Genomic DNA, 49,968 nt, shown 5'->3' with positions numbered 1-49,968 from the left:
CAAGATCGACGAGATCGCCGAGATCTTCTGGGCCACCAAGAAGGCCTGAGCCTCTCTTCATCTCAGCATCCCCCACAGCCGTCCCGTTCGCGGGGCGGCTGTGGTGGGTTGACGGCACGGTCCGCGTGATCTCGATGCATAATCGACGGGACTCCCACCAGAAGGACTGACAACCCAGATGCCCCAGGTCGAGATGCGCCTTCCTGCCGAAGGTGCTTACGTCTCCGTGCTGCGTACGACGACTGCAGCGCTCGCTGCGCGCCTCGACTTCACGCTCGAGGACATCGAGGACCTGCGGATGGCGGTCAGCGAGGCGGCCGCGCTCTGTCTCGAGTGTGCCGCCGAGAACGCGGAGCTGGAGGTCGTCTTCGACCTCGGCGAGGACACCGTCGGGGTCACCGTGACCACCACCTGCGACACCGAGGCGGTGATCGACAGGGCCAGCTTCGCCTGGCAGGTGCTGACCACCCTGGCGCGCGGCGTCACCGCCACTCCCGACGGTGACCGGCTCAGGATCTCGCTGGTCGCGGGAGCGACCCCGCCTGGAGCCGCGCGCTGACATGGCGCATCAGACGATTCGGTCGTCGAGATCCAGGAGCACCCGCGAGGTGGACGACGCCCGCGCCCGCTCCCGGGAGCTCTTCACGGCCCTGGCAGAGCACGACCTGACCGACGCGGAGCGCACCAGCGCCCGCGACGAGCTGGTCCACCTCAACATGGCGCTGGTGGAGTACTGCGCCTCGCAGTTCTACGGTCGCGGCGAGCCCCATGAGGACCTCGTCCAGGTCGGCGTGGTCGGCCTTCTCAACGCCGTCGACCGCTACGACCTCTCCCGCGACGTGGAGTTCTCGACCTACGCCGTGCCCACGATCCTGGGCGAGATCAAGCGCTACTTCCGCGACAGCCGCTGGGCCGTCAGCGTGCCGCGGCGCCTGCGCGACCTGCAGCAGAACCTCCGCGACGCCACCGCCGAGCTCTCCCAGGAGCTCGGCCGCTCCCCCACGGCCCGCGACCTGGCCGCCCGGCTCGGCGTCAGCCTGGAGACCGTCGTGGAGGGACTGGAGTCCGGCAACGCGTACGCAGCGCTGTCCCTCGACTCCGAGAGCGACGACGCCGCGCCGATGCTCGACTCCCTGACCGCCCACGATCTGCGGCTGGACGACGTCGAGGTGCGGGAGTCGATCAAGCCGGTGCTCGACAGCCTCTCCGCCCACGAGAAGCAGGTGCTGATGCTGAAGTTCTTCCGCAGCAAGACCCAGACCGAGATCGCCGCTGAGCTGGGCGTCTCCCAGATGCAGGTCTCCCGGCTGCTCAACCGGTCCCTCGCCCGGCTCCGCAAGGCGCTGGAGGAGGACTAGACCTCGCGCTCCTCGAGCGCGGCGATGCTCGGCGGCGCGAAGATGCCGACGAGGGCGATCACCGCCACCAGCGCGAGGCCGGCGGCGACGACAACGTCCTCGCGCAGGTTCCAGGCCAGGCCGAGCACGATCAGCTGGACGAGCACGAGCGGCGCGCGCGACCACGACTCCAGCCGCCAGATCATGAGGGTGCACCAGCCGATGCCGGCGGCACACAGCAGGAAGAAGAGGCCGCCCGCGATCGCGGTCGTGAGCGAGGCGGCGTCGGGGATGCGTACGAAGTCGAGCACTGCCCACACCAGCATCGCGGCGGCCTCGAGGCCGGCGGCGAACACGGTCAGCAGAAGGGTCCGGGGGCGGTGCAGCGCGGTCACCTCAGCAGCCTAGGCCATGGCCTGGAACGGCTGTTCACCGAGCCGAGACCGCGAGAGGATACACCACGAAATAAATAGGTAACTCACCGCGTTACCGATTTGTCTAGCCTCAGGCGGATTGAGTGTTACGGTCCGGTGACGAAGCAGACACTGGTTAGGGGTTGTTTCGGAGTCCATTTATTGGAACTCTAGAGACAGCAAGCACGTGAAGACATTCACACATCCCCGCCACGTGCCCATTCGCAAGGTCTCGAACCACCAGGGCCTTGCCCATCCTACGTCAGAAAGAGGGTCTACCCAGCCATGGATTGGCGCCACCGTTCGGCTTGTCTCGATGAAGACCCGGAACTGTTCTTCCCCATCGGAAACACCGGTCCCGCGATCCTTCAGATCGAGGAAGCCAAGCAGGTCTGCCGGCGTTGCGACGTCCGGGAGCAGTGTCTTCAGTGGGCTCTTGAGGCCGGCCAGGACCACGGCGTGTGGGGTGGACTGAGCGAGGACGAGCGTCGTGCGCTGAAGCGCCGCAACGCCCGCTCCCGTGTCCGCACCGCCGTCTGACCGACTTCTAGAGGCCAACAAACCCCTAGAGATCCACCTAGAGTTCCAACGGCAGCTCGACCGCAGCTCTCGCCCCGTGGCCATCCGGCCGGGGACCCAAAGAGAGCCGGCCCCCGAGCTCGCTTTCGACGAGAGTCTTGACGATCGACAGCCCCAGGTTGGTCGAGGTGTCGAGGTTGAACCCGTCGGGTAGTCCGTGACCGTCGTCATCGATGGTCATCCGGAGATGCCCGGCGGGTTGTTGTCGTACGGACATCAAGATCTTCCCCGTCGCCGGGTCTCCCGGGCCGCTGCCGCGGTAGCCGTGCTCGACTGCGTTCTGCAGGAGCTCGGTGAGGACCATCGCCATCGGCGTGGCCACCTCGGAGGGGAGCGACCCGAACGACCCCTCACGGCGGACCCGCACCGGGACGCCGACCGAGGTGACCTCCCCGACCATGGAGGCCAGCCGGTCGGCGATCTCGTCGAACTCGACGGTCTCCTCGACGGCCTGCTGGGAGAGGATCTCGTGCACCAGCGCGATGGATCCGACCCGACGTACGGCCTCGTTGAGCGCGTCCTGCGCCACACCGGAGTCGACCCGGCGGGCCTGCATCCGGAGCAGCGCAGCCACGGTTTGTAGGTTGTTCTTGACCCGGTGGTGGATCTCGCGGATCGTCGCGTCCTTGGTGACGAGCTCACGGTCGCGTCGGCGCAGGTCTGTGACGTCACGCAACAGCACCAGCGCACCGATCGCCTCGCCGCGCGGGCGCAGCGGGATCGAGCGCATGATGATCGCCATCACTCCGGTGTCGATCTCGGTGTCGCGATGAGCTCGGCCGCCGAGCACCGCGCTCAGCGTCTCCTCGTCGGGCCGCTTGCGCGGCGGTACGAGGGCGCGGGTCATCCCGGCCAGGGACTGCCCGGCGAGGTCGCCGGAGAGCCCCAGCCGCCGGAATACGGACAGCGCGTTGGGGCTGGCGTAGTCGACGACGCCGTCGGCGTCCACACGGACGAAGCCGTCCCCCACACGTGGGGTGTCGGTGTGGTCGCTGCGCTGGCCGACCGCCGGGAAGTAGCCGTTGGCCACCATCTGCGTCAGGTCGTTGGCCGTCTGCAGGTAGGAGAGCTCGAGCTTGGACGGCGTGCGTACGCCGAGCAGGTTGGTGTTGCGGCTCAGCACCGCGATGATGCGGCCGGCGCGACGGACCGGGATGGTCTCGACCCGCACCGGGAGGTCGTCGCGCCACTCCGGGTCGCCCTCGCGCACCAGCCTGCCGGCGTCGACGGCGTTGTCCAGGGTCGCGTGGCGTCCCTTCGGCACGAACATGCCGACGATGTCGTCGACGTAGGCAGTCGGGCCGGTCGTGGGACGCATCTGCCCGGCCGCCCAGAAGCCGTTGCCGGACTTGTCCGGCAACCACAGCACCAGGTCGGCGAAGGAGAGGTCGGCGAGGATCTGCCAGTCGGCCATGAGCAGCTGAAGCCACCCGACGTCGTCGCTGTCGAGGTCGGTGTGGTGCTGGGCAAGCTCACTCATGGTGGGCACGTCGACAGCGTAGATGTAGACCTTGGTAGCACATTGCGCGGGTCGGATGTCCACGCGCGGCGGCGTTTGGCAGGATGTTCCCCATGTCGGAGGCGTACTGGCGGGAGGTTCACTCGACCGGTCTCGCCGTACCCACGGACCGGCCCCTCGGTGACCTCACCATCGAGCTCACCCGGATGCTCGGCGACCCCGACCCGGACGTACGCAGCGGCCTGGCCGTCCCGGCCCTGTCGACGTGGATCCAGCGCGGTGTCTACGACGACCTGCTCGCGGGTCTGGGCGACGGGATGGCGGCCGGCCTGGTGGTCGGACTCGGCGACTCCGGCAACAACGGCGTCTTCCGCCGCGCCTCCTCGGTCGAGGCGCTGGCCGAGTGCATCGCCCGCGACAACGCCCGCTCGCTGGTGGCCGCGGAGAAGGTGCTGGAGTGGGGCGACCGGATCGCCACCTGGCTGCTGCGCGAGCGCGACCTGCGCGCCTTCGTCCCCGAGCGCGGCTGGGCGCACGCGGTGGCGCGCGGCGCCGACGCGCTCGGCACCCTGGCCGCCTCCAACCATCTCGGCAAGCCCGAGCTGACGGTCATCCTCGACGTGGTCGCCGACCGGGTCCTGGCCCGCGGCGACACCATCTACGCCCACGGTGAGCCCGACCGGCTCGCGGCCGCCACGATGTCGGTGCTGCGCCGCAACCTGGTCCCGCTGAGCATCATGGAGCCGTGGATCAACCGGATCGCGACCGTCGCCACCGCCACGCCGGAGACGCCCGACCGCGACCCGTTCCTGCTCACCGGCAACGCCGAGGCGTTCCTGCGGGCGCTCTACATCCAGCTCGCGCTCAGCAACGACACGCCGCAGATCCGCGGCGACCTGCTGCTGGTCGTCGTCGCCGCTCTGAAGAAGTCGAACGCCACCTATCTGGCCTGAGGTTCTGGCCTGACACGGACCCAGATTGGCTCTCACGGCCCTGGTTTTGAGAGACTGTGCCGAGGCCCCTCGGGGTCCACGTACCCCAATGGAGGAGATCATCATGGGCAAGACCGGCCGCAAGCGCCGCGCGCGCCGCAAGAAGGGCGCGAACCACGGCAAGCGCCCCAACAGCTGATCACCAGCTGTGTGAAGACCAAAGAGCCCCAGCCGATCCGGCTGGGGCTCTCGTCGTACTCGGGTCGGATCAGCTCCGGGTGCGGAGCTCCTGGATCTGGACCATGATCTTCGAGCGCAGGTCGCCCGGGGCGACCTCGGTGCACGAGCGCGCGACGACCGCTTTGACGATGCGCTGCTGGTCGTAGGTCTCGAGGCACGGGTTGCAGCTCTGCAGATGCTGCTTGACCTGGTCGGCATCGGCAGCGGTGAGCTCGTTGTCGATCAGGAAGACGATCTGCTCGAGGAAGTCTGCGCAGTCTGAGGGTGAGGCGGCGTGTTCGTGAGCACTCATGACGCACCTCCACGAGCGCCGGTGAGGTCGTTTGTTCGTACGTAGTCGGAGAGAAGGTCGCGCAGCTGGCGCCGGCCGCGGTGAAGCCGCGACATCACGGTGCCGATCGGGGTTTCCATGATCTCGGCGATCTCCTTGTAGGCGAATCCCTCGACGTCGGCGAGGTAGACAGCGAGCCGAAACTCCTCGGGAAGACGCTGCAGGGCGTCCTTCACCTGGGAGTCGGGCAGGTGCTCGAGCGCCTCCATCTCCGCAGACTTCAGACCGGTCGAGCTGTGGGACTCGGCCCGGGCGAGCTGCCAGTCCTCGACGTCCTCGGACATCGACTGCTGCGGCTGGCGCTGCTTCTTGCGGTAGGTGTTGATGAAGGTGTTGGTCAGGATCCGGTAGAGCCAGGCCTTCAGGTTGGTGCCGGGCTTGAACTGGTGGAAGGAGGAGTACGCCTTGGCGAACGTCTCCTGCACCAGGTCTTCCGCGTCGGACGGGTTGCGGGTCATACGCATCGCCGCCGAGTAGAGCTGGTCGAGGAAGGGCAGCGCGTCCCGCTCGAAGCGCAGCGCGCGCTCCTCGGGCGTCTCGGTGGCCAGGTCGACCTCTTCCACTTCGTTGTTGTCGCTCATCACATCCCAGGGTACGCGCGCGAGCATGGGCGCGCTCATCGGCGACACGTTCGCTGTCGGGCGTTCGAGCAGGATGGTCATGCTGTGTGAACGCCAGGACCGCCGCCGAACATTCCCGGCGGCGGTCGAGGCTGCTCCCGTCAGGAGGTCTGCAGGACGAACATGCTCCACGAGGCCGGGGGCAGCTCGGCCTCCAGCGCGCCGTCGGCGACCTTCACCGCGTCGTACGCCTGGGGCACGACCCGGTCGGGCTCCTCCATGCTGTTGACGGCGAACAGGTCCTCGCCGCCGAGGACCGACGCCTCGACCAGCTCGACACCGCCGCCGAAGTGGCGAAGGTCGGTGGAGAAGGACACCGACTCTGACGGGTGCCGGTTGACGACGAACACGGCCACGCGGCCGTTCTCCGCGTCGTGGGTCGCCACCGAGTCGAGGACGGAGACCTCGCCGTGCTTGGCGGTCGCCATCGTCGGCGCGCTCACCCGCGGCTCGAGCACCTCCCCCTGCGCGTACCGAGCGGTCAGTGCGAACGGGTGGAAGATGCTCTGTCGCCAGGCCGGCCCGCCGGGCTCGCACCGGATCGAGCCGATGGTGTTGACCAGCTGGGCCTGGCAGGCGGCGGTCACCCGGTCGCTGTGCTTGAGCAGCGTGACGAGCAGGGAGCCGACCACGACGGCGTCGAGCGCGGTGTAGGCGTCCTCGCTGAGCCGTGGGGCGAAGGTCCACTCCCCCGGCGCGCCCTCTTGCTGGAACTTCTTCAGGTACCAGACGTTCCACTCGTCGAAGGAGACGTTGATCCGCTTCGAGGAGGAGAGCTTCGCGCCGATGTGGTCGGCGGTCGCGACGACCTCTCGGATGAAGAGGTCCATGTCGATTGAGGAGGCGAGGAAGCTGGCGACGTCGTCGCCCTCCAGCTCGTAGTAGGCGTGCGCCGAGACGAAGTCGACGACGTCGTAGGTGTGCTCGAGAACCGTCGCCTCCCACTCACCGAAGGTCGGCATCGAGCGGCCGGAGCTGCCGCAGGCGACCAGCTCGAGGTCGGCGTCGTACTGCCGCATGCCCCTGGCCACCTCCTTGGCCAGACGGCCGTACTCCGCGGCCGTCTTGTGGCCGAGCTGCCAGGGTCCGTCCATCTCGTTTCCGAGGCACCACATCCGGATGTCGTGCGGCTCCTCGGCACCGTGGGCGATGCGCCGCTCGGACAGCTCGGTGCCGCCGGGGTGGTTGGCGTACTCCAGCAGCTCGAGCGCCTCGGCCAGTCCGCGCGTGCCGAGGTTCATCGCCATGATGGGCTCGATGTCGGCCTTCCGCGCCCAGGTCATGAACTCGTTGAGCCCGAACTCGTTGGTCTCGATGGACCGCCAGGCGGGGTCCAGGCGGGTGGGCCGCTGGTCGCGCGGTCCCACCCCGTCCTCCCACTTGTAGCCCGAGACGAAGTTGCCACCCGGGTAGCGGACGGCTGTCACGCCGAGCTCGCGGACGAGGTCGAGTACGTCACCTCGCAGCCCGTCCTCGTCCGCGGTCGGGTGTCCTGGCTCGAAGATGCCGCCGTAGACACAGCGCCCCATGTGCTCCACGAACGACCCGAAGATCCTCCTGTTGACGGGGGCGACGGTGAACGCCGGATCGATCGTCAGCTTGCCGTTCTCCATGGGTTCCTCTCTGGTGCGGGCTACTTGAGCTGGTTCTCCAGATCGGCCTGCGCCTGGTCGAGCGCCTTCTTGGCCGGGACACCGTCCCCGAAGATCTGGTTGTAGGTGCTGCCCGTGAACACCTCGTCGACCTTGGGCAGGTTCGGGTCCGCGAAGGACTCGAAGTGGCCGATGTCGCCCTTGACCTCGTTGAGCACGTCGAAGAGGTTGGTCTGGAAGTACTTGTTGTACTTGTTCTCCGGGTTGTGGGTGACCTCCTCGTCCTCCCACACCGACATGTTGACGGGGTCGAAGCCGAGCTCCTCCCACACGGCGACGTTGGCCTCCGGCGACAGCTTCGCGAAGGCGAGCCACTCCATCGCGAAGTCCTTGTCCGGCGAGCTCTCGATCACCGAGGTGCCGGTGCCGCCGCCGCCGATCGTGGCCACCTCACCGCCCTCGATCACCGGGGCCGGGGCGATCGCGATGTCGCCGGCGAGGTCGGGCATGTAGTCGACGAACCGGGAGGTGTACCAGGCCGGGTAGACGATCGCGGCGTACTCGCCGTCGTTGATGGGGCCATAGGCCTCCTCGATGTCCGGGCTGCCGCCCGGGATGGTCGAGATGGCTCCGGCCTTCTGCATCTCCTGCTGCAGCTCGGTCGCCTCGACGATCTCGGGGCTGTTCACCGTGGGGTTGCCGTCCTCGTCGAATAGGTTGCCGCCGAGCTGCGCCATGATCAGCGGCTGGGTGATGTTGGTGTCGGTGCTGGCGACGCCGAATGCCTTGCCGGTCGCCTTGTTGTACTTGGCCCCTGCCGCCTTGAAGTCGTCCCAGGTCTTGATCGTCTTGTAGTCGACCCCGGCCTTCTCCAGCAGCGGGACGTTGTAGAACGCCACCTGGGCGCCGACGTGGGTCGGGTAGCCGAGCAGCTTCCCCTCCCGGGTGTAGAGATCCATCCGGGCCTGCACGATGTCGTCCTGGTAGGGCTCGGCGGCCTCGGAGAGGTCGGCCAGCGGCGTACGGCCGTCCGCGGCGACGAAGTTGGAGAACTTGTTCACCTCGATGTCCACGACGTCGGGGAGCCCCTTGCCGGCGTTCACGGCGAGCTGGAGCTTGTTGTGCATCTCGTCGTACGGGAAGACCGTGACGTCGAGCTTGATCTCCTTGTCGGGATTCTTCTCGTTCCACTGCTTGGCCATCGCCTCGTAGTAGGTGCCGTGCAGCTCGGCGAACACCCACATGTCGATGCTGGTGCGGCCCTCGGCGTCAGGTCCGCCCTCGTCCCCGGAACCGCCGCAGGCGCTCAGCGCGAGCGTCGCGGCGAGTCCTGCGGCGAGCAGCGAGATGATTCTCCGCGTTGTCGTCATGGTTCTCTCCATCTGTGAGGGTTGTGCAAGGGGTCACCCCTTGAGCGCCCCGGCCGTCATCCCAGCGACGAAGAACCGCTGGAACAGCAGGAAAAGCACCAGGACGGGAAGAAGTGAGAACAGGGACCCGATGATGAGCAGCTCGTAGTTGTTCTCATGCGGGGTGAGCAGGGTGTTGAGCCCGATCGGGAGGGTGAACTTCGACTCCGAGCGCAGCACCAGCAGCGGCCAGAGGAAGTTGTTCCAGATGATCATCCCGTTGAGGATGGCCATCGCCGCGAAGGCCGGCTTCGCCACCGGCACCACGATCTTGAAGAAGATGCCGAACTCCGTGGCGCCGTCCATCCGGCCGGCCTCGAGCAGGTCCTTCGGGATGCCGAGGAAGTACTGCCGGAAGTAGAAGATCGTCACCGCCGCGGCCAGGAACGGCAGCACGATCACCGAGTAGGAGTCGGCCAGGCCGACGTCGTTCACCAGGACGTACAGCGGGAGCATCATGATCTCGAAGGGCACCGCCATCAGCAGCAGCACGGCGATGAACAGCGCCGTCTTGCCCTTGAAGTCGTAGACCGCGAAGCCGTACGCCACGAACGAGCTGACCAGCAGCGTCCCGGCCACCTGCACGACGGTGAGGAAGATCGAGTTGGCGAACCACCGGAAGTAGGGACCGGAGTCGGTGAAGAGCATCACGTAGTTGTCCAGCGACAGCGAGTCGACGTCGATCTTCAGCGAGAGACCGCGCCGGATGACGTCGTTGCCGTCCTGGAAGGTCGCCACGAACATGATCAGCAGCGGAGCGAGCACCACGAGCGTGAGGATCAGCAGCAAGGTGGTCTGCACCGTGCCGTGCAGCCAGTAGGGCAGCTGGATCCGCGTGCGGGTGGCCCGGCCGGCACTCATCGGCTCGGCGCTCATCGGGCGCTCTCCTTCTTGAAGGTTCCGCTGAGCGTGAGGAAGGTGAGGTTGATGGTCATGATCACCACGAGCAGCACGACGCCGACCGCGGAGGCGAAGCCGAGGTCGTTCTGCTCGATCCCGCGCCGGTAGAGGTAGCCGATGACTGTCAGTCCCTGGTCGTTGGGCGAGGCGTTGCCGCGGTAGAGCATGAAGCTCTCCAGGAACATCGCCAGACCGCCGTAGATGCTGATCGTGGTGACGTAGACGATGGTCGGCTTCAGGTTGGGCAACGTGATGTGGAAGAACTGCTGCACCTTGCCGGCACCGTCGATGGTCGCGGCCTCGTAGTACTCCTCCGGGATGGCCTGCATGCCGGCGAGGAAGTAGAGGATGTTGACGCCGGTCCAGCGCCACATCGCCAAGGCCAGCAGGGCGATCAGGCCACCGGTGTCGATGCGGAGCCACCGCACCGGGTCGAGACCGAAGACGCCGACGATCTGGTTCATCAGGCCGGTGCCGCTCTCGGCGAACATCAGCCGGAAGATGACGCCCGCGACCACGACGGAGGTCAGCGCCGGCACGAACATCGACGCCTTGAAGACCGCCTTGACGCGTTCGCTGCCGATCTTGGAGTTGATCGCGGCGGCCAGCACCAGCGGGATCGGGATCAGCAGCGCGATGGTCAGCACCATGTAGCGGGCGCTGTTGAACATCGCCTTCCAGAAGAGCCGGTCCTCCCAGAGGCGCTGGTAGTTGTCCAGTCCGATGAAGGCTGCCTGCCCGAAGACGACCTCCTGGGTGCTCAGCATGAAGGTGCGCGCGAGCGGGACGAGCCAGAACGCGAGCAGCGTGATCACGAACGGCGCGATGAAGAGGTAGGGGGCCGCCTTCTGCGAGTACAGCAGGCGCCGGAGGACCGCCATCCAGAAGTCTCCTCTTCGCCGGGGGCCGGCGACTCGCAGGGGCATGGGGGATCACCTGGTTTACGACGATGTACGTCTCTCACCAGGAGATTTACTACGTGGTAATCCGGCGCATATCCTTGTCCTGCGTTCCGGCCCTGTCAAGACCCAAACGTGACATCCGCCACACCGAGTGTCGGATCGAGCTGGCAGGAGCCGACGCGGATGCCGATGTAGGCTGCCTCTGCAACGGGGGCACGAGGGAACACGAGGCGACGATGGCTGTGACGATGCGGGATGTCGCGATCGTGGCCCGCGTCTCGCCCAAGACCGTGTCCAACGTGGTCAACGACCACCCCAACGTCCACCCCGACACGCGCGCTCGGGTGCAGCGGGCGATCGCAGAGCTGGGCTACCGGCCGAACCACTCCGCGCGCGGGCTGCGCTCCGGCCGCACCGGCGTCATCGGCCTGGCCGTGCCGGAGCTGAAGCAGGCCTACTTCGCCGAACTCGCCGACGCGGTCATCGCGGCGGCGGCCAAGCGTGGTCTCAGCGTCATCGTCGGACAGCTCGGCGGCGACCGTGAGCACGAGATCGAGCTCCTCACCCACGGCCTCCCCCAGACGGACGGCCTGCTCTTCAGCCCCGAACAGCTCGGCAGCGAGGACCGTGACCTGCTGGCGGACGTCGACTTCCCGCTGGTCATGCTCGGCGAGTGGATCTTCGGTGGACCCACCGACCACGTGACGATGCACAACGTCACCGCGGCTCGATCGGCAGTCGAGCACCTGATCTCGCTGGGACGCCGGCGGATCGCGGTGATCGGCGCCCACCCGGAGGACGAGACTCGCCAGCTGGGCCCCTCGAACCTGCGGATCCAGGGCTATCGCGAGGCCCTGGCGGCGGCCGGCATCGAACACGATCCCCGGCTCGAGCGGGTCGTCGCGCCCTGGCATCCCGACGACGGCGCCGAGGCGGCCCGGGAGCTGATCAGGTCGGGCCTGGAGTTCGACGCCGTCTTCGCGCTCACCGACGCGCTAGCGCTGGGTGCGCTCCGGGCCCTCGGCGAGGCGGGTCGCGTCGTCCCCGACGACGTGGCCGTGATCGGTTTCGACAACATCGCCATCAGCCACCTCGCCAACCCGTCGCTCTCCAGCGTCGACCCCGGCCGCGCGGAGATCGCGGAGATGGCGGTCGGCATGCTCGTCGAGCGCATCGAGTGGGGCACAGGCTCGTCGCGGCCGGCGCGGCTGCACAAGGCTGCCTTCGACGTCATCGTCCGGGAGTCGTCCGGCGGCACCACGGTGACGGCCCCCACGGAGCCTGCCGACGCCGCTCAGGCGCTCAACGGCTGAGCCAGGCGAACGGCTCCTTCCCCGCCTCGACCCGGTTGACCAGCCTGCCGACCTCGGCGATCTCGATCTCCACCGTGTCACCCGCCCGGAGGCTGAAGTCGAAGTCGGGGACGATCCCGGTGCCGGTGGCCAGCGCGGCACCGTCGGGGAAGTCGTTGCCCACGAAGAGGTAGTCGACGAGCTGCTGGATCGGACGGACCAGCTGCTCGGTCGACGTCTCCGCCGCGATCACGTCCCGTCCGTCACGACGGACCGCCAGACGGATGGCGAGGTCGGTGGCGTCGGGCACCTCCCACGCCGGCCGGATGCCTGTCGCGAGCGCTGCACCCCCTGCGTACACCTTGGCCTGGGAGAGGTAGAGCGGGTTCTCGCCCTCGATCGAGCGGGAGCTCATGTCGTTGCAGACCGTGTAGCCGACGATCTCGCCGTGGGCGTTGGCCACGACGGCGAGCTCCGGCTCGGGTACGTCGTGGCCGGAGTCGGCCCTGATGCCGACGGGGTCGCCGTCGGTGACCAGGCGCCAGGCCGGTGCCTTGAGGAACAGCTCGGGCCGCTGCGCGGAGTAGACCTTGTCGTAGACCGACCGCTCCTCGCTCTCCTCCATCCGGGCGCTGCGCGAGCACGCGTAGGTGACGCCGGCACACCACAGCTCGGCTCGCCCGTCGAGCGGGGCGAGCAGGTGTACGGACCCGGCCGGGGCCGGCGCCGCAGTGGCGGACTCGACGGTGGCGCGGAGCTCGTCGAGCGGCAGGGCGAGGAGCTCGGCCATCGAGGCGACGCCGGCCAGCGGCGTGATCGAGTCATCCTGACGTACGCCGACCCGGGGGCCGTCGCCGCGGTCGTATCGGACAAGGTGCATGCGCTGCTCCTCAGTGGTTGTCGCGCGGGGTGCCGTGGGTCTGCACCACCCGCTGATGCTTCACGGCGGGCTCGAGGACCATGCCGTCGGCGAGCTGGCCGACCATGGACCGCTGGATCTCCTGCCACGGGGTCTGCGACTCCGGCACCGGGACGTCGCCTCGCTCTTTCCGCCGCTCGGCGAGCTCGTCGTCGGGGACCAGCATGTCGGCCCGGCCCTGGTTGAGGTCGATCCGCACGGCGTCGTTCGTACGCAGCAGCGCGAGGCCTCCGCCGACGGCGGCCTCGGGCGAGGCGTTGAGGATCGAGGGCGACCCCGACGTACCGGACTGGCGGCCGTCGCCCACGCACGGCAGCGAGTGCACGCCGCGCTCGATGAGCGCGGCGGGAGGCTGCATGTTCACGACCTCGGCCGAGCCGGGGTAGCCGATCGGACCGACGCCGCGGATGAACAGGATGCAGCGTTCGTCGATCTCGAGCGAGGGGTCGTCGATGCGGGCGTGGTAGTCCTCGGGCCCGTCGAAGACGATCGCGCGGCCGACGAAGACGTTGGGGTGCTCCGGGTCGGAGAGGTAGCGGTCGCGGAACTCCGCCGAGATCACGCTAGTCTTCAAGATCGCGCTGTCGAACAGGTTTCCGCTCAGCACGATGAAGCCGGCCGACTCCACGATCGGGTCGTCGAAGCCGCGGATCACCTCGGGGTCCTCGCTGACCGTGTCGCGGCAGTTGTCGCCGATGGTGCGACCGTTGACGGTGAGCGCGTCCTCGTGGATGAGCCCGTGTCGCATCAGCTCGTGGACGACGGCCGGAACCCCGCCCGCGCGGTGGAACTCCTCGCCGAGAAACCTGCCGGCAGGCTGCATGTCGACCAGCAGCGGGATCCGGTGGCCGATCGTCTCCCACTCCTCGATGGCGAGGTCGACCCCGATGTGGCGGGCGATCGCGTTGACGTGGACCGGAGCGTTGGTGGAGCCGCCGATCGCGGAGTTCACCACGATCGCGTTCTCGAAGGCGTCCCTGGTCAGGATGTCGGAGGGCTTGAGGTCGTCGTGCACCATCTCGACGATGCGCCGGCCGGTCAGGTAGGCCACCCGGCCGCGGTCGCGGTGGGGCGCCGGGATCGCGGCGGAGCCCGGCAGGCTCATCCCGAGGGTCTCGGCGAGGCTGTTCATCGTCGTGGCGGTGCCCATGGTGTTGCAGTGGCCCGGCGACGGCGCCGAGGAGGCGATCAGCTCGGTGAACTCCGCCTCGTCGATCTCCCCCGCGGCGAGCATCTCGCGCGCCTTCCAGATGATGGTGCCCGACCCGATGCGCTCGCCCTTGAGCCACCCGTTGAGCATCGGGCCGCCCGAGAGCACGATCGCCGGGATGTTCACCGTGGCCGCCGCCATCACGCACGCCGGGGTCGTCTTGTCGCACCCGGTCGTCAGCACCACCCCGTCGAGGGGATAGCCGTAGAGGACCTCCACCAGACCGAGGTAGGCGAGGTTGCGGTCCAAGGCCGCCGTCGGCCGCTTCCCCATCTCGTGGATCGGGTGCACCGGGAACTCGAACGCGATCCCGCCCATCTCCCGGATGCCGTCGCGGACGCGCTGGGCCAGCCCGAGATGGTGGCGGTTGCAGGGCGAGAGGTCCGAGCCGGTCTGTGCGATGCCGATGATCGGCTTGCCCGACTGAAGCTCCTCTCGGGTCACGCCGCCGTTCATGTAGCGCTCGATGTAGAGCGCGGTCATCGCGGGGTTGTCGGGGTTGTCGAACCAGTCCTGGCTGCGGAGGCGCCGAGCGTTTACCACGTTGTAAACCCTAGCGGCGGGGAACGCCGCGGGGCCAGGAAAATCGGGAAGGCCCGCTAGACGATGACCTCGCGCACCATCCACTCCAACGTGGACTCGACCAGGATCGCGTCGGCGTCGGCCTGGCTGATCGGGGCTCGTTTCCCGACGTTGAGCGAGTGGTCGGCGCCCGGGATCGGGGTCACCTCGATCTCCTCGGGGAACTCCTCCGGCCGGCCGAACCGGTCGCGGCTGCCCTGGAGCACCAGCGTCGGCACCCGGGCCTCCAGCAGCTCGTGGGCCCGCGAGATGTGGGGCTTGGCGACCGGGTGGAGCGGGAAGGCCAGGCAGAGCGCGCCGGCGGCGCCGAAGCCGCGCGCCGTACGCACCGCCGAGCGAGCACCGGCGGAACGGCCGCCGACCACCAGCGGCGTACGCACCCGCATCCAGTTGGCGGCCAGGGTCAGCGCGGTGTCGAGGGACTTGGGCGGGGTGGCCACCGGTTTGCCCTTGACCCGCCAGGGCTGCTCGAAGCGCACCACGGTGATCCCCTGGGACGGGAGGGCGTCGTTGAGCGCCATCAGGTCGTGGGTGTCGATGCCGTTGCCGGCGCCATGGGAGAGCAGCAGCGTCGCCTGAGGTCGGCGCGCCCGACGGGTGTAGAGCCGCCCCTCGCCGTAGGGCGTGTCGATCATCTGCGTCGTGGTTCCACCCATGTCATCCCCAGGCTTCCTCGAGCGGCAGCGGCTCGATGAGCTCGCGGCCGTTGTTGCGTACGTTGCTCACGAGCGTCGAGACCGGGTAGGCCGTCAGGCGGCCGGGCGCCGCCGGGGTCAGCAGGCCGACGTCGCCGGGGCGGGTCGGGTCGAGCCAGTCGTCCCAGCGCTCGCGCTCGACCATGAGCGGCATCCGGTCGTGGATCCGGCCGAGCGAGTCCTCGGCCTCGGTGGTGATCACGGTGCAGCTCCACAGCCAGCGGGTGGGGTCGTCCTCGGCCTTGGCCGGGTCGGGCCACAACTCGTAGAGACCGGCCATCGCCAGCACTCCGCCGTCCTCCGGGGTGATGAAGTAGGGCTGCTTGCGGGGCTTGCCCTTCCCGTCCTTCGCATCGGTCTCGTACCACTCGAAATAGCCGTCGGCCGGCAGCAGGCAGCGGCGCTTGGCGAAGGCCCGGCGGTAGGCGGGCTTCTCCCCCACCGTCTCCATCCGGGCGTTGATCATCCGGTTGCCGATCTTGACGTCCTTCGCCCAGGACGGGACCAGCCCCCAACGTACGGAACGGAGCTGGCGCTCGGTGGAGGCGTCCTCCGCCCGCGGCGGACGCTCCACGACGGCGTAGACGTCGTTGGTCGGCGCGACGTTGTAGCTCTCGGTGAGCGGCTCCTGCAGGCGCAGCTCATCGATCTCGAACTCCTCGGCCAGCTCGTCCGGTTGGCGGCTGGATGCGTAACGACCGCACATGCGTTCACCTTAGCGCCGGGCGCGGGTGGTGTTCCGAGGTATTTGTACGCCGCATCCTCAGGCTCCGCGGGCGAGCTCGTCGAGCAGGAAACCGGCGGAGGTGTCGTTCTCCGGAAGCCCTTCGATCCAGATCCGGTCGGCGCTGTGCTCCACCATCCGTCGGAGGAGCCCGAGGCGTCTGACGAGCGTCTCGTCGCGCGGGGCGACGACGACCATCCGGCTGTGGCCGATCTGCCCGACGGCGGCGGCTCCGGCGAAGACCGATCGGGCGGTCTGACCGAGAAGCGACATCCTGCGGGCGGTGGCGATGTTGTCGATCTTCGAGCCGGGAGCGCCCGGGAGGTGGGCGTCGGTGATGACCAGGGCGTGGCTGCGCGCGGTCGCCTCACGATAGAGGTCGGAGATGCGTTCTCGCAGGTGAGCCAGGGTGGCGAGGCCGGTGAGCGGGTCGGCGCAGGAGATCGTGTGGAGATAGCCGAGGGTCGCCTCGCTCCAGGCGACCGAGAGCGCATGCATCTCGGTGAAGACCGGGTCGCGCTGCTCCACGGTCTGCGTGGTCAGGCGGAGATCCTCGAGCCCCTCGCCGAGGGAGACGCCGGAGTCGGCCAGGTCGAGGCCCAGCACCCAGCAGGCCTCGGCGACGTAGCTGCTGCGCTCGGCCAGCGCCTCTGCCACAGCCTCGAACCGCTCCGGGAGCGCGGCTCGCTGCTCGGGAGTGAGATCTCTCGTCTCGGGCGGGGCGGACGCGCGCGTACGACCAACCCATGCGAACAGTCGCACACTCACCCCTTCCTCGTGACGGTCCTGAACCCTGCTGATCCTGATCCAAAGCGGCGATGGCACAGATACAACCGCGAGAACGCCCGACTCGCGCGCGTCCTTGCATAGACTTGACGGGCGAAATCGGAAAGCATGACGCGATAGCGACCCATTTGTCCGGGTTGCTCGAAACTTCTTGTCAGATCCCGGGAGGGGGCGTGACGTGCGGCCTGCCGCTGTCGTTAGGACAACGCATGTCTCCCCGTGGCGCAAACCGCGTCATACCTCCGTCCTTCTAACGTCCCAGGTGCCGTGAGCGAATCGACCCCCACCACTCTGTCCACCCTCGACGCCCCCGGCGACGCCGAGCTGATCACCGCCGTCCGCGGCGGTGACGTGGATGCCTACGGGGCACTGTTCGAGCGACATGTCGAGGCTGCCCGGCGCCTCGCCCGGCAGCTGGTCTCGGCCGGTGACGTGGACGACCTGGTCTCCGAGGCGTTCGCCAAGGTGCTCAACGTGCTGCAGCGCGGCGGCGGGCCGGACCTCGCCTTCCGCGCCTACCTGCTGACCTCGCTGCGCCGCCTCCATGTGGACAAGATCCGGGCGGCCTCCAAGCTGACCACCACCGACGACATGACGCCGTTCGACCCGGGGGTGCCCTTCGAGGACACCGCGGTGTCGGGCTTCGACAACCAGGCCGCCGCCCGGGCGTTCCAGCAGCTGCCCGAGCGCTGGCAGCAGGTGCTGTGGCACACCGAGGTCGAGGGCCAGAAACCGGCCGAGATCGCGCCGATGCTCGGGATGTCGGCCAACTCGGTCTCCGCGCTCGCCTACCGCGCCCGCGAGGGTCTCAAGCAGGCCTTCATCTCGATGCACGCGCAGGACGCCGTCGAAGAGGCCTGCGCCACCACCCGCGCCAACCTCGGCGCCTACATCCGCAACGGGTTGTCCAAGCGCGACTCCAAGAAGGTCGACGACCACCTGCAGGACTGCCGCCCGTGCACCGCGATCTACCTCGAGCTCACCGAGGTCAACTCCGGCATGGGCGCTTGGCTCGCGCCGGCTCTCCTGGGCACCGCCGGCGCCGGCTACCTCGCCGCCGGTGGCGTCGCCGCCAAGGGTGGACTGCTGCTCTTCTTCGGGCGGGTCAAGGACTGGGCGCTGGGCGATCCGGTGGGACGTACGGTCGCGGGTGGTGCGGGTGTCGCGGCCGCGGCTGCCGTCGTCGCCGGCTTCGCGCTCACCGGTGGCGACCCGACGCCGAAGCAGCCTGCCTCGGACGAGCCTGCTGCGGAGGCTCCGGCCGATCCTGGCGCGGCGGATCCCGGCGGTTCCGGCGGCTCGGGTGACTCCGCGCCGCCCGCGGACGAACCGGCGGCGCCTCCCGCCGACAAGCCTGCCGACCCGGCGGATCCGCCTGCCGATTCGCCTGCCGATCCGCCTGCCGACACGGCTCCGGCGCAGGCGCAGCAGCCGCCGGTGATCACCACCCCGCTCGCCCCGGTCGACGCCACGCCGGGCGGCAAGACCGTCATCGACCTGACCAAGGGCGCGACCGACGCCAACGGCGACCCGCTCTCGGTCAAGGAGGCCACCGTGGCGCCGACCGCCCACGGCACCGTCACCAAGGGTGGCGCCACGGGCTCCGGCGGCGGCAAGGGCGGCGGCGTCAGCGGCGCGATCTTCGGTGGTCTGCGGATGGCCGACGAGACGGTCACCACGGTGACCTACCGACCTGACGTTGGTTGGCGGGGCACGGACACGATCGAGTACGTCCTCACCGACGGCAACGGCGGCGAGGTCTCCGGCTCCGTCGAGGTGACCACTCCCAACGCCGACCCGAAGGCGGTTGACGACTCCGCCACCGCGACCGTCGAGGGCGGGAACGGCAACGGACAGGGCAACAACGGCGGGGGGCTGGGCAACCAGCCACGGACCGCCGAGGTCACTGTCGACGTGCTCGCCAACGACACCGACGACAACGAGGACACGCTCGAGCTGGACACGATCGTCGACCAGCCTGCGCACGGCTCTGCCGAGATCGTCGACGGCAAGGTCCGCTACACGATGGAGGAGGGCTACACAGGCGACAGCGACTCGTTCACGTACCGGATCTCGGACGGACACGGCGGCAAGGACGTCGGCACTGTTCGGGTGACCCTCGAGGAGCCTCCGCCTCCGTCGCACGACGCCTCGATCGCGCTGGACCACATCCCCTACGAAGGCTACGAGCACATCCAGGTCGATGCCGACGGCATTCCCGAGGGTGAGTTCAGCGCGACCCTCCGCTACGAGGCGACCGGCGTCGCCCAGCCCTACCCGGAGGCCACCAACCCGCAGTCGATGTGGGCCTGCTCGCAGGTGAGCGCCCCGACCGTGCCGCAGGGCGGCGTCGTCAAGGGTGAGTGCACGCTGACCAGCGAGGACAACGGTCAGGCCGTGCTCCACTTCGACTTCGCCGCTGAAGGTGCCTGGACGTTCGAGGGCAGTCTCACTCCCGACGGCTACACCGATCCTGAGGCCGGCAACGATCGCGTGAGCGCGAGCGGCGAGGGGTCTCCGACTCCGACTCCGTCGCCGTCCCCGACCGAGCCGCCCGACCCGCCGCAAGTGCCGACGCCGCCGACGACCCCGGACGTACCGCAGCTGCCGACCCCGACGGACTTGCCGGGCATTCCAGGCACGCCCGGCGAGAACCGGTCGCTGCCGGGCAGCCCCACCGCGCCCAGCGCACCGAGCGTGCCCAGCGGGAGCGGCGCCCGGAACACGACGCCTGTTCCCGAGAAGGGCGCCGCGGCCGGCGGCCTGACCTGGAAGGGCTTCCTGAAGGCGATCGGCATCGGCTGACCCCGGCCGGGCATGCGGCAGCGGACACGCTGCGGTTCGCGGAGCCCGCAGACACTAAAGTTGGGCCTGTGACTACGACGACGGACCGTGCTGCCGAGATCGCCGACCCCTGGCCGGCGCCACGAGCGAGCGGTCCGGTGACGGCGAGCGTGTCGCTGCCGGGAAGCAAGTCGCTCACCAACCGAGCCCTGCTGCTGGCAGCGATCGCCGACGGTCCGAGCGTCGTACGCCGCGCCCTGGTGTCCCGCGACACCCGACTGATGGCGGCGGCACTGACCTCGCTCGGGTCGCACGTCGACACCTCGGGCGAGGACTGGGTCGTCACCCCGGGTGCGTTCGGCGCCGACGCCGAGATCGACTGCGGGCTGGCTGGGACTGTGATGCGCTTCGTACCTCCGGTGGCCGCGCTCTCCACCGGCACCGTCGCATTCGACGGCGACCCACACATGCGCAAGCGGCCGGTCGGCGAGGTGCTGCGTGCGCTGCGTGACCTCGGCGTCGATATCGAGGGTGACGCGCTGCCGTTCACGATCCGCGGCGCCGGCGCGGTGCCGGGTGGGACCGTGGTGGTCGACGCGTCCGCGTCGAGCCAGTTCATCAGCGCGCTGCTGCTCGCGGGGGCGCGCTACGAGCAGGGCGTGGACGTACGTCACGACGGCAAGCCCGTCCCCTCGCTCCCCCACATCGACATGACGGTGGCGATGCTGCGTGAGCACGGCGTGGCCGTCGACGACTCTGACGCCAACCGGTGGACCGTGGCGCCGGGCCCCATCGCGCCGCTGGACCGCACCATCGAGCCCGACCTCTCCAACGCGGCCCCGTTCCTCGCGCTGGCTGCGGTCTCGGGCGGCACGGTGACCGTACGCGACTGGCCGCAGGCCACCGACCAGCCCGGTGACCACCTGCGCGAGGTGCTCGCGCTGATGGGCTGCGAGGTGCAGGTCACCGACGACGGGCTCACCGTCACCGGGCCGGAGCAGCTGACCGGGATCGACCTCGACATGCACGACATCGGCGAGCTCACCCCCGCCGTCGCCGCGATGTGCGCGCTCGCCTCGACGCCGTCGCACCTCACCGGCATCGGCCACATCCGCGGCCACGAGACCGACCGACTCGCCGCGCTGGCCCGCGAGCTCGGTGCGCTCGGGGCCGACGTCACCGAGCATCCCGACGGGCTGACGATCCGCCCCGCGACCCTCCATGGCGGGGTCTTCCACACCTACGCCGACCACCGGATGGCGCACGCCGGCGTCATCATCGGCGCCGTCGTCGAGGACGTACTCGTCGAGAACATCACCACCACCAGCAAGACCTTCACCGACTTCGCGCCCTTCTGGGCGGGGCTCTTCTGAGGTCCAGCTGATGAGATCGATCTGGGGACTGGACGGGCACTTCATGGACTTGTCGGGTGTTTCAGTGCCCGTCAAGTCCAGGGATACCCGGTCGACCGGGTATCCCACGCCCGGTTACCCGTCACCCGAAACCCCCACCCCGGGAGCCCCCTGATGGCGAAGGCACAGCGCCGCTACGGCACCGAGGACGTCGAGCACTACGACCGCCCGCGCCGCCGGACGCGGCCGCGGACGAAGGACCGGCCGAGCTACGACGACGCCGACCTGGGGCGGGTGATCACGGTCGACCGGGGCCGGTTCACGCTGGTCATGGACGACGCCCCGGACGTCGAGGTGTGGGCGGTCAAGGCTCGGCCGCTCGGGCGCAAGGGTGTGGTCGTGGGCGACCGGGTGAAGGTCGTCGGTGACACCTCGGGTGCGGAGGGCGCGCTGGCCCGGATCGTCGAGGTCGAGCCGCGGCAGACGGTGCTGCGGCGTACGGCCGATGACGACGACCCCGTCGAGCGGGTCGTGGTCGCCAACGCCGACCAGCTGGTGATCGTCACCGCGATCGCCGACCCCGAGCCGCGCACCGGGTTCATCGACCGCGCGCTGGTGGCCGCCTACGAGGCGGGCATCGACCCGCTGCTGTGCATCACCAAGGCCGACCTGGCCGACCCGGAGTCGCTGGTCTCGACCTACCGCGCGCTGGGCGTGCCGTGGGTGGTGACCCAGCGTGGCGGCGACATGAGCGCGCTGCAGGCAGAGCTCGACGGGCGTACGTCGGTGCTGCTCGGCCACAGCGGCGTCGGCAAGTCGACGCTGGTCAACGCGATCGTCCCCGACGCCGGGCGCGAGGTCGGGCACGTCAACGCGGTCACCGGGCGGGGCCGGCACACGTCCACCTCGGCGCTGATGCTGCAGCTTCCCGATGACGCCGGGTGGATCGTGGACACGCCGGGGATCCGTACGTTCGGGCTGGCCCACGTCGAGCCGGAACGACTCATCGTCTCCTTCCCCGATCTGGAGGAGGCGACCGCCGAGTGCCCGCGCGGGTGCACCCACGCCGCCGAGGAGCCGGAGTGCGGGCTGGACGCCGCGATCGAGGCCGGCAGACTCGACCCGGAGCGGGTCGTCTCGTTCCGGAGGCTGCTCGAGGCACGGTCGGTGCCGGCGTACGCGCTCTGACCTGGGCTGATCATCGTCGGTGCCGGAATCAGCGGAACCGATGCCCCTCCCCGTGTTTTCGTGGGCAACCGGTTACCAGGGGAGGGTTCGCGCCGGCGCCGTTACCACTACAGTTGACCCTCGTGGCGAGCACTCCTGACTACAACGACGACCTGCGGTTGGCTCACCTGCTGGCCGATGATGCCGACTCGCTGTCGACGTCGCGGTTCAAGGCGCTCGACCTGCACGTCATGACCAAGCCCGACCTCACCCCCGTCTCCGACGCGGACAAGGCCGTGGAGGAGTCGATCAGGCGTACGCTCTCCCGCGCTCGCACCCGCGACGCGATCACCGGCGAGGAGACCGGTTCGTCCGGCTCCTCCAGCCGGCGCTGGATCGTCGACCCGATCGACGGCACGAAGAACTTCGTCCGCGGTGTGCCGGTCTGGGCGACGCTGATCGCGCTCGCGGTCGACGACGAGGTCGTGATGTCGGTGGTCTCTGCGCCGCAGCTCGGCCGGCGCTGGTGGGCGGCGAAAGGCCAGGGCGCCCACACCGGCAAGTCGCTGATGAAGTCGACCCGCTGCCAGGTCTCCGACGTACGCCGCCTCGAGGACGCCTCGATGTCCTACTCCTCGCTGCACGGCTGGGAGGAGCGTTCGCGGCTGGAGGACTTCCTGGCGCTGATGCGCCGCTGCTGGCGCACGCGGGCCTACTCCGACTTCTGGTCCTACATGCTCGTCGCGGAGGGTGCGGTCGACATCGCCGTCGAGCCGGAGCTCGAGGTCTACGACATGGCCGCGCTGGACATCATCGTCCGCGAGGCGGGCGGGTCGTTCACCTCGCTGGCCGGTGACCCCGGACCGTGGGGTGGCAACGCACTGGCCACCAACGGCCACCTGCACGACGCGGTGCTCTCCTTCCTCGGCGGCCTCTCCGACGGCAACAACGACGCCGACTGGCCGGCCGCCCAGCCCGGTTCGGTCACCGCGTTCCGCCGTCCGGCAAGCGAGTAGCACCCTCCCGGACAGCCCCTGGCGTGACGCGAGTCACAGCCGCTACCGTTGATTCATGAAGATCGCGGACGTTCTCTCTCGCAAGGCGATCGCCGAGGTGGTCACGATCGCACCGACCGCCACCGTGCGCGATCTGCTCGGACTGCTGGCAGAGCACAGCATCGGCGCCTGCGTCGTCGCCAGCGACGACGACGCCGTGACCGGCATCGTCTCCGAGCGCGACGTGGTGCGGCGTCTCCACGAGAACGACGGGCTGCTCACCGCCGAGGTCTCCTCGATCATGACCGCCGAGGTCGAGACCTGCGACCCCGAGGCCACCATCGACGACATCCTGGGCGTGATGACCCAGCGCCGGATCCGGCACATGCCAGTCGTCTCCGCCGACGGCAACCTGGTCGGCATCGTCAGCATCGGTGACCTGGTCAAGCACCGCATCGACCAGCTCGCCTTCGAGCGCGACCAGCTCGAGGCGTACGTCCACCAGACCTGACCGCGTCATCTGACCCCTCTCGCAGGTCTTCACAGGACCTGCACAACTTCTGCAGGCTTTCCGGCGACTCGGGCTTCTAGCCTGAACATGTGCCAGAACATGTGAGCGCCAACCCCCGCCGGGTCCTCGTCGTCGAGGACGAGCCGGTCATCAACCAAGCCGTCTCGGACCGGCTCTCGGCGGAGGGGTACGACGTCGTCCGGGCGTGGGACGGGCCAGGGGCGGTCGCCTGCTTCGAGGAGACCGCACCCGACCTGGTCGTCCTCGACGTGATGCTGCCCGGCTACGACGGGCTGGAGGTGTGCCGCCGCATCCAGGCGGTACGTCCCGTCCCGGTGCTCATGCTCACCGCACGCACCGACGAGGCGGATGTGCTCGTCGGGCTCGGCGTCGGCGCCGACGACTACCTGACCAAGCCGTTCCGGGCCCGTGAGCTCGTGGCCCGGGTGAACGCGCTCCTGCGGCGGGTGGAGCGGGCGGCCGAGCTGGCCGGTGCTCCGCGGCGTACGGCTGAGATCGGGGGCCTGCGGATGGACCCGGCTGCCCGGCGGGTCTGGGTCGACGAGGAGGAGGTCCGGCTGACGCCGACCGAGTTCGACCTACTGGTCTGCCTGGCCGCCGACCCGGGTGCCGTGGTCACCCGCGAGCGGCTGCTCGCCGAGGTCTGGGGCTGGAACGACGCCTCCGGGACCCGCACCGTCGACAGCCATGTGAAGGGGCTGCGCGGCAAGATCGGCTCGTCGCGGGTGCGGACCGTGCACGGCGTCGGGTACGCGCTGGAGGCCGGCGAATGACTCCTCTGGAGCGGGTCTCCTCGATCAAGGTCAAGCTCGGTCTGCTGGTCGCGGCCAGTGCCCTGGTGGCCGCGGTCGTCGCCTCCGTCGGCCGGGTCGCCGGGGTCTCGCCGTGGATCTCGATCCCGGTCACGATCGCCATCGCGCTCGCCGTCACCCAGCTGCTGGCGGCCGGGATGACCTCGCCGCTGCGGCAGATGACGCTGGCGTCGCGGCGGATGGCCCGGGGCGACTACTCGGTCTCGGTGCCCGCCGTCGGGTCCGACGAGGTGGGCCAGCTCGGTCGGGCGTTCAACACCATGGCCAGCGACCTGGGCGCCGTCGACCGGCAGCGCCGCGACCTGGTCGCCAACGTCTCCCACGAGCTGCGTACGCCGCTGGCCGCTCTGACGGTGGTGCTGGAGAACCTCGTCGACGGTGTCGGTTCGGACCCGGCGGCGCTGCAGACCGCGTTCGGCCAGGCCGAGCGGCTGAGCCGGCTGGTGGAGGACCTGCTCGACCTGGCGCGCGTCGACGCCGGCAAGGCGCCGCTGAGCACGTCGTCGGTGGAGGTCGGACCGCTGCTGGAGGCGTGCGTCGCCGAGGTGCGCGCCAACGGCCGGCCGGTCTCCTACGAGATCGACGCGCCCGCCGACCTGGTCGTCGAGGCCGACCCCGACCGGCTCAGCCAGCTGGTCGTCAACCTGCTCGACAACGCCTCCCGGCACAGTCCCCGCGACGGTGTGGTCACCGTGCGCGGCGGGCGTGACGGCGAGCGCTACCACCTCGAGGTCCTCGACTCCGGCCCCGGCATCCCGGCCGCCGACCGGAGCCGCGTGTTCGAGCCCTTCGGCACCCTCGGCGCCTCCGCCGAGAGCGGCGGCACCGGCCTCGGGCTCGCCATCGCCCGCTGGGTCACCGACCTGCACGGCGGCTCCATCGCCTTCCTCGACCCGCTCCCCGGCGCGTCCGGTGCCCGGGTGCGCGTCGATCTTCCGCTGCGGCCACCCGCGCGGCCACTGACCACTCATCTCACCCCCACCCACGAGGAGACGCAGATGCCCACCACTCCCCCGGCGGCCGAGCCCGCCGAACCATCCGCTCCCACGAAGGCTGCTCCGGCCGTCTCCGGCGATGTCGCCGCCTCCCCCTCGGTCCTCGACGACATCTTCGGCACCTACTGGCCCGACACCGGCGTCCCCGGACGGTTCGGCCTCTTCCTCGGCGCCGTCGTCGCCGGTCTGCTCGGCGGCCTGCTGTTCCCCGACCGCAACGCCGGGCTCGGCACGGTCATCGTCCTGCTCGCCGCCGGCGGGGTCGTGATGCTGGCGGGCAAGGAGCGGCGGGGCTGGTTCCCGATCCTCTGCTACGTCCTGTTCGCACTGCTCTCCGCGGTCGCGGTCGTCCGGGACGCCGAATGGATCGTCGCGCTGAGCATCATCGCGTCGATCGCCGTCCTGCTGAGCGGATCGACACTGGCCAAGACGCTGCTGGGGATCGTGCTGGCCGGGATCTCGTGGCCGCTGGCCGGCCTGCGCGGCCTGCCCTGGCTCGGCCGCACGATGACCAGCGTCTCGGGCAAGGGCCACGGCGCGGCCGTCGCCCGCACCACGCTGCTCTCGCTGCTCGGCCTGATCATCTTCGGGCTGCTCTTCGCCACCGCCGACGCGGTCCTGGGCAGCTGGGTCGACCAGTTCGTGCCGGACATCCGCCCCGACACCTTCGCCGCTCGGATCTTCATGACCGTCTTCGTCTTCGGTCTCGTGCTGGCCGCTGCGTACCTGGCTCTGAACCCGCCGCGGATCGACCGCAGCGAGCGCACGACCCAGCCCGTCGCCAACCGGTACGAGTGGCTGGCTCCGGTGGGTGTCGTGGTCGCCGTCTTCGCAGCGTTCCTGATCGCCCAGGCCACCGCGGTCTTCGGCGGCGAGGACTATCTGCGCGAGACGACGGGGCTGACCTATGCCGAGTACGTCCACCAGGGCTTCGGCCAGCTCACCGTCGCGACCGCGCTGACCCTGCTGGTGATCTGGGCGGCGGCGCGCAAGGCGCCGACCAAGACCGTCAGCGACCGGCTGTGGCTGCGGGTCGCGCTCGGGCTGCTGACCGCGGAGGCGCTCGTCGTCGTCGGCTCGGCGCTCTACCGGATGCACCTCTACCAGGAGGCGTACGGCTTCACGCAGCTCCGCCTTCTCGTCGACGTCTTCGAGGGCTGGCTGGGCCTGCTGGTGATCGCCGGGTTCGTCTCCGCGGTGGCCGGCAGGGCGATCGCCGGCGGGCTCTGGCTCGGCCGGTTCGCGCTGGTCAGCGGGGCCGTCGCGCTGCTCGGGATCGCCGCGATCAACCCGGACGCCTGGACCGCCCAGCACAACGTCACCCGCTACGAGGAGACCGGGAAGATCGACCTGGACTACCTCCGCGGACTCTCCGACGACGCCGTGCCCGCGCTCGAGAAACTGCCGGAGGAGCTGCGCGCCTGCGTACTCATCCCCTATGACCATGACGACGACTGGCTCGAGTGGAACCTCGGCCGTCACCGTGCCGGAGGCCAGAGCCCCGCCTACACCTCATCGGCGGTCATGAGGGACGACCCGACGGCAGTGTGCCCGAACGAGAGTCGATACGTAGACTGAATTCATGAGCCAGAAGCCTGAGATCGACTTCGTCGACCCCACCCCTCCGACCGACCTCGTCATCAAGGACATCACCGTCGGTGACGGCGAGGAGGCCACCGAGCGTGACCGCGTCTCGGTGCACTACGTCGGCGTCGCCCTGTCCACCGGCGAGGAGTTCGACGCGTCCTACAACCGCGGCGAGCCGCTCGACTTCCGCGTCGGCATCGGCCAGGTCATCCAGGGCTGGGACCAGGGCATCCTCGGCATGAAGGTCGGCGGCCGCCGCCAGCTCGTCATCCCGCCCCACCTGGGCTACGGCGACCGCGGTGCCGGCAACGTCATCAAGCCGGGCGAGACCCTCGTCTTCCTCTGCGACCTGGTCAAGGTCGAGAAGTAAGCACCACGTACGCAGCGAGGCGGTGACCCTTCGGGGTCACCGCCTCGTTCACGTCTGTGCCCGGCGCGCGCCGGCGAACGTCACCAGGGGACGTCGAAGTCGCCTTCGTCGGAGACCCGAGCCGCCTGACCCGCGTACTCCACCACATCCCCCACCCGCAGCTGCCGCCCCCGACGCAGCTCGGTCTCACCGTTGACCGTCACCTCGCCCGCCGTGATCGCCGGCCGCGCCTCCGACCCGGTCTCGACCAGATTGGCCAGCTTCAGGAACTGACCGAGGCGGATCACCTCATCGGTGATGGGTACGTCGAAGGGCTCGCTCACGCCACCCATCCTCCCCTCCCGCCGAGACGTCACAAAAATCGGCCGAGACGGCAAGTACGTCGGCCGAGAAGGCACTTCTGTCGAGCGAGGCGTCAGTACGGACGGTCGAAACGGCAGTTGCGTCGGCCGAGACGTCAGTTGCGTCGGCCGAGACGTCAGTTCTGACGGCCGAAGCGTCACCTCTGCCAACTCGAACCGCCGTACCTGCCGTCTCGCCCGACCGAACTGCCATCTCAATTGGCGTACGCGCCGTTTCGGCCGACCGAACTGCCACCTCGGCCGACGTAGCTGACGTTTCGGCCGACGTAACTGACGTTTCGGCCGACGTACGCGACGCCTCGGCTGAGCAGGGCCGCGACCAGAGTCAGGCGACGAGGACGGAGACGGTGTGGATGATGATGCCGACGAGGCCGCCGACGATGGTGCCGTTGATGCGGATGAACTGGAGGTCGCGGCCGACGAAGAGCTCGATGCGGCGGGCGGCCTGCTTGCCGTCCCAGCGCTGGATGGTGTGGGTGATGACGGTGGTGGCTTCGCGGCCGTAGCGCTTGACGACGTAGACGGCGACGTCGGACGCGAGGGCGTCGTAGCGGCGCTGGAGGGTCTCGTCGAGGACGACCTTCTGGGCGTAGCGGACGACCTCGTCGAGGGCGCGGCGGCGGACGACGCCGTCGGGGTCCCGCAGGGAGGTGGTCAGGGCGCGGCGGAGGGCGTCCCAGATGGAGATCGCGGTGGAGATGACGCCGGGGTGGTCGAGCACGCGCTCCTTGAGCCGCTCGGCGCGCTCCATGGTCGCGGGGTCGTGCTGGAGGTTGTCGGCGAGGTCGGCGAGCATGGCGTCGATCGCCTTGCGGGCGCGGTGCTCGGGATCGTCGCGGATGTCGGCGATCCAGCGGACCAGCTCGACGTGGATGCGGGCGGTCACCGGCTCGCGCAGCACCTGCGGCGTCCACCACGGCGCACGCTCACCGAGCACCTCGGTGACGGTCTCCTCGTTCTCCTCGAGCCAGCCGTGCAGCTCGACCAGCGCGAGGTCGATCAGCCCGTGGTGGACCCCGTCGTCGAGCGCCGCCTGCAGGGTGCCGCCGAGGAGGGGTGCGATCTGCTCCTCGCGGAAGCGAGGTACGAACCCGTCCTGGATGATCTCGACGACGTGGCGGTTGCTGATCCGCGAGAGCCCGTCGGCGACCACGGAGGAGACCTCGTCGACGACCCGCTTGGCGTTGGCCTCCTCGGAGAGCCACAGCCCGAGCCGCAGCGACGGCATCGCGACGCCGAGCCGCTCGCGGATCGTCTCCTCCTGCAGGAAGTTGTCCTGGACGAACTCCTCGAGGCTCGCGCCCAGCTCGTCCTTCCGCTTCGGGATCAGCGCGGTGTGCGGCACCGGCAGTCCCAGCGGGTGGCGGAACAGCGCGGTGACCGCGAACCAGTCGGCCATCGCACCGACCATCGACGCCTCGGCGCCGGCGTTGACGAACCCCCAGAACCCGTCGCTGCCCAGCGTCAGCAGGTAGACGACGGCAGCCACGACCAGGAGGCCGGTGGCGACGATGCGCATCCGGCGCAGTGCCTGGCGGCGTACGACATCGGCCTCGGTCTCGACCATCAGGCCGCCGATGCCGGCGCCCCCAGGAGAACTCATGGACCCAATTGTGCCGGGTGGCTCCACGCGGCGACGATCTGCAACACCACGTCCCGCATTTCTATCGCCTACTCACGGGTTGGCCCACATCTGGGTTACAAAGCGCCCAAGGCCGTCACCGATCCCTTCCCCTGATCGTTGGAGTGGACGAGAGTGCCTCAGGGAGGCACACGTCCCACCGAGGAGATACATGTCGTCGCACAACGCGGACGGTGTGGGGTCGCATCTGTTCGACTCGACGAGGAGCGCCATGTCGCTGACCACCGCCGCCAAGGTGGAGGTCCTCAGCGTCCTCGTCCGCGCCGGCCGAGAGGCCCGCGCGCCGCTCACGCCTCACGACTGCAACACCGTGGTCGAGACCAGCGCTCATCTGGCCGAGATCGCACCGACCCTCGCCGAGCGCACCCCCGGCGAGCGCGCCCGGGCGACCCGCGCCGCGATGGAGCTCTTCCTCTCGGTGGACTGCCCCCAGCTCGCCCCCGAGCTCCGCGTGGAGCTCGCCAAGGCGATCGAGCACGTGGTCGTACGTCATCCGGCCAGCGCCCCCTAGAGCAGCAGGGTTTCAAGCACCTCACCGTCTTCAACAAAAATGCCGTCGTGGCCCCACGGGCCGCGGCGGCGTGCTTGTATGTGGGAGGGAGGTAGTTGCATGACCATCGTCAGAGCCGCCATCAGCCAGACCACCTGGACCGGGGACAAGGCCTCCATGCTGGACAAGCACGAGGGCTTCGCGCGTGACGCCGCCGCGCAGGGCGCCCAGGTGATGTGTTTCCAGGAGCTCTTCTACGGGCCCTACTTCGGGATCACCCAGGACAAGAAGTACTACCGCTTCGCCGAGCCCGCCGACGGACCGATCGTGCAGCGCTTCGCCGCCCTCGCCAAGGAGCTGGGCATGGTGATGGTGCTGCCGATCTACGAGGAGGCCGACACCGGCATCTACTACAACACCTCGGTGCTCGTCGACGCCGACGGCACGGTCCTCGGCAAGTACCGCAAGAACCACCTCCCCCACGTGGAGAAGTTCTGGGAGAAGTTCTACTTCCGCCCCGGCAACCTCGGCTACCCGGTCTTCGAGACCGCGGTCGGCAAGGTCGGGATGTACATCTGCTACGACCGCCACTTCCCCGAGGGCTGGCGCGAGCTCGGGCTCAACGGCGCCCACATGGTCTTCAACCCCAACGCCACCAAGCCGGGCCTCTCCAACCGGCTGTGGGAGATCGAGCAACCCGCCGCCGCGGTCGCCAACGGCTACTTCGTGCTCGCCCCCAACCGGGTCGGCCTCGAGGACAACGAGTACGGCGAGGAGGCGGTCGACTTCTACGGCATGTCCCAGGTCGTCGATCCTCGAGGCAACTACGTCGGCGAGCTCGGTTCGGGCGAGAAGGAGGAGCTGCTCGTCCGCGACCTGGAGATGGACATGGTCCGGGACATGCGCGACGACTGGCAGTTCTACCGCGACCGGCGGCCGGACTCCTACACCGCCATCCCGCGGCCCTGACCGTTACTCGTGGTGGTCTCGACAAGCTCGACCACCGGGACGGAGGTTCTCATGAGCACCACTCTCATCACGGGCGGCACCGTCGTCTCGGCCACCGGACGCGCCCAGGCCGACGTGCTGGTCGACGGCGAGCGGATCGTCGCGCTGATCTCGCCCGGCGCCACCCCGTTCGGTCGGATCGAAGCCGACGTCACCATCGATGCCACCGGGAAGTACGTCATCCCCGGCGGCGTCGACGCCCACACCCACATGCAGCTGCCGTTCGGCGGCACCAACGCGTCCGACACCTTCGAGACCGGCACCCGGGCCGCGGCCTGGGGCGGCACCACGACGATCATCGACTTCGCGGTGCAGCGCTACGGGGAACGCGTACAGGACGGCCTGGCCCGCTGGCACGAGCTGGCCGCCGGCAACTGCGCGATCGACTACGGCTTCCACCAGATCATCGGCGGCGTCGACGACGATGCGCTGAAGGCGATGGACACGCTCGTGGACGAGGGCATCACCTCCTACAAGCTGTTCATGGCCTATCCCGGCGTCTTCTACTCCGATGACGCGCAGGTGCTGCGCGCGATGCAGAAGGCGACCGATCACGGGCTGCTGACGATGATGCACGCCGAGAACGGGCCGGCGATCGACGTGCTCGCCGCGCAGCTGGCCGAGTCGGGGAAGACGAGCCCCTACTACCACGGCATCGCGCGTGCCTGGCAGATGGAGGAGGAGGCCACCCACCGGGCGATCATGCTCGCCGACGTCGCCGGTGCTCCGCTCTACGTCGTGCACGTCAGCGCCAAGCAGGCCGTCGAGCAGCTGGCCGGTGCCCGTGACCGCGGCCGGAACGTCTTCGGCGAGACCTGTCCGCAATACCTCTACCTCTCCCTGGAGGAGCAGCTCGGCGCGAGCTCGGAGGAGTGGGGTGACTTCGAGGGCGCCAAGTGGGTCTGCTCGACGCCGTTGCGCTCCCGCGAGGAGGGCCATCAGGACGCGATGTGGCAGGCGCTGCGCACCAACGACCTGCAGATGGTCTCCACCGACCACTGCCCCTTCTGCATGAAGGAGCAGAAGGAGCTAGGGAAGGACGACTTCCGGGCGATCCCCAACGGCATCGGGTCGATCGAGCACCGCGTCGACCTGCTCTACCAGGGCGTGGTGACCGGGCAGATCACCCTCGAGCGGTGGGTGGAGCTGATCGCGACCACCCCGGCGCGGATGTTCGGCCTCTACGGCCGCAAGGGCGTCATCGCCCCCGGAGCGGACGCCGACATCGTCGTCTACGACCCCGCCGGGCACACCTCGATCGGGGTCGGCGAAGGCAGGACGCACCACATGAACATGGACCACTCCGCTTGGGAGGGCTTCGAGATCGACGGCCACGTCGACGTGGTGCTCTCCCGCGGGTCCGTCGTCGTGGCCGACGGCGAGTTCCAGGGCACCAAGGGCCACGGCAGCTACCTCAAGCGCGACCTCTCCCAGTACCTGGTATGACGTCATGGACTTCGGTGTCGTCCTGCAGACCAACCCGCCGGCCTGGCGGGTCGTCGACCTGGCGAAGCGAGCCGAGGCGTACGGCTTCGACTACGTGTGGACCTTCGACAGCCACCTGCTGTGGATGGAGCCGTACGTCATCTACAGCCAGATCCTCGCCGAGACCCGCACGATCAAGGTCGGCCCGTTCGTCACCAACCCGGCGACCCGTGACTGGACGGTGACCGCGTCGGTCTTCGCGACGCTCAACGAGATGTACGGCAACCGCACCGTGTGCGGGATGGGGCGCGGCGACTCGGCGGTGCGGGTGCTCAACGGGAAGCCGTCGACGATCCGGGAGATGCGCGAGGCCACCACGGTGATCCGCGAGCTCGCCAACCGGCGACCCGTGGAGGTCAACGGCACCACGCTGCAGTTCCCCTGGGCCAAGCGCTCCGAGCTGGAGGTCTGGATCGCGGCCTACGGCCCGCTCGCACTCAAGGCCGCCGGTGAGGTCGGCGACGGGTTCATCCTGCAGCTGGCCGACCCCGACATCACCGAGTGGATGATCGGCGCGGTCAAGAAGGCGGCCACCGACGCCGGTCGCGACCCGGAGTCGCTGACGTTCTGCGTGGCCGCCCCCGCGTACGTCACCGACGGCTCGCCCGCGGCACTCGCTCACGCTAGGGAGCAGTGCCGGTGGTTCGGCGGGATGGTGGGCAACCACGTCGCCGACATCGTGGCGAAGTACGGGGGCGGCGCGGTGCCTCAGGCCCTCACCGACTACATCGCCGGGCGTGAGGGCTACGACTACAACGAGCACGGGCGAGCCGGGAACACCCATACCGAGTTCGTGCCCGACGAGATCGTCGACCGGTTCTGCATCCTCGGCTCGGTCGAGGAGCAGGCCGCCAAGCTCGACCGGCTCGAGGCTCTCGGCGTCGACCAGTTCGCCATCTACCTGCAGCACGACGCCATGGACCAGACCCTGGCCGCGTACGGCGATCTGGTGATCCCGCGGGTGAACCGCCCGGCGACAGCGAAGACCTGATCGCGCGATTTCGTTGCGATAAGCACCATACAACACCGAAACCGTTGCAGAACACCAGACATACCGCCGTGATCAGCGCCGCTATTCAGCGGCGTCGTGGCTGCTCCCGGCGTAGAGTGAGGAACCTGACGATGTCCATCCACGCACCCCAGGGGACAGCATTGACCAGCGCCAGCGACGCCCGCGCCTATGACCTCGACCGATCCCACGTCTTCCACTCCTGGTCCGCCCAGGCGTCGCTGAAACCGCTGGTCATCGCCGGCGGGCAGGGTTCGCGGGTGTGGGACGACTCGGGCCATACCTACCTGGACTTCTCCTCCCAGCTGGTCAACACCAACATCGGCCACCAGCACCCGCGGGTGGTGGAGGCGATCAAGAAGCAGGCAGAGACGCTGACCACGATCGCGCCGACGGCGGCCAACCTGGTGCGCGGCGAGGCCGCCGAGCGGATCACCGACATCGCGCCGGTCGGGTTCAACAAGGTGTTCTTCACCAACGCGGGCGCCGACGCGGTCGAGAACGCGATCCGGATGGCGCGCCTCCACACCGGCCGCGACAAGGTGCTCTCGACCTACCGCTCCTACCACGGCAACACCGGCGCGGCGGTGGTCGCGACGGGTGACTGGCGCCGGATCCCCAACGAGTACGCCCGGGGCCACGTGCACTTCTTCGGCCCCTACCTCTACCGCTCGGAGTTCTGGGCGACGACCCCCGAGCAGGAGTCCGAGCGCGCGCTCCACCACCTGCGCCGCGTCATCGAGGCCGAGGGGCCGTCCTCGATCGCCGCGATCCTGCTCGAGACCATCCCCGGCACCGCCGGCATCATGATCCCGCCGCCGGGCTATCTCCCGGGCGTGCGAGCGCTGGCCGACGAGTTCGGCATCATGCTCATCCTCGACGAGGTGATGGCCGGCTTCGGCCGCACCGGCGAGTGGCTGGCCCTGGACGCCTTCGATGTCGTCCCCGAGCTGATCACCTTCGCCAAGGGCGTCAACTCCGGCTACGTACCAGCGGGCGGGGTGATCATCTCCGACCCGATCGCGGCGACCTTCGACGACCAGGTCTTCCCCGGCGGGCTCACCTACTCCGGCCACCCGCTCGCGATGGCCTCGATCGTCGCCACCATCGAGGCGATGAACGAGGAGGGCATCGTCGACAACGCCGCCACCATCGGCACCGACCACATCGCCCCCGGGCTGGCCGCGCTCGCCGAGAAGCACGACGTGATCGGCGAGGTGCGTGGCACCGGCGTCTTCTGGGCCCTCGAGCTGGTCGCCGACCGGGAGACCCGCGAGCCGCTGCCGGCCGAGACGATGGGCCGGATCAAGTCCGAGCTGGTCGCCCGCAACCTGATCCCGTTCACGATGGAGAACCGCATCCACGTGGTGCCGCCGTGCGTCGTCACCCCCGACGAGGTGGCCGAGGCGGTCTCGATCTACGACGACGTTCTCGGCTCGCTCTGACCGCACCCAAAGGACATGACATGACCGATCTCCCCATTCTCGACCACTGGATCGGCGGTGCCACCAACCCCGGCACCGGCACCCGTCTCGGCGACGTCTACAACCCTGCGCTCGGCACCGTCCAGAAGCACGTGCGCTTCGCCTCGGCCGCCGACGTCGACACCGCCGTCGCGGCCGCCAAGAAGGCCTACGCGGAGTGGAGCGAGACCTCGCTGACGCGGCGTACGGCCGTGCTCTTCGCGTTCCGCGAGCTGCTCAACGCCCGCAAGGGCGAGCTCGCCGAGATCCTCACCGCCGAGCACGGCAAGGTGCTCTCCGACGCGGCCGGTGAGATAGCCCGTGGGCTCGAGGTCGTCGAGTTCGCCTGCGGCCTCTCCCACCTGCTCAAGGGCACCGTCTCCGAGCAGGTCTCGAACGGCGTCGACGTGACCACGCTCAAGCAGCCGCTCGGCGTGGTCGGCATCATCAGCCCGTTCAACTTCCCGGCGATGGTGCCGATGTGGTTCTTCCCGATCGCGATCGCGGCCGGCAACACGGTCGTGGTGAAGCCCTCGGAGAAGGACCCGACCGCGTCCAGCTGGATCGCGGAGCTGTGGGCCGAGGCCGGTCTGCCCGACGGCGTCTACAACGTCGTCCACGGTGACAAGGAGGCGGTCGACGCGCTCCTCGACAACCCCGACGTCGCCTCGATCTCCTTCGTCGGCTCCACGCCGATCGCCCGCTACGTCTACGAGCGCGGCACCGCCGCCGGGAAGCGGGTCCAGGCGCTCGGCGGCGCCAAGAACCACATGCTCGTGCTGCCCGACGCCGACCTCGACCTGGTCGCCGACTCGGCGGTCAACGCGGGCTTCGGGTCCGCCGGCGAGCGGTGCATGGCGATCTCGGTGGTGCTCGCCGTCGAGCCGGTGGCCGACGCCCTGATCCAGAAGGTGACCGAGCGGATGGCCGCGCTCAGAGTCGGCGACGGCACCCGCGGCACCGACATGGGGCCGCTGATCACCGGCGCCCACCGCGACAAGGTGGCGGGCTACGTCGACGTGGCGGCGGCCGACGGAGCCGAGGTCGTCGTCGACGGCCGAGGCATCGAGGTCGACGGTGACCCGAACGGCTTCTGGGTGGGGCCGACGCTGGTCGACAAGGTGCCCACCACCTCGACCGTCTACACCGAGGAGATCTTCGGCCCGGTGCTCTCGGTCGTCCGCGTCTCCGGTTACGAGGAGGGCCTCGAGCTGATCAACTCCGGCCAGTTCGGCAACGGCACCGCCATCTTCACCAACGACGGCGGAGCCGCGCGCCGGTTCCAGCGGGAGGTGCAGGTCGGCATGGTCGGCGTGAACGTGCCGATCCCGGTGCCGGTCGCCTACCACTCCTTCGGCGGCTGGAAGGCCTCGCTGTTCGGCGACGCCAAGGCCTACGGCCCTGCGGGGCTGGACTTCTTCACTCGGGAGAAGGCCGTCACCACCCGCTGGCTCGACCCCTCGCACGGAGGGGTCGACCTCGGGTTCCCGCAGAACTCGTAGGCCCTGGAGCCTTTTCTAGTAGTCGTAGTCGTCGTCGGGGCTGCCCGCGTCGAGCTTCTGCTCGGCATAGTCGGCCTCGTCGACGTCGTCCGGCGCCGAGGTCACCCGTTCCTCGGCGTCCAGCGGAGCCTCGTCGTCGACGGGAGTCTCCACGAGGTCGGTCGCCTGTTCCTCGAGGTCTGCCTCTGCTGCGTTCTCGGTCATCTACCCCTCGCTCGGATCGATCGATGTGCTCGTTCACCAGTAGACCACCGGCGCCGGAGAGCCGCTACGACTCAGCCGATCCATGCGCTCAGCGCCGGCGCGGAGCCCCCAGTGCCAGACGAAGGTCCTGCTTCAGGGCCGTGTAGGCGTCCTTCGGCTGCCGGTTCACGTCCCAGAGCAGTGCATAACCCTGACCCTCGAACCAGCCAGGTACCCACGAGTGGGGGTCGTCGATGCCCCAGACCGTGAACGAGGTGCAGGCGCGTACGTCGAGGCAGGCCTGGAGCATCTGGGAGAACTCGTAGGAGTGGGCGAAGAGTGCCAGGTCGTCGGTCGGCACCTGGGTCTCGGGCGAGTCGACGAAGGTGCGTACGTCTGCCTCGGTGACGGCGACCTCGAGACCGAGGTCGGCGTAGCGCTGCAGGTCGGCCCGGAACCGCTCGCCGGAGAAGCCGTACTGGGTGTCGAGGTGGCCCTGGTTGCCGACGCCGTGGATGGGTACGCCCTGCTTCTTCAGGCTCTTGACGAAGGCGTGGACCGCATCGGCCTTGGCGTTGTGACCGTCCTCGCCGGCGATGTTGTAGTCGTTGTAGAACAGCCGCGCCTTCGGGTCGGCCGCGTGCGCCCAGCGGAAAGCGTCCGCGATCACGCCGGGACCGAGGTGGGAGACCCAGAAGTTGTCCGGGTTGAGGCGCGAGGGATTGGTGTCGGTGAAGAACTCGTTGGCGACGTCCCACTGGTAGATACGGCCGCGGAAGTGGCGGACCTCGTCGGTGATGTGCTTCTTCAGGATCTCCCGGAGCTCGCGGTCGTCGATCGAGCCGTCCTCGACGCCCTCGGTGAGCCAGGCGGGGTTCTGGTTGTGCCACAGCAGCGTGTGGCCACGCACCTTCTGGCCGTGAGCGCGGGCGAAGTCGACGACCTCGTCGGCTCCGGACCAGTCGTAGGTGCCGCGCTCGGGCTCGACGGTCTCCCACTTCATCTCGTTCTCGGCGGTGAGGCTGGAGAACTCGTCGGCGGCGATGTCGGCGAGCTCCTTGTCGGCCAGAACCTCGGGGTTGACCGCTACGCCGATGCGCAGGTTGATCGGGGAAGCGTAGGAGCGGAGCGAGTCGGACGGCGGCCGGAAGCCGCGGGGCTCGGCCTGAGCCGTCGATGTCGTGGTGATCGCGGCGAGTGTCGCCGCGGCGGTGACCGCCACGATGGCGTGACGAATGTTCACGATGCCTCCAGAAGTCAGTGTGATCGACATCACAAGGATGGCCACAGCATGTCGACGGCAGGCGTGCCTTGTCAATCGTTGTCGATAACGTTTTCCGAAGAGAGGCGCCGAACCGCCCCTCCGGGCTACGATCCGGCCATGCGTACCGACACCCCTGGCCCCGAGACCGCCGGCTCGACGTGGGCGCGGAGCCATGACTACACCGCCCGCGGCCTCGTCCGTCCACGCTCCGTGGCAGAGGTACGCGACGTGGTGCTGCGCGAGCCGCGGCTCCGTGCGCTGGGCTCACGTCATTCGTTCACCGATCTCGCGGACTCCCCCGGGGTGCTGGTCTCGCTCGACGGCCTGGAGGACTCGCCGACGCTGACCGGTGAGGTCGTCCGAGTGCCCGGCGGGATGCGCTACGGCGAGCTCGCCGCCTGGCTGCAGGAACGCGGCCGCGCGCTGCCCAACCTCGCCTCGCTCCCCCACATCTCGGTCGCCGGCGCGGTCGCGACCGGCACCCACGGCTCCGGGGTCGGCAACGGCTCACTGGCCACCTCGGTGACCGCGCTGGAGATCGTCGACGGCCGCGGCGAGCTGGTGCGCCTGGAGGCGGGCTCAGCCGACTTCGCCGGCGCCGTGGTGGGCCTCGGGGCGCTGGGGATCGTGACGCATCTGGAGCTGCGTACCTCACCGACGTTCGAGGTCGAGCAGACGGTCCACGAGGGGCTCACCTACGCCGACCTGCGAGAACACCTGACCGACATCCTCGGCGCGGCCTACTCGGTGTCGGTCTTCACCCGCTGGGCCGACGAGCCCGACGGCTCCGTCGCCCGGGTGTGGGTGAAGTCTCGGACGGGGACGCCGGAGATTCCGGGCGCCACGCTCGCGACCGAGCCTCACCACGTCATCCCCGGTCTCGACCCGGCGCCGTGCACCGAGCAGCTCGGGGTGCCGGGCCCGTGGCACGAGCGGCTGCCGCACTTCCGGCTCGACTTCCAGCCGAGCGTCGGGGCGGAGCTGCAGAGCGAATACCTGGTGCCGCTCGACCGGGCCCAGGAGGCGGTCGACGCCGTCCGCTCGCTCACCGACCGCGTACGGCCGCTGCTGCTGGTCGGCGAGATCCGGGCCGTCGCCGCCGACGAGCTCTGGCTCTCCCCGGCCTACGGCACCGACACGCTGGCGCTGCACTTCACCTGGAAGGCCGACCCCGACGGCGTACGCGCACTGCTGCCCGAGCTCGAGGAGCGGCTACCGGAGGGCACCCGGCCGCACTGGGGAAAGCTCTTCGCGACCGCCGACCCCGGCGCGGGCTACCCGCGCTGGGACGACTTCCGCGATCTCGTACGCCGCTTCGACCCGGAGCGCCGGTTCTGGAACGCCTGGCTGGACCGGGTGCTCGGCTGAGCCTCAGTCCTCGACGAACTGCCGGTGGTTGCGGATGACCTCGGCGATGATCACGTTGAGGATCTTCTCGGCGAACTCCGGGTCGAGCCCTGCGTCGTCGGAGAGACGCCGGAGCCGCTCGATCTGGACCGCCTCGCGGCTGGGGTCGGCCGGCGGGAAGCCGGCGCGGGCCTTGAGCCGGCCCACCTGCTCGGTGCACTTGAAGCGCTCGGCGAGGAGGTGGACAAGGGCGGCGTCGAGGTTGTCGATGCTGCCGCGCAGGCGGAGCAGCTCGGCGTGGGCGTCTTCGGTCACAGCGCTATCAAACCTGATCCGTGTCGAATGCCGGAACAGAGTCTTACTCGCCGGACTCCTGCGCCTCGTGCTCGGCCAGCGCCTTGTCGATGTCGAGCTCGACGACGGCGTCGATGACCTGCTTGAGCGCGGCCTCGGGCAGCGCGCCGGGCTGGGAGAAGACGAGGTTGCCCTTCTTGAAGGCCATCAGCGTCGGGATCGAGGTGATGTTGGCGGCACCGGCGAGCGCCTGCTCGGCCTCGGTGTCGACCTTGCCGAAGACGATCTCCGGGTGCGTCTCGGAGGCGGCGTCATAGATCGGGCTGAACTGGCGGCACGGGCCGCACCAGGACGCCCAGAAGTCGACGAGGACGATCTCGTTCTCGGTGACGGTGCTCTCGAAGTTCTCGGCGCCGAGCTCGACGGTGGGCATAGCGGTCTCACTTCCGTATGGAGTCGCGTGCTCGCCAGGTCGGCGGCACGTACGTCTCAACGTACGCGTGTCGCTGAGGATTCCCGGCGCCGGCGGCCGGCCGGGTCAGGGAAGTCGCTTGGACTTCGGCCCGATCTGCCGCTCGATGCGACTGCGCGGCTGCCCGGTCAGCTTGGCAACGATCGGCACCCGGTAGACGTAGCCGCCGACAGCCGCCGCGATGAGGAGAAGAACGATCCAGAACATGTGATGAAGCCTACGCCGAGACACCCAGGCCCCACCTCAGGATTCTCCCTGAGATGGGGCCGGGATCGGTCCCGTTCGTCGTCAGGCGGCGCGCCGGCCGCGGCGGCCGGACTCGCGCTTGCGCAGCGCGTCGGTGAGCAGCGAGACCAGGGCCTCGAGCTGTACGTCGGCGGAGTCGGTGACCTCCTCGTCGGAGCCGTCGAGCGCACGCGCTGCCAGGCCGGCCTTCGAGTCGATCAGCTCTGCGATCCGGGTGTCGATCGTCTGCGAGGCGATGATCCGCCACGCGGTGACCGGCTCGGTCTGGCCGATGCGGTGGACCCGGTCGATCGCCTGGGTCTGCTCGGCGTCGGTCCAGGAGAGCTCGGCCAGGATCAGGTTGGAGGCGGCCTGGAGGTTGACGCCCACGCCGGCGGCGGTGAGCGAGCAGACGATGATCTCGACCTCGGGGTCGTTCATGAACTCGTCGATGGCCTTCTCGCGCGCCTTCGAGCTCTGGTCGCCGCGAATCGTGGAGTAGCGGATGCCGCGCTCCTCGAAGAGCTTCTGCGCGGTGTCCATGACCTCGATGTGCTTGGCGAAGAAGACGACCTTGCCGACGTTGCGCGCCAGCTGGGCGGCGTAGTCGGCGGCCAGCGTCGCCTTGGCCCGGCCGATGCGGCGCATCATGCCGAAGACGTTCTCGCCGGTGGAGGCGTCCTGGTCCTCGCGCTCCCAGGTGGCGACGCGGCGGATCAGCTCGAGGTCGAGCTCGCCCGGGGCCGGCTTGGCGCCGGTCACCCGGGTCTCGATGGCGGTGTCGTAGCGCTGCACCATCCGCTTGGCGAGCTCGGCCTCGGCAGCACGGATCGAGCGGCCCTCGGCGTCGTCGAGCTCGACCGGCAGGTCGGCGACGCGGCGCGCCGGGATGTCGCTGGCGACGTCGATCTTGCGACGGCGGACGATGCCCTGGTTGACCACGACGCGGCGGGCGGCGCCGTAGAAGCTGTTGTCCTGCGGGGTCAGCCCGGTCTCCTCGAGCCCTTCGAGCAGACCGTTGAGCGGCTTGACGTCGTCGATCCAGCCGAGGAACTGCCAGATCGCGCGGAAGTCCTCGATGTCGTTGATCAGCGGGGTGCCGGTCAGCGCCATCAGCAGCGGGTTGGCGGCGCGCTGGCGGATCTTCTCCGAGAGGGCCAGCACGTGCTGGGAACGCTGGGAGGACTTGTTCTTGATGAAGTGGGCCTCGTCGACGACCATGCCCTTGAAGCCGAACTCGCCGAGCCAGCCGACGTGGCGGTCGAGGATCTCGTAGTTGACCACGATGATGTCGGCGAAGCCGTCGATGTCCTCACCGTTGCCGTGCACCACGGTGGCCTTCTTCGACGGCGTCCAGAGGTCGACCTCGCGAGCCCAGTTGGCCTTGACCACGTTGGGCACGACGACGAGCAGCGGGTAGGCGTCGGCGGCCTCGGCGGCGAGCAGCGCCTGGGCGGTCTTGCCGAGGCCGGGCTCGTCGGCCAGCAGGTAGGTGCGGTGGCCCTCGGCCGCCGAGGCGACCAGCTGGGCCTGGTGGTGCATCAGCTCGCGGGTGCCGGGCGCGTCGACGTGGCCCGGGCCGTATGCGGGCGGGTCGGGCAGCGGCATGCAGGAGGGGCCGGAGTCGGCGTACTCGAAGCTGCGGAAGAGCGGACCGAGGAGCTCCCAGCCGGAGAGGCGGCGGGCGTGCACGGGCGGGCGCGCGTTGGTGAAGTCGGGCACCAGGAACGGGTTGGAGAGCTGGCGCTGGATCACGCTCGTCGGGACGACCCGCTTGTCCGGGACCGCCACGGCGGGGGTCTCGTCCTCGTCGTCCTCCTCGTCCTCGGGGACGTCGACGCCGCCACGGGCCATCAGCTCGTGCTTGAGGTCGAGCGCGGCCTCGGAGATCTCGGCGTCCTCGGCGAGGAGCTCGAACAGGCGCGAGTCCATGGTCGCGGTCTTGGCCAGGATCGTGGCGATCCCGTCGAGGCGCTTCAGCTGCTCGGCGCGGCGGCCCTCGTTGAGGCTCTCGTCCTCGAGCACACGGTGGCGCTCGTCCCTGGCGAGGAGCGCGACGACCTGGAACTTGGTGCGCACGTCGGGCATGGCCGAGCGGCGCTGAACGGCCGACTCCACCTCGCGGACCACCTGGGCCAGCACCGGGATGATGCCCTCGTTGTCCTTGTGGACGCCCTTGCGGCGACCGTTCTGCCCGGACTTGCCGGAGCTGCCGTTGTTGCGTGAACGGCCGGACCGGTTGTTGCGCCGGGTAGCGGCTCCCTGAGCCAACTGAATCCTCCTCGGGGCCACACACGGGGTGCATGGCATGTGCAGATGCCGGCCCTCCTCGGCCGGTCGCCCTCCCAGGGCTCACGCAAAGTCGATGGTGGACGACTGACGACCGCGTACATACAGCGGAAACCGCGATCGGCGCCTCATCGACCGGGCCAGTGACTCGTTCGGTCCCCACGACGAACGTCCACGAGCCGGGCGCTTGCAGCGAGTGTAACCCCACCCACACCTGTTAGCGGAAGTCTCGTTCCGCGTTTTCTGTCAATTGATCAGACGCAGGCGTCAGAGAGACCCCGGACGCGCCTTGTAGAACTGGCGTGCGCGCCGGCCCAGCCGCTTGGTGGCGATGTCGGAGAGCACGACGCCGAGCGGGATGTTGAGCACCGGGATCCCGCGCAGGACGACACGCCGAGCGACCCTGGTGCCGGCCAGCTGCATCATCGACCGGGTGGCCTGGACGGTCTTGCTCGCCGCCCACTTCGAAGCGGCGCGTACGCCGAAGCGGCTGCCCGCGGCACCTGCCACGCTGCCGCTGCCGAAGAGCAGGTCGACACCGGCCAGCTCGAGGAACTCCTCGATTCGGGCAGGGTCCTTCAGATCGTGTCCGTACGCCGCGGCGATGTGCATCACCAGCCGCTGCTCGATCCACGCCAGCGCGACCAGGTCTCCCAGGATCGCGGTCGCGGCCGCGGCCACGACCGCACCGGGCCCGCCGATCAGGGCCGGCACCTCGGCGGCGGCGATCATCGCGCCACCGCCGGCACCCTGCAGGCGGGCGAGCCGGCGGTGCTTGCGGACCAGGTCGTCGACGTACGCCTCGGCGGCGAAGCCGGGCGCGGCCCGGTCGGCGGCCACCTTCGCGGCGATCTCGGGGCCCTGGGTGGCGACCAGGTGACCGACCAGCACCTGTGGCGCCGCCGGACCCGCCTTGATCAGGTCCTTGATCGGGAACTTCGGCCTCTTCATCTGATCCCCCTCAGTCGTTCAGGTATTGGTCGGCCCAGGCCGAGATGATCCGGGCGGCACGCTTGGCCTGCCCCTTCTTGGTGAGCAGGTGGTCGGAGCCCTCCAGCGCCACGAAGGAGCGCGGGTGCCGGGCGGTGTTGAAGATGTCCGACGCGTTCTCGATCCCGACCGTGGTGTCGGTGGGGCTGTGCATGACCAGGAGCGGCTTCTTGAGCTGCATGATCTTCTGGCGCAGGTCGGCGCGGCGTACGTCCTGGACGAAGGCCTTGCGCAGGATCAGCGACTTCCCCCCGGCCATCCACGGCGCCTGGCCGTCCTCGAGCACCCGGGAGAGCACCGCGTCGTAGTTGTGCTCGACGTGAGCAGGCTGGAAGGGCGCGCCGACGGTGGCCACCGCGTCGACCCCGATCGCGTCGGTGGCCGCGGCCAGGACGGCCGCGCCGCCGAAGGAATGGCCGACGAGGAGCTCGGCCGGGGTGCCGCGGTCGGCCATGAAGCGGGTGGCCTCGACGGTGTCGGCGACCTTGTGGGTGAACGAGCCGTCGCCCCAGTCGCCCTCGGAGTCACCGAGCCCGAGGTTGTCGAAGCGCAGCATCCCGATGCCTTCGGCGGCGAGCTGCTTGCAGATCCGCGCTGCCGCCGGCGACTCCTTGCCGAGCGTGAAGCCGTGGCTGAAGACGCCCCAGCCGCGTACCTCTCCTTCCGGCAGGTCGATGAGACCGGCCAGCATCGGCCCGGACGTACTCCTGAAGGTCACCTTCTCAGCCACGCCACGGATTCTCGCAGAGTCGCGCGCTCCCGGAGCTGAGGCGCGGGCTCAGCGCTCGACGTAGAAGAGCCGCTTGTTGAGGAACTCGTCGATCCCGAGCGGGCCGAGCTCGCGGCCGAAGCCGGAGCGCTTGGTGCCGCCGAAGGGCACGTCGGCGCCTTCGCCGGCCGGCGTGTTGACGTTCGCCATGCCGACCTCGAGCTGCTCGGCGACGGCGATCGCGCGGCCCTCGTCGGTGGAGAAGACGGCACCGCCGAGGCCGTACTCCACCGCGTTGGCCAGCTCGACGGCCTCCTCGTCGCTGCTCACCTTGTAGACCACGGCGACCGGGCCGAAGAGCTCTTCCTCGAAGGCGCGCATCTGCGGGGTGACGCCGGTGAGGACGGCCGGGGCGAAGAACGCGTCCGGACCGTCGGAGATCTCGCCGCCGACATGGAGCGTCGCGCCCTTGTCGACGGCGTCCTGGATCTGGGCGCGCAGCGCCTCGGCGGCCTTGCGGGTCACCAGCGGGGAGTAGACGGTGTCGTCACCGTCCTCGCCCTCGAGCGGCTTCATCGCGGCCGCACGTTCGGTGAGGGCGGCGACGAAGCCGTCGTAGACGGTCTCGTTGACGATCATCCGCTTGTTGCCGTTGCAGACCTGGCCGACGTTCTCCATCCGGGTCGCCCAGGCGGTCTCGGCGGCCTCGTCGACGTCGTCGGAGTCGAGGATGATGTAGGGGTCGGAGCCGCCCAGCTCGAGGACGACCTTCTTCAGGTTGCGGCCGGCGGCCTCGGCGACCGCCGTGCCGGCACGCTCGGAGCCGGTCAGGGAGACGGCCCGGACGCGCGGGTCGCCGATCATCGTGGCGACCTGCTCGTGGGTGGCGTAGAGGTTCTGGTAGACGCCGTCGGGGAGGCCGGCATCGGTGAAGATCTTCGCGATCGCGGCGGACGAGCGCGGGCAGCTCTCGGCAGGCTTGAGGAGCACGGTGTTGCCGGCCACCAGGTTGGGCGCGGCGAACCGGGCGACCTGGTAGTAGGGGTAGTTCCACGGCATCACGCCGAGCACCGGACCGAGCGGGAGGCGCTGGATGACCGCCTTGCCCTCGTGGCCGGGCAGGTCGGTGTCCGCGAGGAGCTCGGGTCCGTGGTCGGCGTAGTAGGCGGTGATCTCGCCGGAGAACTCGGCCTCCTCGACGCCCGAGGAGGTCTTCTTGCCCATCTCGGTGCGGATGATCGAGGCGAGCTCCGCGGCGCGCTCGGTGAAGAGGTCCGCGGCGCGCTTCACGATGGCGGCGCGCTTCTCGATGGGGGTCGAGCGCCAGGTTGCGTACGCCGTCTTGGACCGCTCCATGGCCTCCTCCACCTCGGCATCGGTGGCGAACGGGAAGGTCTCGACCACCTCGCCCGTGGCGGGGTCGGTCACCTGGTAGGGAGGCGTCGTGGTCATCGTTCATCCTCTTCGATCAGGACTGCGTTTGGGGTGATGGTACGTGGTTTTTCGGTGCTCTCGATGAGGAAATCGTTACTCTTTGCCGATTTTGGCGACTGAATCCGAAGTTAGGACACGTTCTAGAATGTCCCTATGGATCTTGCTTTCTTCCGGCGCACCGACGACGGCTTCGAGCCCACTCCGATGGCTTGCAGCATGTGGGCCGACGACCAGATGCACGGGGTGGCCGCCAGCGGCCTGATCGCCCGTGGGCTCGAGGACCAGATCGAGGCCCTCGACCGGGGCGCCGAGCTGGTGCCGGCGCGCTATCACGTCGATCTGTTCCGGCCGCCGAAGATGGTCCCGACGAGGATCCGCACCAGCGTCGTACGCAACGGTCCGCGCATCGCGCTGCTCGACGCCGAGATGGTGCAGTCCTCGGCCGACGGCGAGGAGCGCGTGGTCGCCCGCGCCACCTGCACCTACCTGCGTGCCGGCGAGAACCCTGCCGGCGAGGTCTGGTCGGCGTCCGAGCGCGCCACTCCGCCGCCGCTCGACCTCGCCCCGCCGACGAGCGAGCCGCACGTGCCGTTCTTCACCTCCGAGAGCCCCTGGTCCGACGACTTCGGCAAGCACCAGAACGCCGGGCGCCACATCACCTGGCAGGTCGGCGTACCCACTGTCGCCGGCGAGCCCATGACCCCGTTCCAGACCGTGGCCTCCATCGCCGACGCCACCTCGATGGTCACCAACTGGGGCAGCAACGGCGTCGAGTGGATCAACACCGACATCTCCCTCGCCCTCGCCCGCCGCCCTGCCGGGATGGAGGTCGGTCTGGCCACCATCGACCACGTCGCCCACGAGGGCATCTCCGTCGGTACCGCCGAGGTCTTCGACCGCGAGGGCACCATCGGCACCGCCACCGTCACCGCCCTGGCCAACTCCAAGCGCACCGTCGACTTCACCGCTCCTGTCGAGGGCGGCCCCGCCACCTCGGTCTGACCCGATCCGCCGAGGCGTCACCCGCGTCGGTCGAGGCGTCACCCGCGTGACGTCTCGGCCGACCTACCTGACGCCTCGGCCTACGTGCCTGACGCCTCGGCCGGCGGTGGTGACGCCTCGGCGAGGGTGAGATTCTGGGCTACGAGGGCGGCCATCAGGGCTCGCTGGCGGGTGGGGGTGAGGCCGAAGCCGGACGCGGTGAGGTCGGGGGTGGCCAGGGACTCGTCGACTCCCTGGAGGCGGGCGGTCGCATGGTTGACGTCGGTGATGGCCTGGCGCAGGTCGGTGGTCGCCGGGTCGTGGGTGCGGGGGTCGCCGACGAGGTTGAGCACGCCGGTGATGCCGAGGTCGCGTTCCTCGCCGACCCGGTCGAGCGCGGCGAGGAGGTGCTCGCCGGCCGGGCGGAGCGGGGCGAGGTCGGTCGGGAACGGGTAGGTGGCGCGCAGCCGTGAGGGGTTGTAGCGGTAGGCGGTGTTGAGCATGGTGCCGCCGGCGCGTACCGCCCAGACGCGGTGGAGGTCCGAGGCCAGGAACGCGTACGCCGCCGGGTCCTGCGTCGGGTAGACGACCAGGCCGTTGGAGAAGACGTGGTCGGAGCCGACCAGCACTGGCCAGAGATGCTTGCTGTGCTTGCTGAACGCGATGACGTGGGTGAGCTCGGCGGCGTCGCGGTAGAGCTCGTCGACCGGGCTGAGGAAGCCCCACCAGCGCTCCTTGAGCTGGGGGTACTTCACGAACTGGCGGCGGCGCTCGGCACGCACCTTCGACCGCACCAGGCGGGCGAGCGCGCGGTCCTCGGCGAGCTCCTCCAGGCCGAGCTTGCCGACGTCGAGCACGAAGCGGGAGGCCGTCGAGCCGCACGGCGTGACCAGGTCCTCGCCGCTGAGATAGGGGCGCACGGTGTGGCCGAGCGGCCCGAGGGCGAGCGACTCGGCCTGGTCGGGGGTGAGCACGAGCGAGCGGCCGAGCACGATCGTGCCCTGGTAGCCGTGCGGGAGGGGTACGTCGAGGTCGAGCCTCGCTGGCTCGGGGAGCGAGAAGCCGTCCTCGAGGGTTCCGGTGATCGCCGGTACGGTGCGGCCGTCGAGGCAGGCCTCGTCGATCGGCCGGGTGGTGAGCCAGATCTTCGCGAACCGGACGCCCGCCGTGGGCCACGGCGCCGACCGCTCGGCGCGGGCGACCTGCCAGCCGCGGTCGAGGAGCGCGCCGAGCCCGAACCTTGCGGTGTCGCCCTCGCTGATGGAGTCGGTGGTGATCATCCCGATCTCGCTGCGGCTGAGGGCGGCGGCGCGGAGCAGGAAGTAGATGACGTAGTCGGCGCGCCGTGTCGTACCACCGGCGAGGGTGTGCGCGAGATAGTCGCGCAGCTCCTGGCCGATCGCGTCCCGCACCCGCTTCACGCCGAGGTAGGGCGGGTTGCCGACGACGGCGTCGAACCCACCGCGGGCCATCACCTCGGGCGCGACCAGCGCCCAGTGGATCGGGCGGACGGTCGGAGCGGGAAGCCGTCGAGCCCGGCGGAGCGCTGCGTACGCCTCCTCCAGCCGCTTTCCGGGCCGCCCACCCAGCGGAAGGGCGACGGCGACCATCGCGTCGGCGTACCCCTCCCGATCCGGTACGTCCGCGGGCAGCTCGCCCGCGTCGACGAGCCCGACCAGCGCGTTGCCGCTCAGGATCCGGTGGTCGAGGAACGTCAGCGGGAGCGCGGGGTCCTCGCAGAGGAGCCAGAGGGACAGCTTGGCGATGTCGACCGCGACCGGGTCGATGTCGGCCCCGTAGAGGCACCCGGTGACGACCTCCGCGATGAGAACGTCGCACGCCGATGCCAGGTAGCGCGCGGAGGCGAGCAGGAAGACCCCGGTGCCGGCGGCGATGTCGACCACCGCCGCGTCCGCACGGGCGACCGGGGCAAGGGCGTGCGCGACGATCTCGTCGGCCAGCTCCGGCGGGGTGTAGTGGGCCCCGTTGTCACGACGCGAGGAGTCCTCGAGCAGCGCCTCGTAGACGTACCCGATCTCTTCCAGGACCAGATCGTCCGTCGTGGACCTGTCAGGGAACAGATAGTCCGACAGCAGACGATCCGGTGTCGGACTATTTTCGGTGCGCACGACAGGCAGAAGCCCCGCTGCATCCAGGGCATCCTCGGTGAGCGTCGTCCCCCGCGCCGCAGCGAACCCGATCACGACCCGGCGCATCACCGTCGCCACCGCCGCGGGACCACCACCGAGCTCGGCGACCGCTGACCGCGCGCGTGCGCGCAGTGTCGGAGCCGTGATCACAGGTGAACCATAGAACGCGACCGCCCCGGCAGCCACGAGATCGCGACAGTCCGACCGCCGGCTGCTAGGTCAGCCGAAAGAGCCGCGCCGCGTTCCCGTAGAGCACCCCACGCGTCCACTCGTCGCCGAGCCCGAGACCGATGACGCCGTCGACGGCCTCGAGATAGGGGTACGGGATGTTGGGGAAGTCGCTCCCGAACAAGATCCGGTCACCGAGCGCGCGCAGCCGCGGCAGGTCCTCGATGGGGAAAGGCGTGTTCTGCTCGGTGAACGCGGTGAAGGCCATGGTCGTGTCGAGATGGACGCCGTCGTACTTCTCCACCAGGTCCAGCGAGCGCGAGTAGTCGGGCAGGCCCATGTGGGCCACGATCAGGACGAGGTCGGGGTAGCGGGCGAGCAGGGTCTCGAGACCTTCCGGCCCGGTGAACCGCCCGGGAGCCGGCCCGTGACCCGAGTGGATCACCAGTGGCGTACGCAGCTCCGAGAGCGCCTCCCAGACCGGGTCGAGCAGGGGCGAGTTGGGGTCGTAGTCGCCGACCTGGACATGGGCCTTGAAGATCTGTGCCCCGGCCGCGACCGCCTCGCGCACGTAGTCGCCCGCACCCGGCTCGGGATAGAAGGTGGCCGAGTGGAGGCAGTCGGGCTTGTCGGCCGCGAACTCCGCGCCCCACTCGTTCAGCCAGGCCGCCATGCCGGGCTTGTGGGGGTAGGTGAGCGCGGAGAAGTGCCGGACGCCGAGCTCACGCAGGGCCCTCAGCCGCCCCTCCTCGGAGTGCCGGTAGGCGATCGGCCACGGGCGACCGGTCAGCGGTCCGGCGGAGTCGAAGTAGGCCCAGACCTTCTCGAGCATCCGCTCGGGCAGGAAGTGGGTGTGTACGTCGAAGATGCCGTCCAGGCCCAGCGCGTCGAGGCGCGAGCGGACCTGGGCAGGCTCATCCGGAGGGACCGAGACCGAAGGAGGCGTCACGAGGGCCGAACCTACCCCGCGCATGCCGAGCGCGGA

Annotated in this window: 48 protein-coding genes; 22 read left to right on the top strand and 26 right to left on the bottom strand. The window is 69.5% G+C overall.

The annotated features are described in order from the left end of the window. The first annotated feature begins 178 nt into the window (after positions 1-178). Together IEY81_RS22175 and IEY81_RS22170 are read left to right on the top strand one after the other, a co-directional pair. Positions 179-559, top strand: a complete 381-nt coding sequence (locus IEY81_RS22175; protein ID WP_189120669.1) for an ATP-binding protein — start codon at positions 179-181, stop codon at positions 557-559. 49 nt (positions 560-608) lie between these two features. Further along, a complete protein-coding gene (locus IEY81_RS22170) occupies positions 609-1,358 on the top strand; it encodes a SigB/SigF/SigG family RNA polymerase sigma factor (RefSeq protein ID WP_229788083.1) in 750 nt (249 codons plus the stop codon). Here the strand turns inward: IEY81_RS22170 and IEY81_RS22165 are convergent. Continuing rightward, a complete protein-coding gene (locus tag IEY81_RS22165; protein WP_189120667.1) occupies positions 1,355-1,732 on the bottom strand; it encodes a hypothetical protein in 378 nt (125 codons plus the stop codon). The genes IEY81_RS22170 and IEY81_RS22165 overlap by 4 nt on opposite strands. A gap of 303 nt (positions 1,733-2,035) precedes the next feature. Here IEY81_RS22165 and IEY81_RS22160 point away from each other — a divergent pair, with 303 nt between their 5' ends. Then, positions 2,036-2,290 carry a WhiB family transcriptional regulator gene (locus IEY81_RS22160; RefSeq protein ID WP_008362075.1) on the top strand — a complete coding sequence of 85 codons (255 nt, stop codon included), beginning with the start codon at positions 2,036-2,038 and terminating at the stop codon, positions 2,288-2,290. Positions 2,291-2,327: 37 nt separating this feature from the next. Here the strand turns inward: IEY81_RS22160 and IEY81_RS22155 are convergent, their stop codons facing one another. Continuing rightward, positions 2,328-3,809, bottom strand: a complete 1,482-nt coding sequence (locus IEY81_RS22155; protein ID WP_444544159.1) for a sensor histidine kinase — start codon at positions 3,807-3,809, stop codon at positions 2,328-2,330. Between the two features lie 92 nt (positions 3,810-3,901). On the opposite strand from IEY81_RS22155, the gene IEY81_RS22150 reads away from it, so the two are divergent. Continuing rightward, entirely contained in the window at positions 3,902-4,741 is an 840-nt protein-coding gene (locus tag IEY81_RS22150; RefSeq protein WP_189120665.1) for a DUF2785 domain-containing protein, read from the top strand. Between the two features lie 103 nt (positions 4,742-4,844). Beyond that, positions 4,845-4,919 (top strand): 50S ribosomal protein bL37, encoded by a 75-nt coding sequence (locus tag IEY81_RS24630; RefSeq protein ID WP_370249596.1) that lies wholly within the window; start codon positions 4,845-4,847, stop codon positions 4,917-4,919. 69 nt (positions 4,920-4,988) lie between these two features. Here IEY81_RS24630 and rsrA read toward each other — a convergent pair whose 3' ends face one another. From rsrA to IEY81_RS22120, 6 genes are all read right to left on the bottom strand, one after another. Further along, positions 4,989-5,252 (bottom strand): mycothiol system anti-sigma-R factor, encoded by a 264-nt coding sequence (gene rsrA / locus IEY81_RS22145; RefSeq protein WP_189120664.1) that lies wholly within the window; start codon positions 5,250-5,252, stop codon positions 4,989-4,991. Next, on the bottom strand, positions 5,249-5,872 hold the full coding sequence (locus tag IEY81_RS22140) for a sigma-70 family RNA polymerase sigma factor (RefSeq protein ID WP_189120663.1): 624 nt from the start codon (positions 5,870-5,872) through the stop codon (positions 5,249-5,251). Before IEY81_RS22140 ends, rsrA begins: the two co-directional genes overlap by 4 nt. Before the next feature lie 140 nt (positions 5,873-6,012). Further along, the gene (gene arfA, locus IEY81_RS22135) at positions 6,013-7,524 is read right to left on the bottom strand and encodes an arabinosylfuranosidase ArfA (protein ID WP_189120662.1); all 1,512 of its coding nucleotides are present in this window, start codon (positions 7,522-7,524) and stop codon (positions 6,013-6,015) included. 20 nt (positions 7,525-7,544) lie between these two features. After that, on the bottom strand, positions 7,545-8,873 hold the full coding sequence (locus tag IEY81_RS22130) for an ABC transporter substrate-binding protein (RefSeq protein ID WP_189120661.1): 1,329 nt from the start codon (positions 8,871-8,873) through the stop codon (positions 7,545-7,547). Positions 8,874-8,906: 33 nt separating this feature from the next. Beyond that, the gene (locus tag IEY81_RS22125; RefSeq protein WP_229788082.1) at positions 8,907-9,788 is read right to left on the bottom strand and encodes a carbohydrate ABC transporter permease; all 882 of its coding nucleotides are present in this window, start codon (positions 9,786-9,788) and stop codon (positions 8,907-8,909) included. Continuing rightward, positions 9,785-10,693, bottom strand: a complete 909-nt coding sequence (locus tag IEY81_RS22120) for a carbohydrate ABC transporter permease (protein WP_189120660.1) — start codon at positions 10,691-10,693, stop codon at positions 9,785-9,787. Before IEY81_RS22120 ends, IEY81_RS22125 begins: the two co-directional genes overlap by 4 nt. Positions 10,694-10,950: 257 nt before the next feature. Here IEY81_RS22120 and IEY81_RS22115 point away from each other — a divergent pair, with 257 nt between their 5' ends. Next, positions 10,951-12,027, top strand: coding sequence for a LacI family DNA-binding transcriptional regulator (locus IEY81_RS22115; RefSeq protein ID WP_189120659.1), 1,077 nt, complete (start codon positions 10,951-10,953; stop codon positions 12,025-12,027). Here the strand turns inward: IEY81_RS22115 and IEY81_RS22110 are convergent. From IEY81_RS22110 to IEY81_RS22090, 5 genes are read right to left on the bottom strand one after another with little or no spacing between them, the layout of a single operon-like run. Continuing rightward, positions 12,017-12,886 (bottom strand): fumarylacetoacetate hydrolase family protein, encoded by an 870-nt coding sequence (locus IEY81_RS22110; protein ID WP_189120658.1) that lies wholly within the window; start codon positions 12,884-12,886, stop codon positions 12,017-12,019. The two genes, IEY81_RS22115 and IEY81_RS22110, sit on opposite strands and share 11 nt — an antisense overlap. A gap of 10 nt (positions 12,887-12,896) precedes the next feature. Beyond that, a complete protein-coding gene (locus IEY81_RS22105) occupies positions 12,897-14,678 on the bottom strand; it encodes an IlvD/Edd family dehydratase (RefSeq protein WP_189120657.1) in 1,782 nt (593 codons plus the stop codon). Between the two features lie 56 nt (positions 14,679-14,734). After that, entirely contained in the window at positions 14,735-15,373 is a 639-nt protein-coding gene (locus IEY81_RS22100) for an alpha/beta hydrolase family protein (RefSeq protein ID WP_189120656.1), read from the bottom strand. 1 nt (position 15,374) lies between these two features. Beyond that, positions 15,375-16,118, bottom strand: coding sequence for an SOS response-associated peptidase (locus IEY81_RS22095; RefSeq protein WP_189120655.1), 744 nt, complete (start codon positions 16,116-16,118; stop codon positions 15,375-15,377). 57 nt (positions 16,119-16,175) lie between these two features. Further along, entirely contained in the window at positions 16,176-16,898 is a 723-nt protein-coding gene (locus tag IEY81_RS22090; RefSeq protein WP_189120654.1) for a hypothetical protein, read from the bottom strand. Between the two features lie 291 nt (positions 16,899-17,189). Here IEY81_RS22090 and IEY81_RS22085 point away from each other — a divergent pair, with 291 nt between their 5' ends. From IEY81_RS22085 to IEY81_RS22050, 8 genes are all read left to right on the top strand, one after another. Beyond that, positions 17,190-19,727: a sigma-70 family RNA polymerase sigma factor gene (locus IEY81_RS22085; RefSeq protein WP_189120653.1), complete on the top strand. Its 2,538-nt coding sequence runs from the start codon at positions 17,190-17,192 to the stop codon at positions 19,725-19,727. A gap of 68 nt (positions 19,728-19,795) precedes the next feature. Further along, complete coding sequence (aroA, locus tag IEY81_RS22080; RefSeq protein WP_229788081.1) at positions 19,796-21,079, top strand: 3-phosphoshikimate 1-carboxyvinyltransferase; 1,284 nt, start codon at positions 19,796-19,798, stop codon at positions 21,077-21,079. A 153-nt stretch (positions 21,080-21,232) separates the two neighbouring features. Then, complete coding sequence (gene rsgA / locus IEY81_RS22075) at positions 21,233-22,246, top strand: ribosome small subunit-dependent GTPase A (protein WP_189120652.1); 1,014 nt, start codon at positions 21,233-21,235, stop codon at positions 22,244-22,246. A gap of 122 nt (positions 22,247-22,368) precedes the next feature. After that, positions 22,369-23,241, top strand: a complete 873-nt coding sequence (locus tag IEY81_RS22070) for an inositol monophosphatase family protein (protein ID WP_189120651.1) — start codon at positions 22,369-22,371, stop codon at positions 23,239-23,241. A 55-nt stretch (positions 23,242-23,296) separates the two neighbouring features. Then, positions 23,297-23,731, top strand: a complete 435-nt coding sequence (locus IEY81_RS22065) for a CBS domain-containing protein (protein ID WP_189120650.1) — start codon at positions 23,297-23,299, stop codon at positions 23,729-23,731. 89 nt (positions 23,732-23,820) lie between these two features. Then, complete coding sequence (locus IEY81_RS22060) at positions 23,821-24,525, top strand: response regulator (protein WP_229788080.1); 705 nt, start codon at positions 23,821-23,823, stop codon at positions 24,523-24,525. Next, positions 24,522-27,137: a DUF4153 domain-containing protein gene (locus IEY81_RS22055; RefSeq protein ID WP_189120649.1), complete on the top strand. Its 2,616-nt coding sequence runs from the start codon at positions 24,522-24,524 to the stop codon at positions 27,135-27,137. The genes IEY81_RS22060 and IEY81_RS22055 overlap by 4 nt, the downstream gene beginning before the upstream one ends. 4 nt (positions 27,138-27,141) lie before the next feature. After that, on the top strand, positions 27,142-27,516 hold the full coding sequence (locus IEY81_RS22050; protein ID WP_189120648.1) for an FKBP-type peptidyl-prolyl cis-trans isomerase: 375 nt from the start codon (positions 27,142-27,144) through the stop codon (positions 27,514-27,516). A gap of 80 nt (positions 27,517-27,596) precedes the next feature. Here the strand turns inward: IEY81_RS22050 and IEY81_RS22045 are convergent, their stop codons facing one another. Both IEY81_RS22045 and IEY81_RS22040 read right to left on the bottom strand, forming a co-directional pair. Continuing rightward, a complete protein-coding gene (locus IEY81_RS22045) occupies positions 27,597-27,848 on the bottom strand; it encodes an RNA-binding S4 domain-containing protein (RefSeq protein WP_189120647.1) in 252 nt (83 codons plus the stop codon). Between the two features lie 355 nt (positions 27,849-28,203). Beyond that, a complete protein-coding gene (locus IEY81_RS22040; protein WP_189120646.1) occupies positions 28,204-29,481 on the bottom strand; it encodes a DUF445 domain-containing protein in 1,278 nt (425 codons plus the stop codon). Positions 29,482-29,731: 250 nt separating this feature from the next. On the opposite strand from IEY81_RS22040, the gene IEY81_RS22035 reads away from it, so the two are divergent. From IEY81_RS22035 to IEY81_RS22010, 6 genes are all read left to right on the top strand, one after another. Beyond that, positions 29,732-30,031, top strand: a complete 300-nt coding sequence (locus IEY81_RS22035; protein ID WP_189120645.1) for a hypothetical protein — start codon at positions 29,732-29,734, stop codon at positions 30,029-30,031. 99 nt (positions 30,032-30,130) lie between these two features. Next, positions 30,131-30,979, top strand: a complete 849-nt coding sequence (locus IEY81_RS22030) for a nitrilase-related carbon-nitrogen hydrolase (RefSeq protein WP_189120644.1) — start codon at positions 30,131-30,133, stop codon at positions 30,977-30,979. Positions 30,980-31,030: 51 nt separating this feature from the next. Continuing rightward, positions 31,031-32,464, top strand: coding sequence for a dihydropyrimidinase (hydA, locus tag IEY81_RS22025; protein WP_189120643.1), 1,434 nt, complete (start codon positions 31,031-31,033; stop codon positions 32,462-32,464). Between the two features lie 4 nt (positions 32,465-32,468). Further along, on the top strand, positions 32,469-33,494 hold the full coding sequence (locus tag IEY81_RS22020; RefSeq protein ID WP_189120642.1) for a TIGR03842 family LLM class F420-dependent oxidoreductase: 1,026 nt from the start codon (positions 32,469-32,471) through the stop codon (positions 33,492-33,494). A 131-nt stretch (positions 33,495-33,625) separates the two neighbouring features. Beyond that, positions 33,626-34,957, top strand: coding sequence for an aspartate aminotransferase family protein (locus IEY81_RS22015; protein WP_229788079.1), 1,332 nt, complete (start codon positions 33,626-33,628; stop codon positions 34,955-34,957). 20 nt (positions 34,958-34,977) lie between these two features. Continuing rightward, the gene (locus IEY81_RS22010) at positions 34,978-36,477 is read left to right on the top strand and encodes a CoA-acylating methylmalonate-semialdehyde dehydrogenase (protein ID WP_189120641.1); all 1,500 of its coding nucleotides are present in this window, start codon (positions 34,978-34,980) and stop codon (positions 36,475-36,477) included. A gap of 15 nt (positions 36,478-36,492) precedes the next feature. On the opposite strand, the gene IEY81_RS22005 is transcribed toward IEY81_RS22010, so the two are convergent. Then, positions 36,493-36,681 (bottom strand): hypothetical protein, encoded by a 189-nt coding sequence (locus IEY81_RS22005; RefSeq protein WP_189120640.1) that lies wholly within the window; start codon positions 36,679-36,681, stop codon positions 36,493-36,495. Between the two features lie 88 nt (positions 36,682-36,769). Next, positions 36,770-37,903: an endo-1,4-beta-xylanase gene (locus tag IEY81_RS22000; RefSeq protein ID WP_229788078.1), complete on the bottom strand. Its 1,134-nt coding sequence runs from the start codon at positions 37,901-37,903 to the stop codon at positions 36,770-36,772. Positions 37,904-38,041: 138 nt separating this feature from the next. Between IEY81_RS22000 and IEY81_RS21995 the strand changes: the two genes are divergently transcribed. Beyond that, entirely contained in the window at positions 38,042-39,292 is a 1,251-nt protein-coding gene (locus IEY81_RS21995) for an FAD-binding protein (protein ID WP_189120638.1), read from the top strand. A gap of 3 nt (positions 39,293-39,295) precedes the next feature. On the opposite strand, the gene IEY81_RS21990 is transcribed toward IEY81_RS21995, so the two are convergent. The 7 genes from IEY81_RS21990 to IEY81_RS21960 form a co-directional block, all read right to left on the bottom strand. Further along, entirely contained in the window at positions 39,296-39,586 is a 291-nt protein-coding gene (locus IEY81_RS21990) for a chorismate mutase (RefSeq protein ID WP_189120637.1), read from the bottom strand. Between the two features lie 43 nt (positions 39,587-39,629). Next, complete coding sequence (trxA, locus tag IEY81_RS21985; RefSeq protein ID WP_189120636.1) at positions 39,630-39,998, bottom strand: thioredoxin; 369 nt, start codon at positions 39,996-39,998, stop codon at positions 39,630-39,632. 105 nt (positions 39,999-40,103) lie between these two features. Next, positions 40,104-40,244, bottom strand: a complete 141-nt coding sequence (locus tag IEY81_RS21980; RefSeq protein WP_189120635.1) for a hypothetical protein — start codon at positions 40,242-40,244, stop codon at positions 40,104-40,106. An 81-nt stretch (positions 40,245-40,325) separates the two neighbouring features. Next, positions 40,326-42,533, bottom strand: coding sequence for a DEAD/DEAH box helicase (locus IEY81_RS21975; protein ID WP_189120634.1), 2,208 nt, complete (start codon positions 42,531-42,533; stop codon positions 40,326-40,328). Between the two features lie 285 nt (positions 42,534-42,818). Further along, positions 42,819-43,502 (bottom strand): hypothetical protein, encoded by a 684-nt coding sequence (locus tag IEY81_RS21970; protein WP_189120633.1) that lies wholly within the window; start codon positions 43,500-43,502, stop codon positions 42,819-42,821. A 10-nt stretch (positions 43,503-43,512) separates the two neighbouring features. Then, positions 43,513-44,271: an alpha/beta hydrolase family protein gene (locus IEY81_RS21965; RefSeq protein ID WP_189120632.1), complete on the bottom strand. Its 759-nt coding sequence runs from the start codon at positions 44,269-44,271 to the stop codon at positions 43,513-43,515. A 48-nt stretch (positions 44,272-44,319) separates the two neighbouring features. Then, positions 44,320-45,702, bottom strand: coding sequence for an NAD-dependent succinate-semialdehyde dehydrogenase (locus IEY81_RS21960; RefSeq protein WP_189120631.1), 1,383 nt, complete (start codon positions 45,700-45,702; stop codon positions 44,320-44,322). Positions 45,703-45,837: 135 nt separating this feature from the next. On the opposite strand from IEY81_RS21960, the gene IEY81_RS21955 reads away from it, so the two are divergent. Continuing rightward, a complete protein-coding gene (locus tag IEY81_RS21955; protein WP_189120630.1) occupies positions 45,838-46,686 on the top strand; it encodes an acyl-CoA thioesterase domain-containing protein in 849 nt (282 codons plus the stop codon). 80 nt (positions 46,687-46,766) lie between these two features. Here IEY81_RS21955 and IEY81_RS21950 read toward each other — a convergent pair whose 3' ends face one another. Beyond that, positions 46,767-48,965, bottom strand: coding sequence for an Eco57I restriction-modification methylase domain-containing protein (locus IEY81_RS21950; RefSeq protein WP_189120629.1), 2,199 nt, complete (start codon positions 48,963-48,965; stop codon positions 46,767-46,769). Between the two features lie 64 nt (positions 48,966-49,029). After that, the coding region (locus IEY81_RS21945) for an amidohydrolase family protein (protein WP_306341465.1) at positions 49,030-49,968 on the bottom strand (939 nt) is incomplete at its 5' end.

Origin of the sequence: Nocardioides luteus (assembly GCF_014648595.1) — a bacterium.
Lineage (GTDB): Bacteria > Actinomycetota > Actinomycetes > Propionibacteriales > Nocardioidaceae > Nocardioides > Nocardioides luteus.
The sequence above is the reverse complement of the archived record's forward strand: the minus strand, read 5'-3'. Positions and strand labels throughout refer to the sequence as shown.

What these genes read in the sequence shown, in the direction of transcription:
- IEY81_RS21995 (WP_189120638.1), top strand. Translation starts at nt 38,042, where the DNA reads ATGCGTACCGACACCCCTGGCCCCGAGACCGCCGGCTCGACGTGGGCG.
- IEY81_RS22005 (WP_189120640.1), bottom strand. Translation starts at nt 36,681, where the DNA reads ATGACCGAGAACGCAGCAGAGGCAGACCTCGAGGAACAGGCGACCGAC.
- IEY81_RS21955 (WP_189120630.1), top strand. Translation starts at nt 45,838, where the DNA reads ATGGATCTTGCTTTCTTCCGGCGCACCGACGACGGCTTCGAGCCCACT.
- IEY81_RS22035 (WP_189120645.1), top strand. Translation starts at nt 29,732, where the DNA reads ATGTCGCTGACCACCGCCGCCAAGGTGGAGGTCCTCAGCGTCCTCGTC.
- IEY81_RS22150 (WP_189120665.1), top strand. Translation starts at nt 3,902, where the DNA reads ATGTCGGAGGCGTACTGGCGGGAGGTTCACTCGACCGGTCTCGCCGTA.
- IEY81_RS22030 (WP_189120644.1), top strand. Translation starts at nt 30,131, where the DNA reads ATGACCATCGTCAGAGCCGCCATCAGCCAGACCACCTGGACCGGGGAC.
- IEY81_RS21960 (WP_189120631.1), bottom strand. Translation starts at nt 45,702, where the DNA reads ATGACCACGACGCCTCCCTACCAGGTGACCGACCCCGCCACGGGCGAG.
- rsgA (WP_189120652.1), top strand. Translation starts at nt 21,233, where the DNA reads ATGGCGAAGGCACAGCGCCGCTACGGCACCGAGGACGTCGAGCACTAC.
- arfA (WP_189120662.1), bottom strand. Translation starts at nt 7,524, where the DNA reads ATGGAGAACGGCAAGCTGACGATCGATCCGGCGTTCACCGTCGCCCCC.
- IEY81_RS22130 (WP_189120661.1), bottom strand. Translation starts at nt 8,873, where the DNA reads ATGACGACAACGCGGAGAATCATCTCGCTGCTCGCCGCAGGACTCGCC.
- IEY81_RS22020 (WP_189120642.1), top strand. Translation starts at nt 32,469, where the DNA reads ATGGACTTCGGTGTCGTCCTGCAGACCAACCCGCCGGCCTGGCGGGTC.
- hydA (WP_189120643.1), top strand. Translation starts at nt 31,031, where the DNA reads ATGAGCACCACTCTCATCACGGGCGGCACCGTCGTCTCGGCCACCGGA.
- IEY81_RS22015 (WP_229788079.1), top strand. Translation starts at nt 33,626, where the DNA reads ATGTCCATCCACGCACCCCAGGGGACAGCATTGACCAGCGCCAGCGAC.
- IEY81_RS22050 (WP_189120648.1), top strand. Translation starts at nt 27,142, where the DNA reads ATGAGCCAGAAGCCTGAGATCGACTTCGTCGACCCCACCCCTCCGACC.
- rsrA (WP_189120664.1), bottom strand. Translation starts at nt 5,252, where the DNA reads ATGAGTGCTCACGAACACGCCGCCTCACCCTCAGACTGCGCAGACTTC.
- IEY81_RS22125 (WP_229788082.1), bottom strand. Translation starts at nt 9,788, where the DNA reads ATGAGCGCCGAGCCGATGAGTGCCGGCCGGGCCACCCGCACGCGGATC.
- IEY81_RS22010 (WP_189120641.1), top strand. Translation starts at nt 34,978, where the DNA reads ATGACCGATCTCCCCATTCTCGACCACTGGATCGGCGGTGCCACCAAC.
- IEY81_RS21980 (WP_189120635.1), bottom strand. Translation starts at nt 40,244, where the DNA reads ATGTTCTGGATCGTTCTTCTCCTCATCGCGGCGGCTGTCGGCGGCTAC.
- IEY81_RS22040 (WP_189120646.1), bottom strand. Translation starts at nt 29,481, where the DNA reads ATGAGTTCTCCTGGGGGCGCCGGCATCGGCGGCCTGATGGTCGAGACC.
- IEY81_RS22175 (WP_189120669.1), top strand. Translation starts at nt 179, where the DNA reads ATGCCCCAGGTCGAGATGCGCCTTCCTGCCGAAGGTGCTTACGTCTCC.
- IEY81_RS21970 (WP_189120633.1), bottom strand. Translation starts at nt 43,502, where the DNA reads ATGAAGAGGCCGAAGTTCCCGATCAAGGACCTGATCAAGGCGGGTCCG.
- IEY81_RS22065 (WP_189120650.1), top strand. Translation starts at nt 23,297, where the DNA reads ATGAAGATCGCGGACGTTCTCTCTCGCAAGGCGATCGCCGAGGTGGTC.
- IEY81_RS22095 (WP_189120655.1), bottom strand. Translation starts at nt 16,118, where the DNA reads ATGTGCGGTCGTTACGCATCCAGCCGCCAACCGGACGAGCTGGCCGAG.
- trxA (WP_189120636.1), bottom strand. Translation starts at nt 39,998, where the DNA reads ATGCCCACCGTCGAGCTCGGCGCCGAGAACTTCGAGAGCACCGTCACC.
- IEY81_RS22045 (WP_189120647.1), bottom strand. Translation starts at nt 27,848, where the DNA reads ATGGGTGGCGTGAGCGAGCCCTTCGACGTACCCATCACCGATGAGGTG.
- IEY81_RS22120 (WP_189120660.1), bottom strand. Translation starts at nt 10,693, where the DNA reads ATGGCGGTCCTCCGGCGCCTGCTGTACTCGCAGAAGGCGGCCCCCTAC.
- IEY81_RS22155 (WP_444544159.1), bottom strand. Translation starts at nt 3,809, where the DNA reads ATGAGTGAGCTTGCCCAGCACCACACCGACCTCGACAGCGACGACGTC.
- IEY81_RS22115 (WP_189120659.1), top strand. Translation starts at nt 10,951, where the DNA reads ATGGCTGTGACGATGCGGGATGTCGCGATCGTGGCCCGCGTCTCGCCC.
- IEY81_RS22055 (WP_189120649.1), top strand. Translation starts at nt 24,522, where the DNA reads ATGACTCCTCTGGAGCGGGTCTCCTCGATCAAGGTCAAGCTCGGTCTG.
- IEY81_RS22160 (WP_008362075.1), top strand. Translation starts at nt 2,036, where the DNA reads ATGGATTGGCGCCACCGTTCGGCTTGTCTCGATGAAGACCCGGAACTG.
- IEY81_RS22100 (WP_189120656.1), bottom strand. Translation starts at nt 15,373, where the DNA reads ATGGGTGGAACCACGACGCAGATGATCGACACGCCCTACGGCGAGGGG.
- IEY81_RS22110 (WP_189120658.1), bottom strand. Translation starts at nt 12,886, where the DNA reads ATGCACCTTGTCCGATACGACCGCGGCGACGGCCCCCGGGTCGGCGTA.
- IEY81_RS22140 (WP_189120663.1), bottom strand. Translation starts at nt 5,872, where the DNA reads ATGAGCGACAACAACGAAGTGGAAGAGGTCGACCTGGCCACCGAGACG.